The following is a 57,671-nucleotide window of genomic DNA, read 5'->3' on the forward strand; positions in this document are numbered from 1 at the left end:
TGGTATACTAGCACCGCTAATAGTGCATCTGCTCCATCGTTTAGCGTACCAGCATAATTAGATGCTTTCTTAGCTAACGCCGATACTGCTGTGAATTCTTCCTCCCATGCAGCATCTGTAGCAAATATATCCTCTAAACGCCATGTTAACTCTTCTGGTACTTCATTTCTTACTAAAACTTCATTACTAGCCATGTATGCTAGCCCCCTTGTGTGAAAATTTCCTATACGCTCATATTTTCTCAATAAATTATGACAATTGCAAATAATTATACACTTCTTGATAAAAATTCGGAATATTCCCTCTTTTTAGATACTCCTTTTCCAATATAGCTCGATAATTTTGTATGATGTTTAGCGCTTGATTCGTCATCTCCATATGATAGGTTGTTAAAAACAATTGAATGTTATCGTCATTTAATTCATGAGGCAGTACTTGCAATTGATGACAAAAGTAATGATAAAAAATTTGCCACTCACTCGAAAACATCGACATCACTTCTGCATCTTTTAGCGGAATACCTATATAATCAGGCATCGCTGTCAACGAAAACTGCAATTCATAACAACTACGCAAAAAAGGATCTTGTACACCTGCTTTACTATAGGCTAATCGTCGATAAACAAATTGGGAACAATATTGTTTATATAACTGCCAGTATTGATAAAATTCAGCTTGGGTAATAGATCTGGGTTCATAGAAAGGAAAATGCTGTTGTTGGAGAGGTAATTCCTGTACTTTACCGATAAATGTATGACCATGGACAGGTAGAAGATTTGTCACATAAATAAATTGAGCTTGTACCGCATCATATAGCATGATATAGGACAATCCATATTTAGTTGGAATCATTGTTTTTTGCCATATTGGTGGAATCGTTATTCTATGGATACCTTGTAAAAAATGCTTTGATTTTGGTAGTTGAAAAAGCCATAGTGGTTGAATATGATGCTGTTGATAGCCTGCTGTACGTGCTGACCATTTTTCATGTGAAATGGCACTACATTGAAATTCAATGGCAATTTGCTGCTGTCCCTTTGTTACTAATATGTCAGGACGCTGTGCTAAATTTGATAAATAGGGCTCTAATGTCACAAAATGCTCCCATTGCTTAAGCCATTCAAATAACTGCTTTTTCCCTGCTAAATGTAATTTCGATTCACCCTCTGAAAATAATTGGTCACAACGATTATTGGCTGGATGTGCAAAATGAGGTATATTATATTGACCGATTTTTAGCTGCACATGTTGCTGACATTGTGGACAATAAAACTGCATCTCCTTCCGTATTTTCTTTAAATCCTCCCTTGTGTATTGGTAAGGTAAAAAAAGTATTTGTTGCTCATTATACGCTGTCAACATACCATGTAATCCCCTTTTGGACTCATTGTATAAAAACATTGTCATCTATACAAATAACTAACGGTGTTTTGTTGAAATTAAAAAAATGCTATAGAATAACTCAATTTTCATCAAGTTACTCCACAGCATCATTCAATTATGCAAAATATTGACGCATTGTTGCAAAGCAGTTTTTTTCCATAATTTTTTCGCCATATTCTTCTAAACGGTGAATCGTAAAATTCGATGGCGTTAAAAACTCTTTAATCACTGCATTTTTATCATGATAGTTTACTTCATCATCCGCATTCACAAAGTCTACAACCAAGTAATACCATCCCTCATATTTAAATAAAGATGACTCCATCCATTCATCCGTCATACGTTTTGCTACTGGAATCAATTCATCGATATCTTTAAATTTATAAACATAAATATCTGTATCCATTAATAGTTCCGCTTCACTCACATCACCGAATTGTGTAAGCTGGCTTAACAAATCCTCTCCAGCCTCATCAAATGGAGCAAATATATCTTTATTTTCCTCAAAATGTGAATGACCATCTAATGTTTCACCGTCTTTTAAAATGTGGGCACGTGTGACAATGATTTCTAAGCCTACTTCAGATGCGTTGATATGAATCCAAATGGGACCTTCTACATCAAAATAATCTTCTGTGTTCACTTCATCAATCATATCCCAAAAAAGTTGTTCGCCCTTTGCACGATTGTACCAAATCTCTTCACGACTATAGCCGCGATCCTCAATATCATTGTACGTTATAAAGAGCTTAAGCGTATTTTCATTTACACGTTCGATGTCCATTAGACCTCATCTCCCTTCACGGTCATTTGTTGAAAAACGTTTTAGTGCCATTAGTATGCTTTTATTCATTACTTTTACTCTTCATGCCTCATTTGTTTTTCAACCTTTGACTACACTACACGTAAATCATAGAATAACCGTTCACAGTTATCCTTAATACTATTGTATGCTGTTTTGCTATAAAATGAAAAGGATATACACCTTTTCGTAGAAGTTATTTGAATTATTGAAATTGTAGTAAACTATTTCATGAAAATCAAGTTTAATATACTGTATCCTTCAAATATATTTTCTCTATTGATTTATCCCTTATTAATCGTCTGTTGGTCGTTTTTATTTATAACACCACACCGTCAACTAAATATAGAGTACTTTATAATATATTAGATCAGACGTGTTGATGAGCCTTTACTTGACAAAGGATACTAAAGACTTGTTCATTTCCGTTGCGGGAGACGCTTTCCGCGGACACAGGCTCCAACTAATTTTTTCAGCTAGGGCTGAAAAAATGGATTTTCCGCCTACGCTGTTGCCGCTGGAGTCACTCCCTCCACTCCAATGAACAAGTGAAGGCTATAGAAGAAAGCATGTTCTTGCAAAACACGCCTTTTCACAACTAATATTTGCATAATCAACACATCTGATATTCGATAAAATAAAAATAGATGTCACAATATGCGAAAAGGCATATGTAACATCTCATGATCATCCTTAGTTTACCATGCGCTGCGCCTCTTGTAATTGATAAGCTCGCACTCTACGTGGCAAGAAACGACGAATTTCGTCTTCATTGTAGCCAACTTGCAGACGTTTCTCATCCAAAATAATCGGACGACGCAATAACCCTGGATATTCTTGAATTAATTCGTATAAACGTTGTAAAGGTAAACTCTCTACATCAACGTTTAATTTTTGGAATATTTTAGAACGGGTTGAGATAATTTCATCTGTTCCGTCCTCTGTCATACGCAAAATTTCTTTAATTTCACTAATGCTCAATGGCTCTGAGAAAATGTTACGCTCTGTATATGAAATATCATGTTCTTCTAACCATGCTTTTGCTTTTCTACAAGATGTACAGCTTGGTGACGTAAATAAAGTTACAATCATTCTTACACATCCTTCCATCCAATTTTATCTATAAAACGATACGCTAAATTAGAATTAATGTAATGTAAATCTACAATCATTATTATACATGACTCCATTGTGTTTGAATATAGTTACTACAAAAAAAGATTGTCACATTTACAAAATATATTCGCTGTTATTCTAATCGTTGCAAATCTCTCTTGATCTATTCTCACTATTCCCCTTTTTATGGATTTTTAAACCTCTCTTTATTATTTTCTCATTTAAAATGAATCAATCGAGAATAGTGTCAATTCCTCGTGTACAAATTAGACGAATAACCGTTCTTATTTGTTTCGTTTTTCATCAATTACGCTTCAGCGTAATTGCGTCTGGATTTTTTTCGAGCTCGCTCGTATAAAGGAAGTTAGCCTAAAAGCATCACATCCTGTGACAACGGCTAACTGACCTACATCATGTAGGCCCTCAAAATCCATGACATCCGCTGGGGCTTTTATCTTGATTCAGCGAATGGCTTTTTATTTGCCGCTGACGTTTCACTTTCGATACAAAACCATTTGCTGAACCAAGATAAAAAAGGAATTACTCCATGCACCATAATGATGAAAAACCTACTTGCCATCTACCGCTTTTTTATATATAATCTTTTCCAATAACTAAATGTAAAAACGTTGACGAAGAATAGTACATTTGTTTAGACATGTTTAGAGAGTCTGTGATTGCTGCAAAACAGACCATGTCAGCATTTGGAATGGGCCTTCTGAGTTAGCTTTGTGAACCGACTGTATTTAAGTAGCAAAGCTCGTTTCTTCACGTTACGAAGCTGAGTGGCCTTTTGGCAAGCTGGGTGGTACCGCGGATTTAAACATCATTCGTCCCTTCATTAGAAAAAATCTAATGAGGACGCATGATGTTTTTTTCGTAAACAAAGGAGGAAAAAACATGACAACTATTTTTTCAGGTGTACAACCAACAGGCATTGTGACATTAGGCAATTATTTAGGGGCATTCAAACAATTCCCTGCGCTACAAGATGCAGGCAATGCTATTTATTGTATCGTTGATCAACATGCAATTACAGTACCACAAGATCCAAAAGAGCTGCGTCAAAGCATTCGTAATTTGGCTGCAACGTATATTGCAACAGGCATTGACCCAAAGAAATCTACGCTGTTTATTCAATCTGAAGTACCAGCACATGCACAAGCTGCATGGATGCTACAATGTGTTGCATCCATTGGTGAATTAGAGCGTATGACACAATTTAAAGATAAATCACATGGTAAAGAAAGTGTGTCCGCAGCGCTTTTAACTTATCCACCATTAATGGCAGCTGATATTCTTTTATACAATACGAATATTGTGCCTGTAGGGGATGACCAGAAGCAGCATATCGAGCTGACTCGTGACCTTGCAGAGCGCTTTAATAAACGTTATGGCGATGTGTTTACCATTCCTGAAATTCAATTACCAAAAGCAGGTGCACGCATTAAATCGTTGCAAGAGCCTACGAAAAAAATGAGTAAATCTGATCCAAATACAAAAGCAACGATTAAACTTTTAGATTCAGCAAAAGAGATTGAAAAGAAAATTAAATCAGCTGTTACAGATTCTGATGGGGTTGTAGCATTTGATGTAGAAAATAAGCCTGGCGTGTCCAATTTATTAATCATCGAATCTGCTCTTTCAGGTGTAGCGATAGAAGAGCTTGTACAAAAATATCAAGGGCTTGGCTATGGTGGTTTCAAACAAGGTGTGGCGACGGCGGTTATTGAGCATTTAACACCGATTCAAGAAAAGTTCTATCACTTAGTTGAATCCGCTGAATTAGATATTATTTTAGATGAGGGTGCTGCCAAAGCGAATGCTATTGCTAGTGCAACATTGAAGCGTATGGAAGAAGCAATAGGACTCGGACGTGCACGTCGTTAATGTTTTTCTAACCGCATATTTAATACGATGGCACAAAGTACAATACAAGCACCTACAGCTATATAAAATTCAGTCGTTTGCGTCATAAATCGTAGTACAGCTATCCAAGAATAGCCAAGTGTGCGATAGTTCAAATACAGGACAAGGTTACCAAGCGATAAAATCATAAAACCATAACTAATTAAAAATAAAAAGAAACGAAACAAATTTATAGCATCCTTTCTATTTCTTCTTACTTATCATCTATTCATTTTAACAACAAAAAAGACGTCAGCCTTGTAAATTAGGCTGACGTTTTTATCTTGATTCATATGAGCTTTTTCGAGCGATTTCGGAAAAGTCTAGACACAATTACACCGAAGCATAATTAATCTTCATATTTTTTAAATAGTAAGCTCGCATTATGGCCACCGAAGCCTAGAGAATTGCTCATCGCATACTGAATCGTCGCTTCTCTTGCTTCATTTGGTACATAGTCCAAATCACATTCTGGATCTGGCTCTGTTAAATTGATTGTTGGTGGTAGGATGCCCTCTTTCAATGCTAATGCTGTGAAAATAGCTTCTACACCACCTGCTGCACCTAATAAATGCCCTGTCATCGATTTTGTAGAGCTCATTGCTAATTTATATGCATGCTCACCAAATGTTGTTTTGACAGCCTGTGTCTCAAATAAATCATTGTATGGTGTACTTGTACCATGCGCATTGATATAGTCAACTTGTGAAGGCTCCACACCGCCATCAGCTAATGCCTGTGCCATTGCACGTGCAGCGCCTTCTCCTTCTGGAGCTGGTGCTGTAATATGATGAGCATCACCAGTCGAACCATAGCCAATGACTTCTGCATAAATTTTTGCACCACGTGCTTTTGCATGTTCGTATTCTTCTAAAATAACAATACCTGCTCCTTCACCAATGATGAAACCATCACGGTTTTTATCAAACGGACGAGAAGCGGTTTGTGGATCTGTATTTAATGATAGTGCTGTATTTGCACAGAAACCTGCGACAGCCATTGTGACGATTGGTGATTCTGCGCCACCTGAAATCATGACATCTGCATCACCACGTTCAATGACTTTAAATGCGTCACCGATAGAGTTTGTTCCCGAAGCACAGGCCGTTACTGTACAAGAGTTAATGCCCTTTGCACCTAAACGAATCGATACTTGTCCTGAAGCCATATCAGGAATCATCATTGGTACAAAGAATGGGCTGACACGTCTTGCTCCACGCTCTTGGAATGTTAAAAATTGTTGCTCATATGTTTCCATTCCACCGATACCTGAACCAATCCAAACACCTGCACGAGGTGCTAGCTCCTCATCAATTGTAAGCCCTGCATCCTCCATCGCCATGATGGATGCCGCTAAAGCATAGTGTGTGAAGCGGTCCATTTTACGTGCTTCTTTACGATCCACGTATTTTTCAATATCAAAATCTTTCACCTCAGCAGCAATTTTAGCTGAAAATAGCTCTTTATTTAAACGTGTCAATTCGCCAACGCCCGATTTACCAGCTTTAATATTAGCCCATGTTTCTTCGATGCTATTCCCCAAAGGTGTTACTGCGCCAATCCCTGTAATAACTACTCGACGTTTACCCATTGTTATACTCCCCTCATCTTATCCTTTGTTATTATTTGCCCCATTTCATAGCGATGGCTCCCCAAGTCAAACCACCACCAAAACCAACAAGCACTATTATATCATCATCTTTAATTTTTCCAGCTTCCAATTCATCAACAAGTGAAATACCGATAGAAGCTGCCGACGTATTCCCATATTTGTGAATAGTCTTTGACACCTTTTCCTCTGGTAATGCTAAACGCTCACGTGCTGATTCAATAATACGAATATTCGCTTGATGTGGTACTAAGAAATCCACATCTTCTTTTGTGAGTCCTGCTTTTTCTAAAACACTTACAGCCGATTCACCCATTTGACGTACTGCAAATTTGAATACTTCACGACCGTTCATCGCAATAACATCTTGTTGCGTCAAGTAAAGATGTTTACCACCTGTTCCATCTGCGCCAAGCTCAAACGAGACAATGCCTCGCCCTTCCGATACAGCGCCAATAACAGCAGCACTTGCCCCATCGCCAAATAATACCGCCGTATTTCGATCTTCCATATCCATAATTTTTGTCAGCTTTTCAACACCAATGACCAACACATATTTATAGGCATTGGCTTCTACAAATTGCTTAGCTGTCACTAGGCTATACATAAATCCTGCGCATGCTGCTGCTTGATCCATTGCTGCCGCATTGACTGCACCAATTTGCTCTTGCACCATACATGCTACACTTGGAAATGTTTGATCAGGTGTAACAGTTGCTACTAAAATTAAACCAATTTCTTCTGGTGTAATACCTGCATTTGCAATAGCCTCTTTTGCAGCAGCTACTGCTAAATCTGAAGTATTTTCATCATCTGCGGCAAAATGTCGTTCTTCAATTCCTGTTCGTGTACGAATCCATTCATCTGAAGTATCCATGATTTTTTCTAAGTCAAAATTCGTCACAACTTTCTCAGGAACATATTTGCCAATTCCTATAATACCAGCATTCATACAGTAATCCCCTGCTTTCTTACTATCAATTATTAGTAACTGGTCATAATTATAACTCATAATGTTAGAATGGTGCAAGATGAGAAATATATTTCATCATTATTCAGGTTAAAATTGGACGTTATTATGCGGAGATAGCACCATTTTGATGTTTGTGACAAATTCGCCATGTTTCATAAAAAAGCATTATTTTTTTTTGACATGTGTTATGATATGATAATGGATATGTAGTAAAACTTATATGCAACAAACAAAGTACGGTTGAGGTGAAATTAATGCAATATATCGTAACATTCATATGGTCATTTCTACTAGTATCAATGTTGAACTATGTAGTAAGCTCTGTGCTTGGTGTAGATTTTGATTTCCAAACAGGCGCCATTACTTCTGTTGTATTCGCTATTTTGATTTTCGTTATTGGAGCGATTATTCCAAACGATCCAACACCAGAAGCATCAGAACATCATTAATTGAACGTAAAAAACCTGTTCCGCTCACATGCGAAACAGGTTTTTTTCTACTGGCTTATCATTATTTCTCCACAACACATTGACCATCACGTAAGCGCACATGCAATGTTTCTCCTGGTAACACATCACCTCGTAATAATTCCTTTGCAACAGCTGTTTCAAGATGTCGCTGTACAAAGCGTTTTAATGGCCGTGCGCCAAATTGAGCATCTGCTCCTTGCTCTACTACCCAGTCAATTACTGCTGGCTCTACTACTAATGTAATTTCTTGTTCTGCTACACGTTTCACAAGCTGCTCGACATATTTCCATGCAATGGATGTGAAATGTGCGTCAGATAAAGCATGGAATAAAATAATATCATCCATACGATTCAATAGCTCTGGTTTAAAATGCTGACGTAATGCAGCCATCACTAATTCTTCCACAGCGTCATCGTCCTCCTGTGCCTCCATTAAATAGCTGGAGCCAATATTGGATGTTAAGATAACCACTGTATTTGTGAAATTCACCATACGCCCTTGACTATCTGTAATACGCCCATCATCTAAAATTTGCAATAAAATATTTGCTACATCTGGATGTGCTTTTTCAATTTCATCTAATAGCACAACTGCATATGGATTACGACGAACAGCCTCTGTTAATTGACCACCTTCCTCATAGCCAACATAGCCTGGAGGTGCACCAACAAGACGAGAGACACTATGTTTTTCCATATACTCACTCATATCAATGCGAATAAAATGCTCTTCTGAGTCGAATAACTGTGCTGCTAATGCCTTTGCTAGCTCTGTTTTCCCTACACCAGTTGGTCCTAAAAATAAAAAGCTACCAATTGGACGATGCGGGTCTTTAATGCCTGCTCGTGCACGCCATACCGCCTCTGTTACAAGCTGAACAGCTGTATCTTGTCCAACTACACGTTCATGTAGCGTATCCTTTAAACGTAATAATTTTTCACGCTCCCCCTCCACTAATTTTGTAACAGGAATGCCTGTCCAACGAGAGACAATCGATGCAATTTCATCCTCCGTTACTTCTTCACGTAAAATACGATGCTCTGTCGTTGCCTTCATTTGTTCCTCTAGCTGAGCAATTTCACGCTCTAATGCTGGAATTTTACTATATTGTAGCTCGGCTGTTTTATTCAAGTTGCCTCGCTCCTGTGCTTCCTCTGCTTCACGGCGATATTTATCCAATGCTTCACGCTTATTTTGAATACTTTGCAATGTTTCTTTTTCTGTTTGCCATTGTTTGCGCATACCTTCTGACGATGTTTCCAGCTTTGCTAGCTCGTCACGTAATTGTTCAAGACGTTTTTTACTTGCTTCGTCTTTTTCCTTACGCAATGCCTGTTCTTCAATTTTTAACTGTGTCATACGTCGTTGTACCATATCTAATTCCTGTGGCATCGAATCAATTTCTGTTCGAATCATTGCACATGCTTCATCGATTAAATCAATCGCTTTATCAGGTAAAAAACGCTCTGTAATATAGCGGTTGGAAAGCTCTGCTGCCGCTACGATGGCACGGTCATGAATACGCACTGCATGATGTAATTCAAAGCGTTCCTTTAAGCCACGTAAAATGGACACCGTATCCTCAGTAGATGGCTCACGTACAAGTACCTGCTGGAAGCGACGTTCTAAAGCAGGATCTTTTTCAATATACATCCGATATTCATCTAATGTTGTTGCACCAATACAATGGAGCTCACCACGTGCAAGCATTGGCTTTAACATATTGCCCGCATCCATCGCACCGTCTGTTTTACCAGCCCCAACAATTGTATGGATTTCATCAATAAATAAAATAATACGTCCTTGTGATTCTTTTACTTCTTTTAATACACCTTTTAAACGCTCTTCAAATTGTCCTCGATAGCTCGCACCTGCAATTAAGGCACTCATATCTAGCTCATACAGCACACAATCCTTTAAGCCCTCTGGTACATCGCCTTTCACAATACGCTGTGCCAATCCTTCAACGATGGCTGTTTTCCCTACACCAGGCTCTCCGATTAGTACAGGATTATTTTTTGTTTTACGCGTTAAAATACGCACTACATTGCGAATTTCTTCATCCCGCCCAATAACAGGGTCCATTTTTCCATTTTTCACTTCTTCAATTAAATTACGTCCAAATTGCTCTAATGGTTTTTGATTATCTGTTTGTTGAAACTGCATATACAACACTCCTTTGTTTGACCATTTTTGACTAACTTTATTTTACAACAAATGAATAATATAAGCAAAACAAAAGACTCTAATAATTTTTCCAATTAAACAGTGTTTTACGCTATAATAAAAGCATACTTTTTAACATATACACTATATTTTTAGTACTAATAGAGAAAGCGAGGTGTTTATGATGGGTTTTACTGATAATGTACAAGAAAACCTACACCAACTTTTTCAGCAACATGGTGTTTTTATTAAAGTAAATAAAGACAATAAAATCTTCCTAGAGGGAGAACGCTCAAAGGAAATCTATTATATACAATCTGGTAAAATTTCGATTAGCAAAGAAACAGAGGATGGCAAAGAACTAACGATTCGTATTTGTGGTCCACAAAGCATTATTGGTGAAGGCTCCTTATTCTGTAGTTTAACTTATAATTCCGTCACAGCGAGCGTATTAGAACCATCTACTTTATATGTGCTCAGTCGTCAAACATTAGAGTCATTATTAACCGAGCAACCACATTTAATGGTGACTTATATGCAATGGCTACAAACTGAAAATTTAAAGCATCAAAGCCGCCTGCGTGATTTAATTTTGCATGGCAAAAAAGGAGCATTATTTTCCACATTAATTCGATTATCTAATACATATGGGCAGCCATTAGAAAATGGCTCTATTTATATCAACTCCCCACTCACAAATACAGAAATCGCCAATTTATGTGCAACAAGTCGAGAAATGATTAATCGGATGTTGAATGATCTCAAAAAGCATGGGATTTTATCATTCGACAAAGGCTATATTACCATTCATAATCTACAGTTTTTGAAAGATGAAATTGCTTGTGAAAATTGTCCACTGCAAATATGTCGCATAGATTAAGGGCTGATGAGAAATATAACATTTCTCATCAGCCCTACTTTTCTATCTTTTATTGTGCTGCCGCTTGAATTTCATCAAATGCCCAGTGGTTGCTTGGCACATCTGTGAAGAGTGGCGTTTGTTCTATTGCTGTCACTTGGCGTTCAAATAGGCGATTTAATACTTTTACTGCCTGCGCTCTTGTTAAATAGCCCTCTGGATTGAACGTTGTCGTGCTTGTACCTGTCATAATCCCTTGTGCACTTACTGTAGCAATGGCTTCAGCTGCCCAGTAGTTACCTTTGACATCCTTAAATACTTTCGCTTGCGAGTTAGCTACTTCACCATTTTCCGCTAACCAACGGGCTACTACTGTTGCCATTTGTGCTCGTGTGATCGAGCCATTTGGATTGAAGGTCGTCGCTGTTGTGCCTTTGAATAACCCTACTTCCTTCACAAATTCAATCGCATCTTTGACATCATGTGTTGCTGTATCTATGAATGTCGCTGTTATCTCTGGAATCTCATTATCCGTTAAGTAACGTGCTAGCATACTTGCCATTTGTGCTCGTGTGACCGATGCCTCTGGACGGAATGTGCCATCTGCATAACCTTTAATGTATGGCGTAGAGATTTGTTCCTCTACCACCACTTCCTCTTTCGGCTGTTCTTGTTTCACTGGCGCGTACAGAATCGAGAATGTCGAGAATTTTGTTACCTCAAACTCAATACCTCGTATACCTGCTTTGAAATCAACCACTTTGCCACGCACAACCTCTTTCGTGCCGTCACTATGCTCAATATACACCGCTAAATTATTCAACTGTTCCTGTGTTACATTTTGTGGTAATGGCAATGTTAGGGTCACAGGGCGATTTTGCATATTCGTTTCGATTGTCATTGGTTGACCTAACAATGTGATTGTGGCATTGTTTGTGAATTGTTGTACACTTGTCTCTGCTTTCGCACGTTCTTCTAGCTGTTGCTGTGTTGTCTGTGCTTTTACTGGTACAACACGGAAATAAAGCTCCTGTTCAAATGATTGTAATGAATTTTGCGGAATCGCTATTTTGGCTCCATCTGCTACAATTTCTAAATGTACTTGTCCTGCTTTTAATAAGGTTAATGCTGGTTGTACTACCACAATATCTGTCTGTTGCACACGATTGACTGTATCTGTTGGTAACATGATACGCATTGTATTTATGTTATTTTCTTGTAACTTCCGTAAAGCTTCTGTGGTACTTTGCGCTGTTAATGTCACACGATCTTGTACTGTGCCATCTGTATTCGTTGTACGGTTAATGATGGTTTTGGATATATCCTTCCCATCACCAGATTGTACATTCACCACAAATTGTTCACTTGTTGGATTCATTGTACTACCAGTAGATGAACCTTCACTCGTAAATGGTGGTGTTATCTCTGGAACAGGTGGTACATTCACTCCTTTTACTGTGACCGTAAATGATTTTGTTTTGGTTGCACTGCCTTTAGTAATCGTTGCTGTTAACGTCACCATGCTATCACCCACAAGTGGTCTTGTCACCTCACCATTGGGCTTCACAATTAGCTGTTGACTAGATGACCAACTAATGTTTGTTTGCTCAATACCTGTTGTTGGCAATGTTAGTGGTTGTGTTACTATTGCTGCACTATCCCCTGTAGCATAGCCAATCTCTAGTGCAAGAGCTGCTTGTGCCACAGCTTGCTCATCTGTCAATGGGGCTGGATTTGGTGTCACCGCATCTGATGCCATTGATTCCATGCTATCCCCTTTGTCATTTATCGCAACAACTGTAAAGGTATATGCCGTACCATTGGTTAAACCTGACACTATAATGGAATTTGTCGTACCTGTTGTTTCTAATGTAGGCTGCTCATTGTCATTTACATATACCTTTACTTTATATCCTGTAATGATACTTCCACCATCATTCGTTGGTACTGTGAAGCCTACAGTTGCTTGCCCATCTCCTGCTACCGCTGTCACATTAGTTGGCGCATCTGGTACTGTAGTTACTGTAGTCATTGTTACCTTTCGAATTTTTGAATTACCTAAATCTGTTATATATATATTTCCGATACTATCTACTGCTACTCCCATAGGCAGGCTCAACTGAGCACTTGTCGCAGCTCCTCCATCTCCAGTACTTCCTGGTATTCCCGTTCCAGCTATTGTGGTAATAATTCCTCCTGTGTCTACTTTGCGAATTCGTTGATCTATTGCATCCGAGATATACACATTTCCTGCACTATCTATCGCTACTCCAGAAGGCATACTCAACTGAGCACTTGTCGCAGCTCCTTCATCCCCAGTACTTCCTGGTATTCCCGTTCCTGCTATTGTAGTGATAGTTCCTCCTGTGTCTACTTTACGGATTCGGTGATTCCCTGTATCCGCAATATACACATTTCCTGCACTGTCTACCGTTATTCCTTGGGGATTCATTAATTGAGCATCGGTTGCAGCTCCTTCATCTCCAGCACTCCCTGGTATTCCCATTCCAGCTATTGTGGTGATTGTTCCTCCTGTATCTACTTTGCGGATTCGGTGATTTCCCATATCTGCTATATATACATTTCCTATATTATCTACTACTACATTTTGAGGCATATTCAACTGGGCACTTGTTGCTGGTCCTTCATCTCCAGCATTTCCTTGTATTCCCGTTCCTGCTATTGTAGTGATAGTTCCTCCTATGCCCACTTTGCGGATTCGGTGATTCCCCGTATCTGCTATATATATATTTCCTGCGTTATCTACTGCCACCCCAGAAGGAATATTTAGCTGAGTACCTGTTGCTGTTATACCATCACCACCATTCCCCATTGCTCCAGTTCCTGCTATTGTACTTATATTTCCTCCTGTGTCTACTTTGCGGATTCGGTGATTCCCTGCTTCAGCTATATATATATTTCCTACACTATCTACTGCTACCTGAAAAGGACTCGTTAACGGGGCACTTGTTGCAGGCCCTCCATCCCCACCAATTCCTAATGTTCCATCACCAGCTATCGTTGTAATAATGCCAACTTCCTCTGCATTTGCTGAATGATATTGAGGTCCAACTATGCTTACTAGTAATATCATAACAATGAATATATACTGATATTTTTTGCTCATCTTATGCTCCCCTTTCTACATATCAATAACGCTTTATGTAACCTAATTATAATAAAAGTTAGCCTAAACAAATGTTAAAATTTCTTAACACCCTTTTATTTACTTTTATAAAAAAAGAGAAGTTGTTCACATCAAATGAACAACTTCCCCTTATTGTTTATCGTACGCCTAAAGCCATTTTTGCATAGCGTGACATTCTATCTTTAGACCATGGTGGATTCCACACAATATTGACATTTGTGCTTTTCACCTCTGGTAACTCACTTAACGCTGTGTTTACTTGGTCCACAATAACAGGCCCCATTGGACAACCCATTGATGTTAAGGTCATCGTCACTGTCGCAGCCCCTTCTTCATCTAACTCTACATCATATACTAAACCTAAGTTGATAATATCAATACCAAGTTCAGGGTCAATTACATTTTCTAACGCACTAAACATGCTGTCTTTCATATCTTGATCCATTTTGTATTTCTCCTTTCACCACCATATTAGTTTCATCATAGCAGATGTATGCTCCTATGCCAAATGTTGCGCAAGCCAATCCGTCGCCGCAAGCATTCCTTCTCTAGATACCGCATGCCCAGTATTTTCATCCACCATAAATTGTAGCTCACCTTCATTGCGTTGCTGTAATTGTTCATAAAAATGATAGGTGTCCGCAAATGGAACCGTCTTATCTAATTTACCATGCCAGAAGAACACGGCACGATTAGCAAATTTTTCAGGTGTGAACGCCACATCATATTGTGCTAGTAGCTCATTTGTTTGTGCAATTTCTTGTGCAGACATATGAAAATCAATACCTTTTTCTGCAAATTGCTGGAGCTGGTAAGCCGCTAGTTGAACAAAGCTTGGTGCCCCCATACAAATTGCCGCTGTTTGAAGCCAATCATAGCGTTTAATGCACCCTGCTGTCACAATACCGCCCATTGATGTCCCTGCAACCCCAATACCCTGTGGTGTATAGTGATCCTGAAGTGCTTTAGCTAACAGCCCTACTTCATGAATCGATTGAAGCACGATTTCCCAAAAACGTACATTCATTTGTGCTTCTTTAAAGTTCTCACTACGCTCCCCATGCCATTTCGCATCTGGCAATATAACACGTACTCCTTTTTGAACAAGCTGATACGCATAATGAAGGTTATGCTCCTTTGCACTCATAAAACCATGTAAAAAAATAACAGTTGGAGCATGGTCATCCATATCATTAGAATATACATGTAATAGTGGGATGTTTCCCCATCGTTTTTGTTCAACAAGCATTTTTGTCACTCCTAATAACTTCTTCCTATCATTTTTATCCTAACAAACTTTTTTATCCATGACAAAATTTTGACGAATCAGTGACAACACGATACTATTTTTACTATAGGAAGGGGTAATACATGATGAAACCACATTTAATTGTTTTAGATTTAGATGGCACATTATTAACAGACCAACAACAAATTTCAGCGAAAACGAAAAAAATATTATTGCAGGCGAAAGAATATGGGCATCAGGTAATGATTGCTACTGGTCGTCCTTATCGTGCAAGTGATATTTACTACCATGAACTAAACTTAACAACACCTATTATTAATTTTAATGGTGCTTACGTGCATCATCCGAAAAATGCTGCATGGCAAACCATGCACACACCGATTGATTTGAATGTTGTGCATGATGTGATTGGCTCGGTTAATGCCTATGAATATGACAACATTATTGCAGAAGTAAAAGACGATATTTATGTACATGTAGAAAATGACGCTATTTTTGATATGTTCCATATGGGCAACCCGAAAATTACACTTGGTGATTTATCCTTAAATTTATTTGAAAATCCAACGAGCTTATTAATTCAAGCAAACGAGGCCAATTCTACTATTATTCGTGACCATTTACAGGCTGTTCATGCAGAGGTATTGGAACACCGTCGTTGGGGAGCACCATTCCATATTATCGAAATTGTACGTAAGGGGCTAAATAAAGCAGTCGGTCTCGCACATGTTGCTAAAGATTTAGGCATTCCACGTGAGCGTATTATTGCTTTCGGTGATGAGGATAACGATTTAGAAATGATTGAGTATGCTGGTATCGGTGTCGCTATGGGCAATGGGATCCCTGCATTAAAAAACATTGCCAATGAAGTGACTGCAACGAATAATGAAGATGGTATCGCTAATCTATTAATAGAACGTTTATCATTAAAGGAATAGGAGGGGCATTCATGAAAATTTTCACAGATAGTGGCTGTGATTTACCAAAATCTTATTACCACGACAATGATGTTATACTTTTACCATTGCGTGTACATTTAAACGATCAGGAATATGATGATGTACTGTCAATTGATTCGAAAGAAATTTACAATGCCATTCGCCAAAACATTCGTCCTAAGACGTCCCAAGTCTCACCTGAACTATTTTTACAGCAATTCGAAGAGCTGGCAAAGCAGGATGAAGAAGGTATTTATATTGCTTTTTCATCTGAGCTATCAGGCACATATAATACCGCTCTTATGATTCGCAACCAAGTGCTGGAGCAATATCCAGCATTAAAGCTCACAATCATCGACTCTAAATGTGCTTCATTAGGACAAGGTCTTGTTGTAGAGGAAGCGGTGCGTTTACGCCATTTAGGAGGCATTTCCTTAGAAGAGATGGCTACAAAAATTCAAGCATTTGCTGACAGTATGGAGCATTTATTTACGGTAGAGGACTTAGATTATCTTGCTAAAGGTGGACGTGTATCGAAAGCCAGTGCCTTTCTTGGAGGCTTACTGAGCATTAAACCGATTTTACATGTAGAGGATGGTAAGCTCGTACCGATTGAAAAGTCACGTGGACGAAAAAAGGCACTTGCTCGCATTTTAGAATTAATGCAAGAACGTGGTGGCTCATTTGCCGATAAAATTGTCGGTATTAGCCACAGTGATGATATAGCCTTTGCGACAGAAGCAAAGGAAGCGATTGCCCAACGATTTTCACCACAAGCTATACAAATGACAATGATTGGCTCTGCCATTGGTTCACATGTTGGACCAGGGACCATCGCCATCTTTTTCATCAATCCACAAAAAATCCGCTAAAATTAAAGCGGATTTTTTGCATCTTCTTCTCTACGTCGTTCTTTACCACGCTTCATAATAATGACTACAAAGCCGATAAAAATTACCCATACTAATGCTAGTGCAATCATATAAGGTATATTAAACCCTTCATCATCTCTTACTTGATATATTTCTACTAATTCTCGATTTAAAATAACAGGGTAGACATTTTTCTCATTTAAACGCACTTTTTCTTGCTGTAAAATACCGTTCAGCATTTTCTTTTCACCAAGTTGCTCAGGTGTGAAATCCACACGTTGGGTTTTACTTGTATTATTCACCATAATAACCCATTTTTCTTTATCTGATGTACGTGTAAATACAAGTAAACCATTGTCATTGGTAATCACTTCAAACTTACCGTTACGCAATGTGTCTGACTGATTACGTAATGTTTGTACATTTTTGATATAGTCAATCAGCTCAGTATCTGTTTTAAAATTGTATAGCTGGTGTGTATCTGGCTTTTGTTCACCATTCATAGCAATCTCTGTTCCATACTGCACAATTGGGATACCTGGCATCATAAACAATGCACCCAATGCGACTTTTAAGCGTGTTGGAGGAAACATATTTTCAGAAGCAGAATCAAATGTAAAACGATGCGTATCCAACGAATCAATCATAATTTGCGTCGGTTGCGCTGTTGCAAAAGGTGCCATCAATTGAGATGAATCTTCATCAACATTTTTAAATATTTGCTGATAAATGGCTGCTGTTGCAGTGGAAACCGTTGCATCAAAATTCGCATCACTATCCACATTTGAAATAATATATAATGATGGATTCACCGTTTTCAATGCCTCAATCATCGTATTTATAAATGCCGTATCAATACCTTCAATTTGTGTTAAACGCACGCCACCAACAGGATATGTTTTCACAAAATCAGTTACAGCCGCTAATAATGCCGCTTGTACCTCTGGATTGGTAAAATCCCACTGCACTTGTCCATTTTTCGTGCTAGCAATCCAGCTTTGCTTCGCTTGGTCCTGTGCCCATTCATGATTCGAGCTCACATTATTTAATGGGAAGTCAACCATAATAGCCATCTTTTGTTCTTTATAGGCTGTAATCACCTGTTGTAGCTCTTTATCTGTACCGAAATGTCTTTCCAGTGCTGTATAGCTTGTTGGCATAGAGCCATCATATTTTTCCGTCGCAAAAATCGACCCAATGGACACAATGGAATAACCCATGTCCCCAATAAATTTTACTTTATTTTGTAAGCCTACAAAATCTCCACCTGCAAATTCCTTTGGATCCTTTGTATTTGTATCAAAATCGTTTGCACCCGACCCATTAAAATAACGGTCAACGAGTAAATCATAAATGCTGGAATCTACTATCTTTGTAGTAGACTGTTCATCAGCATGTGCCACTGGTACTGCACTTGCAAGTAAACAAGTTACCGCTACGGTGCTTATCCATTTTTTCAACTTCACATGTATTCCCTCTCTTTCATCGTCATTTTACCAAATAACATAGGAGCGTCGCTATCCTTTCCATCGATTTTCCGAAAATGCGAGATGAATTACGACAAAAAAGTGTCAAGCCATTATGCTAATTCAATAAAAAAGACCAGTAAGAAAACATTCACTCGTTTTCTTACTGGCTTTCCTATTGTTTTTAGTTTACGCTAAAAAATTCATACCCATTGGTAGTTTGAAACCTAAGAACAATGTAATGAATAAGAAAATAGCGAATAAAATCCAAAACATGCCTGTTGGTTTATTTTTCTTCTGGCGTACTAAGACCATTTCCATCATACCAATCACGAAAATGCCGCCTAAAAATTTAAAGCCATAGAGCATACCTTGACCAAAATCCATGCCTTTGATAAATAAAGCAACGCCTGTGATAATGATTAAAATGTAAAATAAACGTAATGCCATATGTAAGCCTTTTGATTGCTTACCAGATAAAGCGGCAATTAAAAAAATAACAATTGCTACTACCCATGTCGTAATATGCAAATGTGTACTACTCGTTAAAAAATCCATATGTGCCCCACCTCATTTTTTTCTATCAAGCTCTATCCTATCATGAGAAAGAAAGTGATTCAAATTTATTAACCTCTATCACTAGTAAAAAATCCGTGGAGCTGTTAAAACTCACACGGATTAAATAGACTATTCAAATGTGTTCACTAATGTACCAATACCTTGAATCGATACTTTCACTGTATCGCCAGCCTTTAAAAACTGTGGTGGGTTCATGCCTTTACCAACCCCTGCTGGTGTACCTGTTAAAATAACATCACCTGGCTCTAATGTAACATGCTGCGATAAAGTAGACACTAATGATTCTACTGAAAATAGCATATCTTTTGTTGAGCCATTTTGACGAATCACATCATTAACCTTTGTAACGACCGTCAATTCTTGTGGATTTGGAATTTCATCCTTCGTCACAAGATATGGTCCAAGTGGGCAAGTTCCATCTAAGCTTTTGCCCAAGAAAAATTGTTTATGCTTCTCTTGTAAATCACGTGCTGTAATATCGTTGGCAATTGTGTAACCAAACACATAATCATACGCTAAATTTTTCGGTATGTTTTTTCCACGTTTTCCAATGACTACTGCTAATTCGCCTTCATAATCCATTTTTTCTGACAGTTCCGCATGAATCGAGATAACTTGACCATCTGCTGCAATAGCTGTTGGTGATTTCGTAAAGATTATTAAATCTGTTGGTGCTGCTTCTGCACCCATTTCTTTTGCATGTTCATCATAATTTTTCCCTACACACATAATATTTTTTGGTGTACGTGGAATTGGTGATAACCATTCGATTGCTGTAAATTCACGTTTAAAATTCTCTGGATTTTCAGATGCTTTTGCTGCTTCCACTAATTTACGAATTTGTTCCACAAAATCAAAACCTAATGCAATACCATCTACAATTGAATTTGAAAAAGAAGGGAGAACTTGAAGTTCATTTTGAATAGCGAGTACATCCCATACTGCTTCTTCTTTTTTTACTTTTGGACCAAAGCTTACATGGCCACCTAATTTGAATGATAAAATTTTCATGATATTCAGAGCTCCTTCTTTTTTCTACATCATACAACAAGATAGACGAAATTGTCTCACTTTTACGATAATATTCTTATTTTAATTTACTTTATACGTGAATTTCCGCCAAATGGCTTCTAATGGCCCTTGTTTCCATTTAGATAACCAAATTTCAGCCAAGACCATCTGCGTGATAATAATCGCTATAGCAATCAATACACCTGTTGATACGCCCACTTTGCCATACCAGCCAAAGCCAAAATGATAAAACAAACATGTACCAATCAGTGATTGTAAAATATACATCGTCATTGACATACGTCCAATTTTAGCAAAAGGCCGCAATAATGTTGGGATAATTGGCAGTAAACACAGTAGCACAATTAGTCCAACATAGCCAATGGATAAAATGGGTCCCCCTACATACGTCTTTACATAATCTAAGAAATATGTGCGTGTCGAAACAATCGGTAAACTTTTCAAGAAAATGCCTAGTGCAAGACCACTAATAGCCAAGACGAGCCATAACCATTTAAGCTCCTTCGCCCGTTCCACTAAGCGCCATTTTGAAGCGGCTGCACCGATTAACATATAAGGCAAGATTGTAAATAAAGAAGCTATCCACATTGCAGGATTTAGCTGAACAGATAAATCGGTTAAACGTTGTGTAAAGGCATCTAGCCAAGTACCCGTACCATAGGCAGTAATAGCTTGTTCGATTGCAACAATATCTAAATAGTCATTGATGGAAATATCGCTAACAGCTATGACCAATAGCATAAATCCTTGTATCAAACCACTAATCAATACACCAATGACCAATAGCCAGATTGGACGTAGACGCAAAAGCAATAATAAAAAGACGCCACAGAAGGCATAGGTCATTAAAATATCGCCCCACCAAATGAGCAATGCATGGCATAAGCCAAATGCAAATAACACCGCTAGCCGTCGGAAGCCTATTGCATAAAAACGCTGTCCTTGCTGTTGTGCTTTTTGCCATTGCATCGCCAATCCATAGCCAAACAGCATCGAAAATAGCGGATAGAAGCTACCCTGTACATAAATATCTAAATTTTGTTGCCACACAATATCAGATGGTACTGTAAACCATGTAGCCAAATCAATGTAAGGCAATGGTGTATAAAAGGCAAACATATTGACTAATAAAATACCAAAAAGGCTGATGCCACGTAAAATATCCAATGTTGTAATACGTTCCTGTAGCATCGTTGGTCTAACATTCACATAAATTCCTCCTTACGCTTCCACAACTTGCCCATCATCGAATAAATATAACACTTTTGCACTGACTTTTATTTGAAGAATAGTCTCCACTGCTTCACTATAAATACGTAGTTGTACGCCATAGCGCTCTAATAATTCTTTGGACAATGCAGGCTCTTGTGCAAAATGTGGTTGAATACGGTCTGTTTTATAATCCAACAGCACCCATTCACCTTGTGCATCCTCAAAAAGACAGTCAATAATCCCCTGTACAATTTGCGCATCGCCGTGCTCATCTACCCGACTAATTGTAAAGGGCATTTCTCTGCGTATTTGTCGTGCTCTTGCAAAGCGCTGTCCAATCGGTGAAGCAAAAAATGTCAAGATTTTAGTGGCTGATACAGCCTTGCCCTCTGCTTCTGTTAAAAGCTGTTTACTCACTAATTGCTCAATAAATAGTTGAGCAGCTTCTAGCGCATCGAAGCCCTGCTGTGGTACATGCTGCATCACTGTATGCATAGCTGTACCTATTTCTGCACCTGTTAGCTGTATATCTTGTAAAAAAGATGGACGTGTTGCAATAGCAGACACTTTTTGTGGCTGCGCTGAAAAATAATATTCAGGTTCTTCCTGACGCTGTAAGTTCTCTAAACGTTTAATTTCACTGACAGATGTTTTGGAATGCTTTTGTACAGCCTGTTGGTATGGATATTGTGTATGGAAACGAGCTGTAAGTTCAGTGAATAACGCTTGATCTTCTACCGTTTCAAATGCTTGCTGTACGGTTTCCTCTACCATCTGTGCCGTATCATAACGAGCTGTCGCAATAGCTTGAATAGCCCAGTGTGATGCGTCCTCTATACCTTGATAGGCTGTTGTAGCCATTGGTTTAAAGTCGATATGTCTAGCAACAGCAGGACCAAGCCAATCCAAATAATGATTAGCTCTTGCACGCAAATATTCCTGTAACGGCGCATCTATTGCTAAGCTTTGAGCTTCTTGCCAACGCTCACGTGTTTTTTCCCAATTTTTCACCGAACCTACTAACACCAGCTTTTCTTTCGCTCTTGTCATTGCTACATATAAAACACGCATTTCCTCTGCCCGCATTTCAAGCTCTTTCTTTTCCTTTAATGCTAAAAATGGCAATGACGTATACATCACACGATTTTCAGGATCAATCGCTTTGACAGCCAAGCCAAAATCTTGATCAAATAAATAAGCTTGATGGAAATCCATTTTATTAAATGGTCGCCCCATTCCCGCTACAAAGACAACAGGATATTCTAATCCTTTTGAGGAGTGAATCGTCACCAATCTGACAACATCGTCCTTTTCACCAATTGACTTAGCCGTTCCTAAATCATCACCACGAGTCCGCATACGGTCAATAAAACGTAAAAAGCGAAATAAACCACGATAAGCCGTTTTTTCATACATTAATGCACGGTCATGTAAAATACGTAAATTCGCCTGTCGCTGTTTGCCATTTGGCATTGCTCCCACCATTTCATAATAGTGCGTATCCAAGTAAATTTTCCATATTAAATCTGCTAATGAACCACGTCTTGCTAAATTTCGCCATTGTTCAAATGCCAACATAAACCGTTGTAGCTTTTCAAATGTAGCCGATTGCACATTTTGTCCTTCACTACGAATAAACTGCTTTAACGCATCATAAAATGGTGCTTTTGTATCGGCTAATCGAATGGTTGCAAGCTCATTTTCTGTTAAACCGACAAATGGTGCACGTAATACAGAAGCTAATGGAATATCTTGATAAGGGTTGTCCACCACTTTCAGAACGTTCAGCATCACCATGACTTCAAGTGCATCAAAATAGCCTTTGGAAGATTCGGTGTAAAGTGGAATGCCTGCTAGCTTAAATTCCTCTGCTACATCTGCTGCCCATGTCATAGAACGCATTAAAATAACAATATCTCGATACTGTAAAGGACGCTCTGTCTGTGTTTTACTATCATAAACCGTTGTCCCTTCCTGCATCAGCTGCTGGATACGTTCAATCATAAAACGTGCCTCATATTGCGACTTTTTTAGCTCCTCTGCCTCTGAAATTTCACTTACTTCCTCATCATCTTCCTGCTCTGTATACAAAATCGCTAGCTCTACAGGAACTTCTTTGTCATTGTAAGGAGCTGCGGGCTTTAATGCTGCATTATCATCATAATCAATTTCCCCAACACGTTCTCCCATAATTTGTGCAAAAATATAGTTAGTTGCCTGCAAGACCTCTGGACGGCTACGGAAATTGGCATTCAAATCAATGCGCATCCCTGTCGCTTCAGGATGCTCTTGAAATTCCCCATATTTCCGCATAAATAGCTGTGGCTCCGCTAAACGGAAGCGATAGTAGAGTAGGAACCTAGCGCCTTGCTACATTTCTGTAGTAGGTTTCCAACGAACCCCTCCCCGAACCGCACGTACTCCTCTCAGAGTATACGGCTCTCCACTTATAACAAATCTATCTTTGTTTATGAATTTTTTTATGACATTTATCACATACGACAAGTGTTTTCCGTTGCTTAGCAAGCATCGTCCATTCCCAATACTCTTTACCTTTTAAATTCTTCACTTTATTGATGTGATGAATTTCAAATTTTGTATCGGGATGATTGTCTCCGCATAATTCGCATTGTTTTGCACTTAGTCGTTTTTCTAAATCATTTCTACCTTGATATACATAAAGGTTTGGTTGCTGGTCAATCTCCATTTTGTAGATTTCCTTTTTCTTTTCAAAACCATCTTTATAGAAATAGGCTATTTTCTCACCTTGCTTTGTTTCGTACTTTACTCCCCAATACTTACCTTGTTTAAACTTAACCTTCATTTTTGCTACTGAGGATTTATATTTATTAGCAAGGGTTTTTAAACAGCTATATTCCATTACATAACGCAGTTGCCACATTTTTTGGCTAACATTTTCAGCTAGCGCATAATAATTATACAGGCCTCGCAGTTCGGCATTATATGTTTCGATGATTTCTAAAGCAGAAAGTCCAACTAATCTCGGTCGATGCAACATATCCCATTGCTTCGCATCAATATTTTTGACCATCTTATTTTTCACAATTATTTTTTCAATCGTTTCTTTAGGAATTCGTAACTGTACATACCCTCTATATTTACGTTTTTTCACACCGTTTTTGTCTTTTGCTACGCTTAAATCATGGCTAATCGAAATATCGTAGTTTAAAAACTTTGCAAATTTTGTACTATGTGTAATGAATGTTTTTTCTTCCGATAGTTCGAGTTGTAAATGGTCTTTCAAGAAGTATTTCATTGTTTGTTTTACTTGTTCACAATCATCTTTGCTACCATTTATACCGATAATAAAATCATCCGCATAACGCACATATTTCATTGCTTTATATGTTTCAGCACCTGGTTCATAGTACGGCAAATTCAAAAGTATTTTCTTATTCGCTTTATATTCTTCAATCATCTGTTGTCGTAAATTTTCATCTTCTATCGCATTAATCTTTTTATGCAAACGCTGGTTACGCATATCATATTTTCGATATTCAGTATTTCGTTTGCGCGTTTTTGGTTCACCTAAATCAAATGAAGGTTTTAATTCTTTTTCGACATACTCATCAAATTCATTTAAATAAATATTCGCAAGTAGCGGGCTAATAATGCCCCCCTGTGGAGTTCCGCTATACGTTTTTTGGAATCGCCAATCTTCAACGAATCCCGCTTTTAAGAATTTCCACATAAGGCGAATAAATTTTTCGTCTTTAATTCTTTTTCGCAAAATAGTAATAAGTACTTGATGATTTATATTATCGAAAAATCCTTTTATATCGCCCTCAATGAACCAGTTTACACCCGTAAAAGTCTTTTTGATTTCAACTAATGCTGTGTGACAACTTCTCTTAGGTCTAAAGCCATGAGAGTGATTTGAAAATTTCGGCTCATAAATTGCTTCTAACATCATACGACAAACTTCTTGTACTAAACGGTCTGTAAATGTAGGGATACCAAGTGGTCTTGTATCACCATTTTTCTTTGGGATATGAATACGACGTACTGGTTTTGGTTGATAGCTTTCATCTTTTAGCGATTCAATTATTAACTGAATCTTTTCTTCACCAAATCCATCTGCCGTTTCCTCGTTGATACCTTTTGTTGCACTACCTTTATTTTTGTATATCTTCGTATAGGCTTTTATATAAAAATCTTCGTTGTATAAATGTCTGTACAGACGGTCAAATTCAAATCCGTCCTTCATTGCTTGTTTCGATAGATTGTATAAAACAATTTCTGAATTTTGCATAGAGCATTTCGCTCCTTTCTTTATTGTATTATACGTTATAAGCTGCTCCCCTTCGCCATGTAATAGGCTTTCCCTGTCTCGGACTACTACGGGAGCTCCGTTACCATATTGGATATTCAGTACCTTTGTACATAGCCTAATGGCGTTCCAACTTAGGTAATCCCCATTTAATATATTGTATACAGGCTCGATTCATTGTCGGAAGGAACATTCATCCTTTTCTTCAATCTTGAAGTGTGTCTATTCTTTAAAATCAGAAACTAGGATTATGCATCGTTCTAGCACACTTTCCCATGTTCAGTCGCATCCATTTAATACGCCGTACAGAATAGATTCTAGGTTTCAAACGGTTTCCTAGATGGTTAAGCATGACCCCACTCGGACTGTTCTTCAAGCAGTTTAGCCTTCTTCCTCATATGAATCTTTTCTATCTCGCCATTCAGTCGTAGCCTTTCCGTTTAGACTAACTTATGACTTTAACCGACATGCTACACTCCCTCTTTGATTTCCCGCCAAGATAAGTCGGCTGATAGATAAACCGTTTCTGTAGTTTATTCACCGCCAAATGGTGAAATATACAATAACCTTATGGGCGCACAATGGACTGCTTGACATCACCAACCATAAATAAATTGCCATCCGCCTCTGTACCATTTTTCACAAGCTGTAAAATCGTTTCCTGTAAAATATTTATATCTTGGTATTCGTCTACGAGCACTTCCTTAAAGCGTTTTTGCAAATCTATCGCTACTGCTGATGGCTGTAGCAACCCTTCATGCTCCACCGTTAAAATTTGTAGGGCAAAATGCTCTAAATCTGAAAAATCAATAATGCCACGTGCTAATTTAGCTAAGCGAAACTGCTCGCTAAATAATGCTGTTAATTCGACCAATGTCTTCATCATAGGAGCCATTAAACGAATTTCTTCTAATAAACGTTCGGGCGTGCGCACAAAATAGGTTTCTTTTAATTGATTGATTATTTTTTTTGCCGCTTCTCGCTTCTTTTTAGCTAGCTCCTGTAACGCTTCATCTACTAAAGCATCCTTCGATACCCGTTTTAAAGTTGACCATTTCACTGTAGAAAAATAATCAAAAAGGTCCTGCCATGTGCCATTTTGACTAATCCGTATGCCTTCCTGAATCATCGCAAAATCAATTTCGGCTGTTTCTGCATATGGTGCAGGACCTGCTGGCTGTAAGGTAATTGCCCGCATTTCTGCAATTAACGCAAATGCTTCTTCTAAGCTATGCTGCACGGTCAATTTCACATAATGCGAGAGTGCCAAGTCATCAATTGTCACATCTGTTGCCAATGTATAGGCTTCAGGTAAATGCTGCAACCATTTAGCAGGCTCTGCATGTACACGAGATGTATCATATAATCGATGTATCAACAGCTCAATTGCTTGATCATCACGGTCTGATGTAAAGCTATCCACAAGGCGATAAATAGCTTCATTATCTGTATCGTAAGCCGCCTCTAAAACCTCTGCCAACACATCATCTCGCAATAACGCCATTTCTGCCTCATTGGCAATACGAAAGCCAGGGTCAATATCTAGTAAATACGCATACTGCTTGACAATGGCTAGACAGAAGGAGTGCAATGTAGAAATTTGTGCTTTATTGACTAAGCTAAGCTGACGTCTTAAATGTTTGGATGTAGGATTATCAAGGATTGCCTTTTCCAATGCTTCAGCCATACGATGTCGCATTTCTGCTGCCGACGCATTGGTAAATGTCACAACGAGTAATTCATCTACATTGATTGGATTTTTTTCCGCAATGACTTTTTCAATCATTCGATTAATGAGTACAGCTGTCTTTCCAGAGCCTGCTGCTGCGGAAACAAGTGTATCCTGACCATTGGCATAAATGGCTTTCCATTGAGCATCTGTCCATGTTACCGTATCTGGCTTAGGCGGTATATTAGCAATCATATTACTCTAGCTCCTTTCTAATTTTTTCTACAATCATATCTGGCTTTGCTTGTGCCAATGGTCGATAGCTTTGTTTTCCATCAGATGGGTCAAATTGACAAACTGCTGCAAATTGACAGTAATCACAAGCTGTTTTTGTTTTTAATTTATACGGGCTAATCGATGTATCTCCAGCTAAAATACCATTTCCTGCCTCCTGATGCTTACGCCGTACAAAGCGCTGTAAATTTTGCAAGTCAGGAACTGAGACAATACGTGATTGAGACGATGATGGGCTACCATCCTTTTTCATATAAACAGGAATAATATTGGAATAGCCACTCGCTTCCTCTAATTGCTCATCCATTGACAAAAGTGCCTCAGGATTTTCAGATAATAAGCCCTTCATTTTATATTGCTTCAACCGATCTACTTCCATCTCACTCGCACTGATTGCTTGATCGAGTTTCAGCATTGGATTATGCACATGTACATAGAGTACACCTGCTGGCTCTGCTCCATTTGGTAACCAATACGAAGCATTTTCCATCGCAACATCTAAATACGTTAAAACTTGTAAAGAAAGACCATGATAAACTTCCGTTAAATCTAAATCGCGCGCAGAGGATTTATAATCAACGACCCGTAAATAGGAGCGTTGGTCAATCGTTGTGCTATCAATACGGTCGATACGTCCACGCATAAACATCCTTTTCCCACCTGTTAAATCAATTTCAAGTGCAGGAAGCTGTTCATGCTTTGCTGGGCCAAAAGAGGCTTCAATAGCAATTGGTTTAAAATGAGATACATGGGCATGTTGAACAAGTGCCATCATCGTTCTTTCCACAATGTGAATAAGTTTTCGTTGAATATAGCGATAACGTGCACTCGACGCCAAAATTTGATGTGAAAAAACAGGAACAATTTGTTCTACAGCCTGTCGTGCAAGTTGCTTGATTTGCACCTGTGTTAAACGATTCCACGCTAACTGCTGACGATGTGTTTCCTCTGTAATCCACTTCAATGCCTCATGAAACAAATCGCCCATCGCAAATGTTTCTAAACGATACTCTGCTCGTTCCTCTAAACGTAACCCATAGGTAGAAAAATGAGAAAATGGGCAACGGAAATATTTTTCAACCCTTGATACACTTGATGTTAACTGCTGTCCATATAACTGTTGCACAATGTAGCTCTCTAATGGCTCTGTTTCATTTTGATGTGTCATAGGATGCATGACACGCTGAAAAATAAAGGACCAATAGGCATCCTGTTGATAAAATTTTTGCAGTGCCAGCCATTCTGGTGCTAGTGTCCGACTATGTACAGCCTGTCTTAATTGCACCATTAAATGTGCTAATGCTGTTCGTGGATGACGTATATAAGAGAAGCTATCACCCTTCATTAACTCAATCGGATCAATGACAACTCGTTCAACAGGCATACCATTTAACATTGTCGTCATTTTTTTAATATAAAGAGAAGCTAATAATGCTTTGCCCTCCTCATCTGCTGTTGGATATGTCATATACAAATGCGTTGTAGGCGTTGTTATTGCACTATATAATAAAAAGTCTTCTCGCAATAAACGATTCGTTGACGTGGGGGCAAGCTCATAGCCAATTTGCGTAAACCATTCCCGTTCGTTATCTGATAACAGTCCTTCATAATCGATACGAGTTGGGTATACGCCATCATTCATCCCAATAATAAATGTAGCTTTTACATCTGATAGACGAGCTAAATCAACTGTTGCAACCATTACTTCATCCAATGTAGGTGGAATACGTGAAAATTCTAGCGTATCTAACCCTTCATCTAATATTTTAGCTGCTTCCTCCACAGTCATTTCTTGCGCACCAAACATAGTCACAAATTGATCCAGTACCGCTACCCATTCTCGCCATGCTTGTTCATGTTCACTGGCAGCCAGCGCATCCTCATGTGTCTTTAACGCCTGTAGCTTGTCGTATACATGTAAATCTTCTATGAAGGTAAATAAAGCTGTCGCTATTTCACGACCTGTCTGAGCCTGCTCTAATGCTATTTGTAATTGCTGTAATGGCTGTCGCACAATATCACGAATGGCTTCGATTTCTGTCTGCATAGCACGTTCCTCATCCGTTTGTACACGTGAATGAAACTCCAAGCCACGATATTTTTTATAAAACCAGCGAGTCTCTTCAAACCAACGTTCACCATAAATGCCCTGTGCTAAGCAGTAATTTTCTAAACGATCTGCACGCTCACGCCAAACAGTAGGCTCCGCTTGTAATGGGAAAAACAAATCTGTTTTTATAGCGCGAAACATTGGCTCATAACGCCATTTAGATGTGATGATTTCTAAAACAGAGCGACTTAGTTCAATTAAAGGATGATGTAGCATTGTTTTTTTTGAATTTGTAAATAAAGGAATTTCATATTGTTGAAAAATCGTTGTAATGAGTGGGTCATATAGCTCTGCCTGTCGATAAAGTAATACAATATCACGATAACGAAATCCTTCTTCCTTCGTTAGTCGTATTATTTCCCGCGCAATACTATGAATCTCTGCACGACGATTAGATGCCTCCAATACTTGTACATCACCTAATGCTTGCTTTATTGGTGGTTCAATCTCAGCAAAATGGGCTTCAATATGTTGTAAATCTTGCGAAAGAAAACGATGTGTTTTTATAAAATGAATAGGATTATCACGATTAATTCCTTCTTCTTGTGCAATGTCTTGTAGCTTTTGATTCGTTAAAGCGGCTTCATGAAAAAGGGCCTGCTCATCATAAGCATCCTCTGCTTGATCAAAAGGTAATACAACTGTCACTTGCTTTGTCACTTTTAATAATTGTTTGACAAGCTCTAATTCTCGCACTGTAAATGCTGTAAAACCGTCTATATAAATCGTTGCTTGCTTCATCATTTCAGAATTCGGTAATTGCTCCGTTAATAGTGGATAATAGCCTTCACTATCTACATAAGCTGTACCAAGTCTTTCCTCTAAAGCTTTTGTCACCACTTGTAAATCATTCACTTTAGCTTGCAGTGTATGTGGCGCATCTACGGATTGTAATGATGTTGTCACATCTGCTAACACCGAACTATTGACACTATAACGACTAAATTCCTTCAATAATGTTTCAATTTCCTCTGTAAAGCCGCGTTTGCCCACAGCTTGTCGGAATAAAGAAAATTCCTGTTTTTGCTCCTCCAGCAATTTACGAATAAGCATCCGATAGCCGTAACCATTCACTTCTTGACGTGCAATGCCACCTGTTTCTTGCAACACCAGCCATGCTAATCGTTTAAATGTCATCACTTGTGCACGTATTAAGCCCTGTAAGCCATGTTTATTTGTCAACTCATACTCCACTGAATACGACATTTGATCGGGTACGATGATAAAAATAGGCACTCCTAAAGGCTCTGTCTTTAGCTGTTCTACAATTTCCTGATGAATAAATGTAGATTTCCCTGTCCCTGAACGCCCTGAAATGATACGTAATGACATATGTCCCCTCCTAAAAGTATTATCTAATAGTTTATCATATTCTAACAAACATACGTTTTTCTTTATACTAAAATCAATTACGCATCAACGTAATTACGTCTGGATTTTTTCGAGCTCGCTCGAAAAAGCAGATGTAGAAAGTTCTATCACCTTCTACATCTGCTTTGATTTATGGCTATTTCGTAAATCTCGCTCTACACGTGCATTTAAACGTTTCTCTAATAATTTCCCTAACCACCATAAGACAACAATTGCAATAGCAGCCATGATTAATTTCACAGGGCTCGTTAACAGCGAACGCAAATCATAGCCAAGTACACTCATGCCTAAAATCATAATAAATTTCCCCGCCAGTAACACCACTAAGTAAAATTTTTTATGAATATGGGAAAGCCCTGCTACAATGTTAACAAGAACTGATGGTGTAAAGGGAAAGCACAATAATACAAATAATGGACTTAGACCATTCATATCTACCCATTGAATTAAGGTCTTTACCTTTTTACTACCAGTGAGCCAATGTAGCTTACGATGACGACCAAAGCGGCGCACCAGTAAAAATACTGCATACGAGCCTGCCGCAGAGCCTAACCAAGATAATAAAAAGCCAATCCATAAACCGAAAGCACTAGCATTAGCCACAACAAAAACGACTAGCGGTAAAAATGGGAGAAATGCTTCTAAAAAGGGAAATAGAATACCCATAAATGGTCCAAATGTGCGATAATGTGCTACAATCTGCTCCATATTTTCTACTGTAAACCAGTTACTCACTGTCAACACCTCTACTTATATTGCAAAATTAAATGCAGAATCGTTACATCATTTGATGCATTACGATATTCATGTGGTTGATGACCTGAAAATACTAATGTATCGCCCTCTTCTAATGTTTCAAGCATACTCTCCGTAGCAATGATGGCCTGTCCTTGGATAACTGTAATTGTCTCCTCGACTCCTTCTGTATGTGCCTCGCTTTTGCGAAGAGCACCTGGCTTCATCTCCACTTTATACAGCTCCCAGCCTCGTTCTGGGCTATAGGGAATCAACGAATATACACGATAACGTCCATCATCTTCATCTACATAAGGCGCATTCTCACTACTATATTTCATAAAATGAGCTGTTGGCGGTTGTAGCAAGGATGAAAAGGAAATGCGTAAACCAGCAGCTATTTTCCAAATTGTCGAGACAGTGGGGTTCGCCTCCCCTTTCTCAATTTGTGCTAGTTGTGCTTTACTAACACCTGTTGTTTTTGCTACTTCATCTAAGCTCCATTGACGTTGTTGCCGAATTTTTTTTAATTGAAACGCTAAATTTCGACTCATTTGCTCCATATTTTTCACCTATTCTAATTGTTTATTTTATCAGACATATGTATACTTTAATCAATTACGCCCCAGCGTAATTGCGTCTGGATTTTTTCGAGCCCGCTCGAAAAGCTCCTCTTCAAAATCCATGACATCTGCCGGGGCATTTATCTTGATTCAGTGGCGTTTGAACGCCCACTGAATCAAGATAAACATTTGTACTATTCTTATTTCTAGTATACATGGAATTTTCTCAGAAAGGATGTCCTCTTCATGACAACATCCATACACTCTCAGGATAGCTTTTGGCAAGGGGTAAAGGATTGTATTCCTACCTTACTTGGTTATATTAGTATAGGACTTGCATTTGGTGTAGTAGGTTCCGCTTCTGGACTCTCCATATTTGAAATTGCCTTATTAACGATTTTGGTCTATGCAGGCTCCGCACAATTTATTTTTTGTGCTCTGCTTTTAACTAATGGCCCTGCCACTGCTATTATTGTAACCATTTTTGTCGTCAATTTACGCCATTTACTAATGAGTTTAACGATTGCGCCACATTTTACACAGTATTCATTATTGCGCAATATTGGTTTTGGCACATTATTAACAGATGAAACATTTGGCGTTGCTGTCACAAAGCATATGCAAACAGGTAAACTTTCAGGCAAATGGATGGATGGACTGAATATCACTGCCTATTCCTTTTGGATTTTATCCTGTGTGATTGGTGCATTTTTAGGGAAATGGGTAGCTACTCCTGAAAAGTGGGGGTTAGATTTTGCTTTAACGGCAATGTTTATCGCTCTTTTAATTTTACAATTAAGCAGTGTAAACAAATCAAAAATTATGCATTATCTCTCCTTAATTGGCTATATGGCGCTTATTATGTACGGCCTATCTTACATTGTGCCTTCACATGTGGCTGTTTTATTGGCAACTGTGATTGTTGCAACAATCGGGGTGGTGACGGATAAATGACAACTTCTTATATGATTTGGTTAATCATTGGCTGTGCCCTTGTCACATGGCTACCGCGTGTCATTCCCTTTATCTTTGTAAGATCAATCCAATTACCTGCTGTTATGTTAAAATGGCTAAGCTATATTCCTATTTGTATTTTAAGTGCATTGGTCATTGAAAATTTACTTGATACAGAAAGCCAATCATTTGTCACATTAGATTGGCCGATTTTTCTCACATTTATACCAACTGTCATCATCGCACTGCTAACAAAAAGTTTATCCATCACCGTGATTACAGGCGTTATGATAATGGCTCTTGTACGATTTTTCGTGTAAAAAAGCCAGTTCTAAGCCATTTTGGCACTCACGCTTTCGCACAATAAACATTTGTCGAATGTCTACGAAACTTTGTCGATTGTCTACATAATTTTGTCGAATATCTCCAAAGTCATGTCGAATATCTACGAACTCCTGCTCTATATCATAAAAAGGACGTATCTCAACATATTTGTTCAGACACGTCCTTTTATCAACATTATTCTCGTGGCTCTGCTAAAAGTAATCCGATGCGATAATGGTCATTACTATAAATGACATGTTGCGTTAGTCGCACTTCATTATTATGATCGAGCACTTCTAATCGACAGTGTGCCGCATTTAATTGTAATGCTTCATATAACTCACGTTCAGTAAAAATGGTATGTCCATTTACTTTACGAATGCACTCACCCGCTAATAGCCCCATTTTTTCAGCAGGCGAATCAGGAAGTACAGCCGCAATGATTGCCCCTTTTGTACTTGGTGCAACAGCATACAAATCCGTTTGTTCCCGACGTCGGTATACAATCGCTATCACAAAACGAATAATGCCACCTATTGCCAATGTTAAAAAACCAACTAAAGGTTCAAAAAAGGCAATAAGTCCACCTAATACAATTAATAAACCTAATGTCAGCACCGATTTGCCTAGTTTTGCAAATACGATGGTTGGTAACTCTCTTCTCGCTAACTTCGTAAAGCCAATCACAATTGGAAAGAATACAAATGCAAAGCGATGTTCACCTAATGTAAACTGTGGCCAATATGGCTGTACCGCAGCAATCGCTTCACCTGGTAGTACAAAAAATATAGGTAATAGCCAAATATTACGTGAGCGATATACAATAGCCTGCATACCACGCTTTGTCTTTTCAATACGAGGCGTTGTAACCTTTAAAGCAGCTCGTTGAATAAGTAACCCTTCCGCCACAACACTTAAACCTGCCAAAAGGGTAATTGTAATAATAGCACCATTCGCTAAATTCATGCCCTCTAGTGAAATTTTCCACCATGAAAATGTCCATTGGTAATGGTACATCAACCATATAGCCAATGTCGCAAGCCCCATTGTATAAATCGGTGATAATGCGTTAATGAAAAATACAATCAATGCAAGTGCTGAAACAGCCATGACGATTATTAAAAAATCTTGAGGTACAGTTAACCCTGCAGCTCCACTCACAATAGATATAAATAAGGCATATAACCATCCATATTTCCATTGGCCAACAACTTCTGTCCATCCCCAAACAATACGTCTATTAAAAAATTGGCGTTCTTGTTTTACACGAAGATAGCCAAGTAAAATTGCCAATAAAATAGCAATATACACTACTGGATTTAATAAGAAGCGGCCAATAGCTGTGAAAATTTCTATTATTATATTACCAATCATCCAAACACCCGCCGTTTCTAAGCTACATACTATCTATTAATTGTATCAAACGACCGACCGCTTGCGTAGTATCCATTTGACCTGTTTTCATTGCAATTACATCTGCTTTTGTAGAAATAGGTAACAATATTTCTACAAAAAACGACCATTCAGATACGGTTCGAACGCCTCATCTGAATGGTAAATTTCATACTATTGTTCAATATTATGCAATAAAAAACTGATAGCCATTTGGAATTGCAAATCATTTTGACGGTCAGCTTTATAATTTTTCAATGTTTCATTTAAACTATTAAAAAAGGCCGAATCCATATAAAAATCGTTCTCTAAATTTGGTAAGTTTTTTTGCTCTCTATACAGCTGCACAGCCTCCTGTGTTGTATCATCCATATAACCGTCTACACGCCCTACTTGATAACCTAATTTTTGCAAAGCATTTTGAGTATAAGCAATTTCCTCGCTCATATCACCTTTTTTAAATTGACCAGATAGCGGGTGCATTTGGAAGGCAAATAATTCATTTTGTTCAATGACTAAATTTGCTTCAATTCCTTGTCCATGAATCCATTCTCTTTTCGGTGTTAACCATTTTTTTGTAGATAACTTTAACTCCCCACCATTGGCAAGTGACCATGATTCTTGTACAGTTCCTTTACCAAAGCTTTTCACACCTACAAGAGAGGCACGTCTCCAGCCTTTCAGTGCTCCACCTAATACTTCACTAGCTGATGCACTTCCTTCATTTTGTAAAACGACAATCGGTATTTTATTCATGGCATGCACATATTTTTCATCAAAACTCTGTGCTTCTGTTTTTAAAGGCTCCATAGCACCTTCAGCATTTTGCATATATGCAAATACTTTACCATTCTCTAGTAATGTACTAAGTAATGCTGCGACACTATGTAAATAGCCACCTGGATTATCTCGCACATCAATTACTATGCCTTGAACATCTTGTCTAAGCAATTTAGTCGTTTCAGCTACCCACTCATTTGCCGTTTTTTCACCAAATAATGAAATACCTACATAGCCAACTGTTGTATTTTCAATCTCCAGCACTTCACTGGACACTGTTTTATTAGAAATAGCCGCACGTTCCATTGTCATTTTAATATGCTTATCTTCACTTGGTCGATAAACAACAATTGTCACCTGTGTACCCTTTTCTCCCTGCATCAATCGCATTAATTCGCTCATCTTTTTCCCGTCCACACGCACATCATTTACTTGTACAATTTCATCCAATGGACGCATGCCTGCTTTGTCTGCTGGTGATGAACGAACAGGTGATACAACAATAAATTTACCATTGTTTTCAGTTAGCTCAATCCCAATCCCAACTCTTTCTTCTGCTAACATTTGTCGATGCTGTGCCGCTTCTTCTTTTGAATAATATGTGCTGTACGGATCTTTAATAGCGTCGGCCATCCCACGCAACGCACCCTCTACCAATGCTTCTTTTTTCGTATCATACACCGATTTTTTCTCAATCAACGTTAATGCTTCATTAATGGATTCAACTTCTGTTACTGTTTTTTGTTCGCTTTCCCCTATATGAAACCAATCAAAATAAAAGCCACTTCCCACTAACAAACTACTAGCTAGCACACCTATACCAGCCATGATTTTACGCAATGCTTCCCTCCTTCGTCTTGTCTATTGTATGAGTGTTAGATTAACAATTATGCCTTTTGATTCCTGTATTCCACATCATGTTATTACTCCAATTCATCCACATATTGTTGCAGCATATCTACATTCATCGGGCCTTTAATAGCTCTTTGAATAATTCCTTTTGAATCAATAAAGTACGTCGTTGGAATTGCTATAATTTGATAAGTTGAACCTGCTACATGATTAGGATCCAGCAAAATAGGAAATGTCAGTTCGAAACTATCTTTAAATGTCATGACCGTATCAATTTTTGCATCCTCTGTCACATCACGTTCCTCTTTTGTTAAGTTCACAGCTAAAATTTCAACATTGTCCTTTTTAGCATGTTGCTCGTAATATTCCTGCATATGTGGCATCTCTGCTTTACACGGTGGACACCATGTTGCCCAAAAATTCAAGACCACTTTTTTGCCACGTAAATCCTGTAAGTTAATGTTCTCACCATCTAAACTTGTTAATGTGATAGCTGGGGCTGTATCACCATTTTTCAAACCAATTTCACGTTCATCTAACTCTTTCCCTAATGAAACATCTTCAATTTGACGCTCTTTTTCAATTTGTTGCTTCACTATCGAGCCCACCATAACAGCAATTAACACAACGATTACAAGCAATCCAATATTTTTTTTCATGCGAAACCTCCATTACTTACTATACCACTACAAAATCTAAACGTTGCAAGGCTATCATCTACAGTCTATTTCACACTACTCTTTGACATGCCTCACTGCTATCTTAAATGTAACATTCCCTATTTATTATAGCATGTAGATTTCTCCATAAAAATAAGCCTCAGCCATGAAGCAAGCTGAGACTTATTTTTATATTATTGAATTTCTACAATAGACTTATCACCATGTTTAACAGTCCCTTGCTTCATTACTGTCACACTCTGTCCTTCTACGAGATTTGTGAAAATAATAGGTGTAATCGATGATGTTGCATGATTTGTAATATAATCAAGATCCACTTCTAGTAATGGTTGCCCCGCTTTCACTATATCCCCCTCATTAACAAGTGTTTTGAAGCCTTCACCATTCAATTTCACCGTATCAATACCAACATGAATTAAAATTTCATAGCCATTATCCGCTACAATACCAACTGCATGCTTTGTTGGGAAAATATTATGAATTTTACCGTCTACTGGTGAAACGACGATTCCTTCTGATGGCTTAATCGCAAAACCATCCCCCATCATTTTCCCTGCAAAAACAGGATCAGGGATTTCTGTAATCGATAAAAGCTCCCCTGACATTGGTGCTACTAATTTCTCTGCCATGTTGGCTTGAGAAGCTCTTGCTACAACAGGTGCTTCCTCAACAGCTTTTTCTACTGTACGTGGGTTACGTCCCTTCATAATATCAGCAATTTGATGACGTAAATTATCTGATTTCGGACCAAAAATGGCTTGGATATTATCTCCTACCTCAAGTACACCTGCTGCCCCAAGCTGTTTTAAACGTTTCTTATTTACGTTTTTGCTATCATTTACGGAAACGCGAAGACGTGTAATACAAGCATCTATGCTTCTAATGTTTTCCTTACCACCCATTGCCTCTAAAATTTCATAAGGTAGCTCACTTGCAACAACAGTTGATTGTTCAATATCTTCCTCATCTTCTGCCTCACGTCCAGGTGTTGCCAAATTAAATTTACGAATCGCAAAACGGAACCCGAAATAGTAAATAACTGCAAATACAAGACCTACTGGAATAACAATCCATGCGTTTGTTTGTGGGTTAATCAAACCAAATAATGTGTAGTCAATTAATCCACCTGAAAATGTCATACCAATTTTTACATTCAATAAACTCATAATCATAAAGGATAGTCCTGCAAAAACAGCATGTACAGCAAACAATGCAGGTGCTACAAATAAAAATGAAAATTCAAGTGGCTCTGTAATCCCTGTTAAAAATGACGTTAATGCTGCTGAAGCCATAATACCTGCAACTACTTTTTTACGCTCTGGACGTGCCTCATGATAAATAGCAAGTGCTGCTGCTGGCAGACCGAACATCATAAACGGATATTTCCCTGTCATAAATGTACCTGCTGTCAAATCTTGCACACCATCTTTAATTTGCTCCATAAAGATTGCTTGGTCACCACGCACTAAATCTCCAGCGATGTTTGTATATTGACCAAACTCGAACCAAAATGGCGAATAGAAAATATGATGCAAGCCAAATGGAATAAGACTACGTTCAATAACACCAAATACAAAAGCTGAAAGAGCCAAATTCCCATCTAATAAAAAGTGAGAGAATGTATCAAGACCATGTTGAATTGGCGGCCATACAAAAATTAAAATCAAGCCAAGCACAACCGCTGAGGCTGCTGTAGCAATTGGCACAAAACGTTTACCTGCAAAAAATCCTAGATACGAAGGCAACTCAATATTGTAAAACTTTTTATACATAAAAGCAGCGACTGCCCCTAAAATAATACCACCAAATACACCTGTTTGAAGGGATGGAATACCAAGAATCAATGCATAGGCAGGATCGCCACTTTCTAATACTTGTGTAGTGCTTAGTTGTAGTGCAGTTCCCATTGTCGCATTCATAATCAAGTAACCAACGATAGCCGCCAAACCAGCAACCCCGTCACCCCCAGCTAAACCAATTGCCACACCAACAGCAAATAAAATGGGAAGGTTACCAAAAATAATGGCACCTGCTTCTTCCATGACGGACGCTATATAAACTACCCAATCCGCTGTCAAAAATGGCGCAAAATCTGTTAACACAGGATTTTGCAATGCGTTCCCAAATGCTAGCAATAAACCTGCAGCTGGTAAAATCGCAACAGGAAGCATTAGCGCTTTACCGATTTTTTGTAATTGACCAAAAAGCTTTTTAAACATACTCTTTTCCTCCTTTGATAGATGTTTTTTCAATGCTTCAGACAGTTAGAGACGAAAAAAAGGCATGAGGAAAGAAGATACGAAAGAATAGTCGGCATTTATTAACCACTATTTCCTTACATCTTCTTTACTCATGCCTGATCGTATCAGTAACACGTAAAGTTTTATTTTACTTTTGTTTGAATTCGCTGTAAATGCATTGTTAAATAAACTGCTTCTGCATCATATACAGGCTTCTTCAATGTCTGTTGCATTATTTTAATTAATTTATAAGATAGATTATAGCACATTGGATATTCCAATTTCAATAAGTCTGCAATTTTTTCTGGTTCATCCACTTTTTCCCCACTAACAACACGCTCAATCGTATAACGAATATGACGAACCAGTCGCATATAATCAAGGCTTTCTTTATCAAGCTCTATTGCAAAGCTTGCTTCAATCATTCGGACAAGTGTAGCTAGAAGCTCAGAATGTCGGCTAACATCATGGACATCTTTATCTACCATCGCGCTATGTATATGCAATGCAATAAAACCAATCTCACCCTCTGGAAGACTGATTGTTAATTTGCGGCTAATTAATTGCGTCACTTCAGTAGCAACCTCATATTCAAAAGGATACAGTGCCTTCGTTTCTAATAAAAAAGGATTACGAATCCCCATACCACGTATAATTCGATTCACTGCAAACAATAAATGATCGGTTAGCCCAACATGAATATGCTCATTCAATGGCTCGGCAACACGCGCACGAATCAGCTCCACAGCTTCAATAATCACCTTTAATGTTTCATCATCTAAATGGGGTAATAATTTTTTATACTGTTCTTGCTCACTTTGATCTTTCATAACAAACAACTTTTCCACGGTACTATTCACAATGGCATCTCCCTGTTGGCGACCAAAGCCAATGCCTCTGCCAATAAGAATCACTTCTTCTCCATCTCTCGTTAATGCAATTAGCACGTTATTGTTTAACGCTTTTTTAACTTTAAAATTCACCATAACACACCCCATTGCGGTTATTTTCAATCAGTATAGCATGGACCTTTTACAAAATAACACCTATTTTTATATGCACACTAAACAATATACCACATCATTTTTACAGAAATTACAGTATACAAGAGGTTCTGTCCAGCAAAAAAAGCTATACATTCACATGCTGAAAAATGTGAATGTATAGCTTTCAGTTACATTATAACGGAATATATTTTAACGGATTGACACTACCTACAGCTTGTCCACGCCAAGAGCCAATATGCACTTCAAAATGTAGATGCGGTCCTGTTGAACGACCTGTGCTACCCATTGCTGCAATTTGTTGACCTTGTGATACTTCTGTACCAACACTTACATTAAACGAATTCAAATGAGCATAAACGGTTGTGTAAATTTCACCTTCAATAGAATGTGTAATAATGACAACATTACCATATGAGCTAAGTGGTGCTGCATAGGAAACAACACCGTCAGCAGCGGCCCAAATTGGTGTCCCTGTTTGATTAGCAAGATCGACACCATAATGGAATTCAGGTCCTGCCCCAATATTACGCCACCCATATGGAGATGTTAAACGACCATTCGTCGGCTTAATCCATGTTCCATCAGATGCTGGCGCATGAACTGCTGAATTACTACCATTCGCTCTTGCAGCAGCGGCAGCCGCAGCTGCTGCCTTTCGTTTTGCCTCTTGTTGACGAGCGACTTCAGCTAAACGATTTTGCTCAGCAACAATTTTTTGTTGTAATTCATCACTAATATCAAGTGCCTCTGAATATTGTTTCTCCAATAACACTTTTTCTGATTTTAGTTTTTCTTGCTCTTTCTCTAATTGGTCAACTAAGCTATTTTTCTCTGCTTTTTGCCCACTTAAAGAAGCTTTTAGGCGATCCAACTCTGCCTTTTTACCTTCAAGATTTTGTCTTTTATTCTCTAATACTTGTTTTTGCTCTTCTAACGTTTGTTTATCTTGTTTTTGGTCACGAATAATTTGACGATCTGCTTCAAAAATTGTGCTCACCGCAGATACACGGTCAATAAAATCGACAAAACTATTTGAACCAAGTAAAACATCTAAATAACTAACAGAACCACTTGCTTGAATAGCACGTACACGCTCTTGTATTAAAATATCACGCTCTTCAATTTTGCGTAATAACTCTGCAATCGAGGCTTCTAACGCTTCAATTTCTTTATTTGTCAGACGAATCTCTTCCGTCACATTTGCTATATTCGCATTCGTTTTCTCAATTTCAGCATTCAATGTTTGAATTTGATTGAGTAATTGCTGTTGCTTTTCTTCATTTACCGTAATGGCACTTGTTTTATTTTTAATCGATGTATTTAATTCATTTTTCTTTGTTTCTACCTGTTTTTTTTCATCTTTTAAATCTGATAATGTTGTCGCATAGGCAGTGGGTGTTTGAATCAAAAGAAATAATGCAGATACTGTTGCAAGTATTTTGACTGAGCTTTTCACCGTTGGAACTCCCTTCTCGATATACTAAATTTTTAAAAACTTTCTTACAGACATAAAGCTTCCCCATACACCAATCAACACGCCAATGAGTATAAGGAGCCCACTCACTTGATAGACGAGAGGTGAAAAACTTAGCATTTGAATCAGTTCTCCCTCTAAACGTGGTTTCACAATTTTATAAATGTTATGGTAAAGTGTTGCGACAACAGCGATAGGAATAATAGAGCCTAAAATACCAAGCCACATACCTTCCAAAACAAATGGAATTCGTACGAAGGAATTCGTTGCCCCTACCAATTTCATAATTTCAATCTCATCTCGACGAGCAATAATGGTAATACGAATCGTATTTGAGATAAGGAAAATGGCTGTAAATAACAGTCCAACGATTAACACTAGTCCCACATTTCGACTAGTATTTAGGAATTTGAACAGCTTTTCTACTTTGCCTTCCCCATATTTCACATCGAATATGTAATCAAATTTAGCTATTTTTTTTGCCACTGCTGCTGTCTTCTGTGGCTCTTTCGCCTTTACATAAATAACATTTCGTAATGGGTTGCTTTGCTCTACAAGTTTAAAATCTTCCCCAAAATCCTTCACTAACTTCTTTAATTCATTTTCTTTCGTCGAATAGGTCATTTCCTCAATGTCTGGCAATTTCTCGATTTTATCCATCAGCTGTTTTTCAGCAGCTTCATCGGCTGTTTCATCAATTAATACTTTTATTTCAACATCATTTTCTAAATCATCAGCTACTTTATTTAAGTTCATCATAATGACTGCAAAGACGCCGACAAGCAGTAATGTAACTGTTACGGCACTCACGGAGGCAATTGTCATCCAACTATTTCGTCCCAGCGATTTCACACTTTCTCTGACATGGCGGTTCAACGTTCTAAATTTCATAACCGTATTCACCTCCATGCTCATCACGCACGATCATACCACCCTCAATCGCAATGACACGACGACGAATCGTATTTACAATTTCACGGTTATGTGTAGCCATTACAATCGTTGTTCCACGAGAATTAATTTCTTCAAATAAATTCATAATCTCCCAAGATGTTTCAGGATCTAGATTCCCTGTCGGCTCATCGGCAATGACTACTTTTGGTATATTTACAATCGAGCGTGCAATCGACACACGTTGCTGTTCACCACCAGAAAGCTCGTTCGGAAACATTCTTGCTTTGTGTTTTAGCCCTACTAAATCTAGTACTTCCATCACACGACGACGAATTTCTATAGGTTCTTTCTCAATTACTTCTAAAGCGAATGCTACATTTTCATAGACATTTAAACGAGGAAGTAATTTAAAATCTTGGAATACAACACCTAATTGACGACGCAAAAATGGTACTTTTTTATTTTTTAATGACGTTAAATTAATTCCATTGACAATAATTTCTCCAGAAGTCGCTCGTTCTTCACGATACATTAGTTTAATGAATGTCGATTTACCTGCACCACTTGGTCCTACGACATAGACAAACTCACCTTGTTTTATGTTTACAGAAATCCCATTTGTCGCAACGACACCATTTGGGTACTTCTTCATCACATTTTTCATTTCAATCATGTTTTAAACCACCTAAAATTCTTAGCTATGTAAGAAGTATTTCATTACCTATTATAGCACTCTATTTCTATTTGTTTATTACATTTTCATTTCATTACATGGTAGTTCTTGCTATTTCCCTATTTTTTTTACACAGAAAAATCAAATTTCCGTCAAAATCTAGCAACAAAATAAATATTTTATGACAAATAAATTCTCAGCTCAGTTTGCAAAGTATTATCACTAAGAATGTAAACTAAGCACTTTACATTCAATCAAACCATTCATTTTACTTTAACGCGAAAAAACACGCAAGCTCATGTGAGAGCTTGCGTGCTAAAAGCAAGATTAAATTTGTTGCTCATCTGTTGTTGTATAACGTACTAACACTGAGCCCGTTTTAGATTCACCTTCAATAAATAGGCGATTCGCATTTTCAACTTCTTTATCAAAACGGACAACCTTTGATAAAAATTGATCTTGTGATTCTAATTTCTTCACATCTGCAATGCCAATATCTACTTTGCCAAAGTTTGTGACCGCTTTTCCACTTAACGACATCGTGCGTGGAACATACAATTCAACAGAGCCAGCGACAGTTTGTGCCTTGATTTTGGATGAGTTAGTGGAGCAAGTTGTGACTACGACATGTCCATTAACAGATTTCGCTTCTACCTCATCAAGTGCCCCATCAATATACACACGGCCATTTAATGTTTCTGCTTCTAAATCTTTACCACGGATTTGGAACAATTCGATAGAGCCATTGGAAGAATCAATTTCAGCATTATCAAAGTTAAATTTAGCACCTTTGATTGCTCCATTTAATGTTTTCACTTTCAATTGCTCATACGATACATCTTGTAATGAAACATGACCATTCATTAAACGGACAGATAATTTTTCGAGCTTATCTTGCGGTACTAGCACCCTCACATTGACTTGCACCAATTTCAATTGGCTTAAAATGCGCAATGTTTGTTGTTCTTCCTTCACAATAAATTGCTCTAAAAAATGTGCACGAGTAGCTTCTTCACTATCATTTGTCAATGGTGCCTTCACCTTACAAATAACTTGGATGCTCTCACCTTCGCCTTGTTCAATGGAGAAATGACCGTTTGGTAACTCGACTACGATATTCTCTACAGGTGTAGCTATTTCTTCTGTATGTGTAAATTCGATTTTATCACCAAATGGAGATGTGATATCGAATTCCTTTACTTTTTTGACAGCCGTATTCATCATATCCATAAATAATGAGCCGATTTGTGTTAAATCTTTACGGAAATCTTGAATCTCATCTTGGAAATACTTAGCGAAATCTGTATCTTTCTGTTGTTCTTCAAATAGAGACTCCTCTTTTGATGGCTCCTCTTTTGTGATTGGTTGAGTAGACTTGCCAGGTTGCTCTAATGCTTCTAATAATGTAATCGCCTCTTGCGCTGAAATCGTTCCTTTTTCCACAAGCTCTAAAATACGTTGACGTTCATTTTGCATAATATAATAGCCTCCTCAGGTCGTTATACTATTAATACGCATCTACTTATGAAAGGTTTCATTTTATCCACAAATTCATTTACTGCGACTACTAGCCTCTGCAAGAACAGTATCCATTCTCAAACGATCCCGAGCTAGTATTGGTCTCAAATACTTCCCTGTATAAGAGCCTTCTACTTTCACGACTTCCTCTGGTGTACCTGTAGCAACAATCGTACCACCTTTATCGCCACCTTCAGGACCTAGGTCAATAATATAATCTGCTGTTTTAATAACATCTAAATTATGCTCAATAACTAATACTGAATCACCGTTTTCTACTAGACGTTGCAAGACAACTAATAAACGTGCAATATCATCTGCATGTAAACCTGTCGTTGGCTCATCTAAAATATAAAATGACTTACCATTTGAACGACGATGTAATTCAGAGGCTAATTTAACGCGCTGTGCCTCACCACCAGATAATGTCGTAGCAGGCTGCCCTAATTTCATATAGCCCAATCCAACATCGACAATTGTCTGTAGTTTACGCTGAATTTTAGGTATATTTTCAAAAAAGATAACGGCATTCTCAATCGTCATATCTAAAATTTCTGCAATATTTTTATCTTTATATTTCACTTCTAATGTTTCGCGATTATAACGATTACCATGACATACTTCACATGGTACATAAACATCTGGTAAGAAGTGCATTTCAATTTTAATAATGCCATCTCCACGACATGCTTCACAGCGTCCACCTTTCACATTAAAGCTAAAACGACCTTTTTTATAGCCACGTACTTTTGCTTCATTCGTTGTCGCAAACACATCACGAATATCATCAAAAACACCTGTATATGTCGCTGGATTCGAGCGTGGCGTACGACCAATTGGTGATTGATCAATATCAATGACCTTTTCAAGTACTTCCATACCCGTTACTTCTTTATGTTCACCAGGCTTTACTTTAGAACGATTCAATTGCTGTGCTAATGTCTTATATAAAATTTCATTAATCAGCGTAGATTTTCCTGAGCCCGAAACACCTGTAACCGCCACAAATAAGCCTAATGGAATATCTACTTTGACATTGCGTAGATTATTTTCCTTTGCTCCTTTAATAGATAGCTTACGTCCATCTGGTTTACGTCGCTCTATAGGTAGCGGAATAAATTTTTTGCCGCTTAAATATTGTCCTGTTAACGATTGGTTATTTTCCATTACTTCCTGTGGTGTACCTGCTGCCACAATTTGCCCACCATGCACACCAGCCCCTGGACCAACATCGATTAAATAATCTGCTGCTAGCATTGTATCTTCATCATGTTCTACTACAATCAATGTATTCCCAATATCACGCATATTTTTTAATGTACTAATAAGACGGTCATTATCACGCTGATGTAAACCAATCGATGGTTCATCCAAAATATATAAAACACCTGTTAAACGTGATCCAATTTGTGTAGCCAATCGAATGCGCTGTGCCTCACCACCCGACAATGTCCCAGCAGCTCTACTCAACGTTAAATAATCTAGTCCTACATTTACAAGAAAGCCTAATCTTTCTTCAATTTCACGCAGTACTAAACGTGCAATTTGCATATCCTTTTCCGATAGTTGTAGATTTTTGAAAAATGTATCTGCTTCTTGAATTGAATACTTTGTCACTTCTCCAATATGCTGATCTGCTAATTTCACAGCTAATGTCTCAGGCTTTAAACGATAGCCTTTACAAGATGGACACGCCTGCTGTGTCATATATTTTTCCATCTGCTCACGTACATAATCAGATGTGGTTTCTTTAAAACGACGTTCTACGTTGCGCACAACGCCCTCAAATTCAATCATTTGATCACGAACATTGCCAAATTCGTTTTCATAATGGAAATGAATTTTTTCTTGACCTGAGCCATATAAAATTTTATCCATCTGTTCTTTTGGCAAGTCTTTCACAGGAACATCCATTGGAATGTGATAATGCTGACATACCGCCTGTAATAATTGTGGATAGTATTGTGAACTTGTTGGCTCCCATGGTGCAATCGCATGATTTAATAACGTACGTTCCCAATCTGGTATGATTAATTCTAAATCGACCTCCTGTGCTGAACCTAAGCCATCACAAGTTGGACAAGCACCAAAAGGACTGTTAAAGGAAAACATACGTGGCTCCAGCTCACCGATTGAAAACCCACATAATGGACATGCATGGTGTTCGCTAAATAATAATTCCTCATGCTCCATCACATCGACTAACACACGCCCATCCGCTAATCGTAGTGCTGTTTCTAAAGAGTCACTCAAACGAGCTGCAATGCCTTCTTTCATCACAACACGATCCACCACGACCTCAATGGAATGCTTTTTATTTTTATCAAGCTCAATCGCATCATCTAGATCACGCAATTCCCCATCAATCCGCACACGCACAAAGCCTTGTTTCTTTAAATCCTCTAATAACTTGACATGTGTACCTTTACGTCCAGTTACCATTGGCGCTAATAGCTGCATTTTCGTTCTTTCAGGATAGGATAATAGACGATCCACCATTTGCTCAATCGTTTGTGATGTAATCTCAATGCCATGATTTGGACAAATAGGCTTACCAATACGTGCATATAATAGCCGTAAATAATCATAAATTTCTGTTACCGTACCAACTGTTGAGCGAGGATTACGGCTTGTTGTTTTTTGATCAATGGAAATAGCAGGAGATAAGCCTTCAATCGCATCGACATCAGGCTTATCCATTTGACCAAGAAATTGTCTAGCATAGGCAGACAATGATTCTACATAGCGGCGTTGTCCTTCTGCATAAATCGTATCGAATGCTAATGATGATTTCCCTGAGCCTGATAAACCTGTTAAAACAACTAATTGATCACGTGGTATTGTTACATCAATATTTTTTAAATTATGTGCACGAGCTCCCTGCACAATGATTTCAGTATTTTTCACAAGTCATTCACCCTTCTACTTTCAGTTCAAATATCGTATCACGCAATTCAGCAGCACGCTCGTAATCGAGTGCCTTTGCTGCCTCTTTCATTTCGATTTCTAATGATGCGATGAGCTGTTCTCTTTCTGCCTTCGTTAATTTTTTTCCTTTTGTCGCCTTTGTAGCATAAGTCGCCTCTTCTTCAGCCACTTGTGTTGCACGAATAACTTCAGGAATTTTCTTCACAATTGTTTGCGGAGTAATACCGTGTTTCTCGTTGTAAGCCATTTGAATGGTACGACGACGCTTCGTTTCATCAATCGCCTTTTTCATGGAATCTGTCATATGATCCGCATACATAATGACATGACCATTCGCATTACGTGCAGCACGTCCGATTGTTTGTATAAGTGAACGTTCTGAGCGTAAAAATCCTTCTTTATCTGCATCTAAAATAGCTACAAGTGATACTTCAGGAATATCTAACCCTTCTCGTAATAAATTAATCCCTACTAACACATCATATGTGCCTTTGCGTAGCTCACGAATAATTTCAATACGTTCAAGCGTTTTAATTTCTGAGTGTAAGTATTCCACCTTTAAGCCCATTTCTTTCAAATAGGTTGTTAAATCCTCTGACATCTTTTTCGTCAATGTCGTCACAAGCACCCGCTCATTACGTGCAATTCGGTCTTGAATTTCATCGATTAAATCATCAATTTGCCCCTCAATTGGACGTACCTCAATTTGTGGGTCAAGTAATCCTGTTGGACGAATAATTTGTTGTGCCATTTTGGGTGTATGCTCTAGCTCGTATGGACCTGGTGTTGCAGATACATAGATAGCTTGATGAACACGCTCATCAAATTCTTCAAAGCGCAAAGGACGATTATCTAAAGCAGATGGTAGACGGAAACCATGCTCTACTAGCACACCTTTACGCGCTTGGTCACCATTATACATTCCTCGAACCTGTGGCAATGTCACATGACTTTCATCTACCACAAGTAAAAAATCATCTGGAAAATAATCGAGCAATGTATATGGTGTTGCACCCGATTCACGTAGTGTTAAATGGCGTGAATAATTTTCAACACCTGAGCAAAAACCCATTTCTCGCATCATCTCTAAATCATAGCGTGTTCGCTGCTCTAAACGCTGTGCCTCCAATAGCTTATCTTCCGCACGCAATAAAGCGAGGCGTTCTTCTAGTTCCTGTTCAATATTATCAATCGCTTTACGCATCTTTTCTTCTCGTGTAACGAAGTGAGAGGCTGGAAAAATAGCCACATGGTCTCGTTCTGCAATAATTTCACCTGTTAAGGCATTTACCTCTCGGATACGGTCGATTTCGTCACCGAAAAATTCCACACGAATACAATGCTCATCACGGGAAGCTGGGAAAATCTCTACCACATCTCCACGTACACGAAATGTTCCTCGTGTAAAGCTAACATCATTACGCTCATATTGTACATCTACTAACTTGCGTAACAATTGATTGCGCTCAATTTCCATCCCTGTACGAATAGATACGACCATTGCACGATATTCTTCTGGAGAACCTAAACCATAAATACACGATACAGAAGCAATAATAATGACATCATCACGCTCAAATAACGCCGATGTAGCAGAATGGCGCAATTTATCGATTTCATCATTGATACTCGAGTCTTTTTCGATATAGGTATCTGTTTGTGGAACATATGCCTCTGGTTGATAATAATCATAATAACTAACAAAATATTCAACCGCATTATTTGGAAAGAACTCTTTAAATTCGCTATATAATTGCCCTGCCAATGTTTTATTATGCGCCATAATCAATGTCGGCTTTTTTACTTGCTGAATAACATTAGAAATCGTAAATGTTTTACCTGTCCCTGTTGCACCAAGCAAAGTTTGATGACGCTTCCCTTCACGTACACCTTCTACTAATTCCGCTATTGCTTGTGGTTGATCGCCATTTGGTTGATATGGTGCTTGTAAATCAAATGTTTGCACAGTTATTTCAGCCCTTTCCGTTATCTTTGTATCTCTAGTTTAGCATAGCCCAACAAAAATATCGAATTTTAACGAACGAATGTTTGTGAACATTTTCAAGTTATTTAGTATTTATTTTTACATACAAAAACCCACTCTCTTATGAGCAAGAAAGTGGGTACAGGTTGATTATTCAGTTGTTTCTTCACGTAGCATTTGTAATTCAGCTGCATATTGCTGGAACGACTGCTTATCTCTATTATCGAGTGCTACATCAATTAATGCTATCAGCTGTTCTTGACGATGTATACGCTGGATGTGATTTAAAAATAAATCCAAATAAATCTCGTCCAATAATTTTTCTGCCTCATCAACCTCATTGGAATGACCGACTGCTCTTAAAAAATCTGTGTACGAATATTGTTTATCCAACGTCCTCACCTCAATCCTTTTCTAAATTATATGTAAAGTCATATAAAAAGGCAATATAAAAAGACTGAAAATTTATAAAATTCATAATTATGATGAAGGAATTTTGCCCAAATCTTACTAGTAAAAGCACTTTTTTTTATACGATTTTTGCCTTTATTAAGATTTTGGTAAATAGCAATACACCTCTACACTATGAGCAATAAAGAAGAAAGGGAGGCTATATATGCCATCAAATTATGCAAATGGATACTTAATGTCTTTTAACACTTATTTATTGGAGCCTGTCCCACATGGCTCTAAAACTTTCACACGGGTCATTGATAAACACAATGAACTGATCATTACACGGAAACCAATGCACATATTGCGGAAATCTTGTATTTCATTAGGAACAACCTATGAAGCAGCAAAATACTCAGCCAAACGCTTTTTTGGCAATCAACATAAATTACCTATTGTTGTTGCGTATGATTATGGTTTTCCTTGCATCTTTTTACCAACCTATTCACCAAACTCCATTCATAATATTTGGATTGGTCTACATGCCATCATTAATATTAAGCCAAGTAAATTAGGCTGTATTGTTACATTAAAAAATAATCAAGATATCGAATTACCGATTCAATACGCTTCGATTAGTAAACAATTTGTCAATGCCTCTATGCTGTATAAACACTATATGAATGAGCGCAAGGAGATTCGCGAAAATACAACACATTACCATCCTTTTTTTGAATGAATGATGCCCATTTTTGAGAAAAATCGATTAAAATAGAGGTGATTATATATGACTAAACAAATACTGTGTCACATTCCATTGTCAAAGCTATTAGATTTAAAAGTAGATTTTGCCTTTAAACAATTGTTTGGCAGTGAGCGTAATCAAGAAATTACTATTGCCTTTTTAAATGCTATTTTACAGCGCACAGACCGTGATGTAATGAAAGAAGTCGTATTTTTAAGCCAAGAAGTTGGTGGAGAATATAATGAAGATAAACAATCTAGATTAGATATAGTCGTCAAAACACAGGCTGGAGAATATATTAATATTGAGATGCAACTAGGAAACAAACAAAGTATGTTCAAACGTACGATGTTTTATTGGGCTAGACTGTATGTTGGGCAATTGCAACGTGGACAAGGTTATCATGCACTTGCTCCCACAATTACGATCAATATTTGCAATTACACATTACTTACAGACACCCCACACTACCATAGTACCTATCACTTGTATGAGGATCTAACTGGTCAACGTGTTAGCGCAAAAAATGATGTGCTTGAAGTACATTTTATCGAAATCAATAAATTTTTAGCAGCATGGTTTGCAGACGAAGTAACACATGTAGATAATGGATTAGTTAGATGGCTGATGCTTTTAAGCATGGTCGATGCTCGTCATCACCGCGTATATGATGAAATTTATCAAAAACTGGAGGAATTAGCGATGAAGGACAACCATTTACAGCAAGCCTTTAATGCATGGGAAGATATGAGCCAAACGCCCGAATCCATTATTGCCTACCAATCTCGCTTGAAATATATTATTGATGAAGAAGCAAGTATAGTGGACGCAAAGCAAGCTGGGATTGAAGAAGGTTTAGAACAAGGTATCGCTCAAAAAAATAAAGAAATCATTCTGACAGGCTTGCAAAACAATGTGCCAATCGACACATTAGCCCTATTAACAGGATATTCAGTCGAACAAATACAGCAGCTGTACCAAAAATAGTCATTATAAAGTATACTATCCCCTCAAAATGTCTCTTGAGGGGATAGTTAATTAACCTATTTTAGAACGTAAATAAGCATGGATAAATGGATCTAAGTCACCGTCCATCACTGCCCCTACATTACCTGTTTCCTCACTTGTTCGATGGTCTTTTACCATCGAATAAGGATGGAAAACATAAGAACGAATTTGTGAGCCCCAACCAATGTCCTTTTGCTCACCACGAATTTCATCTAGCTGTGCTTGTTGCTTGTCTAACTCTAGCTGATACAATTTTCCTTTTAACATCGTCATTGCTTTTTCACGGTTTTTAATTTGTGAACGTTCTGCCTGACATTGAACAATTGTACCTGTTGGAATATGCGTAATACGAACGGCTGAGTCCGTTGTATTAATATGCTGTCCGCCAGCACCTGTCGCACGATATGTGTCAATTTTTAAATCCTCTGTACGGATGTCAATTTCAATATTGTCATCAAATTCTGGCATGACATCACAGGATACAAACGAAGTATGACGACGACCTGAAGAATCGAACGGTGAAATGCGCACTAAACGATGGACACCTTTTTCAGCCTGCAAATAACCATAAGCATTATGTCCCTTTATCGATAATGTCACAGATTTAATACCAGCCTCATCACCTGGTAAATAGTCTACAGTCTCTACTTTGAAGCCACGTTTATCCGCCCAACGTGTATACATGCGCAACAGCATAGAACCCCAATCCTGTGATTCTGTACCACCTGCACCAGGATGAAGCTCTAAAATCGCATTATTTTGATCATATGGCCCACTAAGCAACAATTGAAGCTCGAAGTCACTCATTTTTTGCTGAAATTCTACTAGTTCTTTGCCTAATTCTTCTTGAAGCTCTTCATCTGGCTCTTCTCGTAAAAGCTCTAATGTCATATCTAAATTTTCGTGTGTTTCTGCTAAATCCTTATACTCATTGACAATGGACTTCAATCCATTACTTTCATTAATAACTAACTGTGCCCCTTGTTGATCATCCCAAAAACCAGGCTCTAGCATCATTTCGTCTAACTCTTGAATACGTGCCTCTTTATTTTCTAAGTCAAAGAGACCCCCTAAAGTCCACCAATTTTTTGGCTGTAGTATCTAATACATTCCGTACCTCTGATAATTCTATCATTGTAAAATCCTCCGAACATTTTTAATCAGGTTAGTTATACACCTATATCTTTTTATTATAACGCTAGATACGGAATTTCAACACCATGTTATTCAAGTAAATTTTTTTTACGTATTTCTAATTTATATTTTAATAAAAAGGCTCTTTGCATCCGATATTCAAGGGCCTTCACACTCATATCCACCGTTCTTTCTCTACCATTGGTAAAAATAATTTTTGTTCTTTTTTTATCAACAATGCCATAGTCATAAATATGATGGACAGCATACCAAGCACATTCACGATGCCATGGAGATTTACTTGGAAACCATAACTTTTCATATACAAGTATTGGATTTTTATTTAATTTACCTAATATTGTTTTGGAACCTTCACAAGCTCCTTTTAAACTGGAGCCAAAGTAACGTAAATTAAAATCCATTAATTTTGTTGGTGCCATTGTTGATATATATTCGCCATCCTTCTCAATCACATTTGTGTTCAAATTTCCAAATTCATCATAGACAGGTTCATATAACATCGTTTCGCTATTCATAACATCCTCAGTATCCATTGCTATTCCACCTCATTAACTTTATGTTTATTTTTGTTAATAAAAGAAATATACTAAGTGTATATTGGTATACGCCAATACACATCCTCGAGTGAGTCTGCCCAGACAATTCTGCTCGAGGATTTTTTTGTAACTCCACATGAACCACCACCTTTCTTATCAATTAAAGTATTTATCCCTATTTTTCACATAAAAAAGAAAATAGAACGAAAAGTCTGAATATTAAAATTATTGTATACTCATATTTTCCAAATGTCTATTAAAAATTACTTTTATACCTATAAATGAAAATAAAATAGACAAAAAAGACCATTAACATATAGTTAAATGGTCTTCTTTCTCTTATTAGGCTTGTGCTGCGCCATGGCAATTTTTAAATTTCTTGCCACTTCCACATGGACACATATCATTACGTCCAATATTTTCAGCTTTGCGAAGTGGTTGTTTTTTTGGTGCTGGAGCTCCGTCTTCCTTCGGGTTCACTGCTTGACCCTTAGCCACTTCCTCACGCTCTAAATTATGTTGGATTTCTGCTTTCATTGCATATTTTGCAACATCTTCTCGGATGGATGCAACCATATCCTCAAACATCGCGAAGCCTTCCTGTTGATATTCGCGAAGTGGGTCATTTTGTCCATATGCTCGAAGATGGATTCCTTGACGCAATTGATCCATCGCATCAATATGATCAATCCATTTTGTATCAATTGAACGTAATAAAATAACTTTTTCAAATTCACGCATACGCTCAGATGTCAATTTTTCCTCTTTTTCGTCGTAACGTGTAAAGACAGCTTCTGTAATTAGTCCATTGATGTCCTCAGCCGTTTTTCCTTCAAAATCTGCGACTGTTAAAATTCCTTCATCTAACAAATTCGCCGCTACTACATCCTCGATTGCTTTTAAATGCCAATCTTTTGGTTCCCCTTGCGTATGCAAGCTTACAATGTTATCGATTGTTTCACGAATCATCGACTCAACAAGGATACGCATATTGTCTGTTTCCAGTACGTCATAGCGCTCTTTATAAATAATTTCACGTTGTTGACGTAATACATCATCATATTGCAATAAACGTTTACGTGCATCAAAGTTATTACCTTCTACACGTTTCTGTGCAGATTCTACGGCTCTTGATACAACTTTAGATTGTAATGGCTGTGCATCATCCATTCCTAAACGCATCATCATCGATTTCATATTATCTGAACCGAAGCGACGCATTAATTCATCCTCAAGTGATAAATAGAATTGCGTTACCCCAGGATTCCCTTGACGTCCTGAACGACCACGTAGCTGATTATCGATACGACGAGATTCATGACGCTCTGTACCAATAACAGCCAAACCACCAAGCTCTAATACACCTTCACCAGGTTTAATATCCGTACCACGACCTGCCATATTTGTTGCGATTGTAACAGCACCCCTAGTACCCGCATTCGCAATAATTTCAGCTTCACGTTCATGATTTTTCGCATTTAATACATTATGTGGAATTTTATGTTTATCCAGTAGCTTAGAAATAATTTCAGATGTTTCAATCGCTACTGTCCCTACAAGTACAGGTTGTCCCGCTTGATGACGCTCTGCAATATCAGCCGCAACAGCCTTATATTTGCCATCCATCGTTGCAAAAATTAAATCAGGACGGTCATCACGTGCAATTGGCTTATTTGTTGGAATCGCAATAACATTCATATTATAAATATTGCGGAATTCCTCTTCCTCTGTTTTTGCTGTACCTGTCATACCTGATAGCTTTTGGTACATACGGAAATAGTTTTGGAAGGTAATTGTCGCCATTGTCATCGACTCATTTTGAATTTCTACACCTTCCTTGGCTTCAATCGCCTGATGTAAACCATCCGAGTAGCGACGCCCTTTCATTAAACGCCCCGTAAAACCATCAACAATGACAATTTCGTCATCCTGTACAACATAGTCCACATCATTATGCATACTCACATGTGCTTTTAATGATTGATTAATGGCATGGTTTAAACGAACATGTGTTAAGTCGAATAAGTTATCAATTCCAAATGCTTTCTCTGCTTTTTCAACACCAGCATCTGTTAATGTAACACCCTTTGTTGATTCTTCATATGTGTAATCTGTTTCTGCATTTAACATACGGACAAAAGCATTGGACTGCTTATAAAGCTGTGCAGATTTCCCAGCTTGTCCTGAAATAATTAACGGTGTACGTGCTTCATCGATTAAAATGGAGTCCACTTCATCGATAACAGCATAATGTAAAGGACGTTGCACACGCTCTTCTTTATATAACACCATGTTATCACGTAAGTAATCAAAGCCTAGTTCATTGTTTGTACTATAGGTAATATCAGCTTCATAAGCCTCACGTTTTTCTTCTTTTGAGAGGCTGTTCAAATTCAAGCCCACAGATAGGCCTAAGAAATTATACAGCTGTCCCATTTCAGCAGCATCACGACCTGCTAAATATTCATTGACTGTAACAACATGCACACCTTTCCCAGTAATGGCGTTCAAATATACGGACATTGTAGCTGTCAAGGTTTTCCCTTCACCTGTTTTCATCTCTGCAATATTACCTTCATCAAGTGCTGCTGCCCCCATAATTTGTACACGGAATGGATACATACCAAGCACACGCTTCGATGCTTCTCGACAAACAGCAAAAGCTTCTGCACGAATCGAATCTAGTTGTTCTCCATCAGCATAACGTTTTTGAAAATCAGCCGTTTTTGCTTGTAATTGTTCATCAGACAGTTGCTCCATTTGTGAAGCAAAGCTTTCTACTTGGTCTGCGATTTTTTCTAATTTTTTCAACTCACGTTTATTGAAATCAAAAATTTTATTTAATAAGTTTGCCATGAACTTTTTCACTTCCTATATAGTCTCAACTTTCATTTTACCATTGTATAACAGTTTCATGCAAATACTGTGCGACAGCGCCATGAAACATAGCGACAGCAGACGTTTTATGTACCGAAAACGAAGTGGCAGGTACAACAGATGTTTTATGCACAGAAAACGAGGTGGTAGGTACAACCAATAGTCCACCTAGATACAGAAAAAAAGACCCTCGCTAAAGCGAGAGTCTCTATAAAATACTAATTAATTTGTTTCGATTAAACCATACTTACCATCTTTACGTTTATAAACAATATTTGTGTTATTTGACTCTGCATCCGTAAAGATGTAAAAATCATGACCAAGCATGTTCATTTGTAAAATAGCTTCTTCTTGATCCATTGGTTTTAAATCGAATTGCTTTGTACGCACAACTGCATATTCTTCTTCTGTCTCTGGTTCAGTAGCTACTTGTGAGGCAGC

Annotated in this window: 45 protein-coding genes, 2 pseudogenes and 1 other annotated feature (2 of these 48 cut by a window edge); of the genes and pseudogenes, 9 read left to right on the forward strand and 38 right to left on the reverse strand. The window is 38.0% G+C overall.

Going from position 1 to position 57,671, the window contains the following annotated elements; translation table 11 throughout:
- The 4 genes from pepF to spxA all read right to left on the reverse strand — a co-directional run.
- A protein-coding gene (pepF, locus tag OPF91_RS04330) for an oligoendopeptidase F (protein ID WP_264987457.1) crosses the window boundary here: on the reverse strand, window positions 1-194 show its 5' end (the start). 1,624 nt of this gene lie to the left of the window's left edge; only the first 194 of its 1,818 coding nucleotides appear in the window; its start codon is at window positions 192-194; the stop codon falls past the left edge of the window.
- Between the two features lie 55 nt (window positions 195-249).
- Entirely contained in the window at window positions 250-1,362 is a 1,113-nt protein-coding gene (locus OPF91_RS04335; protein ID WP_264987458.1) for a competence protein CoiA, read from the reverse strand.
- Window positions 1,363-1,498: 136 nt separating this feature from the next.
- Window positions 1,499-2,167, reverse strand: coding sequence for an adaptor protein MecA (gene mecA, locus OPF91_RS04340; RefSeq protein WP_264987459.1), 669 nt, complete (start codon window positions 2,165-2,167; stop codon window positions 1,499-1,501).
- 711 nt (window positions 2,168-2,878) lie between these two features.
- A complete protein-coding gene (spxA, locus tag OPF91_RS04345; RefSeq protein ID WP_264987876.1) occupies window positions 2,879-3,274 on the reverse strand; it encodes a transcriptional regulator SpxA in 396 nt (131 codons plus the stop codon).
- A 647-nt stretch (window positions 3,275-3,921) separates the two neighbouring features.
- Window positions 3,922-4,142: a binding site (T-box leader), on the forward strand.
- A 59-nt stretch (window positions 4,143-4,201) separates the two neighbouring features.
- Between spxA and trpS the strand changes: the two genes are divergently transcribed.
- Entirely contained in the window at window positions 4,202-5,191 is a 990-nt protein-coding gene (trpS, locus tag OPF91_RS04350) for a tryptophan--tRNA ligase (RefSeq protein ID WP_264987460.1), read from the forward strand.
- Here trpS and OPF91_RS04355 read toward each other — a convergent pair.
- The 3 genes from OPF91_RS04355 to OPF91_RS04365 all read right to left on the reverse strand — a co-directional run bounded on the left by OPF91_RS04355 (window position 5,188) and on the right by OPF91_RS04365 (window position 7,770).
- Window positions 5,188-5,397 carry a YuzI family membrane protein gene (locus OPF91_RS04355; protein ID WP_264987461.1) on the reverse strand — a complete coding sequence of 70 codons (210 nt, stop codon included), beginning with the start codon at window positions 5,395-5,397 and terminating at the stop codon, window positions 5,188-5,190. The two genes, trpS and OPF91_RS04355, sit on opposite strands and share 4 nt — an antisense overlap.
- A 161-nt stretch (window positions 5,398-5,558) precedes the next feature.
- Entirely contained in the window at window positions 5,559-6,800 is a 1,242-nt protein-coding gene (gene fabF / locus OPF91_RS04360; RefSeq protein ID WP_264987462.1) for a beta-ketoacyl-ACP synthase II, read from the reverse strand.
- Window positions 6,801-6,831: 31 nt separating this feature from the next.
- Window positions 6,832-7,770, reverse strand: coding sequence for a beta-ketoacyl-ACP synthase III (locus OPF91_RS04365; protein WP_264987463.1), 939 nt, complete (start codon window positions 7,768-7,770; stop codon window positions 6,832-6,834).
- Between the two features lie 275 nt (window positions 7,771-8,045).
- Here OPF91_RS04365 and OPF91_RS04370 point away from each other — a divergent pair, with 275 nt between their 5' ends.
- Window positions 8,046-8,240, forward strand: a complete 195-nt coding sequence (locus OPF91_RS04370) for a YjzD family protein (protein WP_264987464.1) — start codon at window positions 8,046-8,048, stop codon at window positions 8,238-8,240.
- A 61-nt stretch (window positions 8,241-8,301) separates the two neighbouring features.
- On the opposite strand, the gene OPF91_RS04375 is transcribed toward OPF91_RS04370, so the two are convergent.
- On the reverse strand, window positions 8,302-10,428 hold the full coding sequence (locus OPF91_RS04375) for an ATP-dependent Clp protease ATP-binding subunit (protein ID WP_264987465.1): 2,127 nt from the start codon (window positions 10,426-10,428) through the stop codon (window positions 8,302-8,304).
- A 184-nt stretch (window positions 10,429-10,612) separates the two neighbouring features.
- Between OPF91_RS04375 and OPF91_RS04380 the strand changes: the two genes are divergently transcribed.
- On the forward strand, window positions 10,613-11,308 hold the full coding sequence (locus OPF91_RS04380) for a Crp/Fnr family transcriptional regulator (protein WP_264987466.1): 696 nt from the start codon (window positions 10,613-10,615) through the stop codon (window positions 11,306-11,308).
- A 49-nt stretch (window positions 11,309-11,357) separates the two neighbouring features.
- On the opposite strand, the gene OPF91_RS04385 is transcribed toward OPF91_RS04380, so the two are convergent.
- From OPF91_RS04385 to OPF91_RS04395, 3 genes are all read right to left on the reverse strand, one after another.
- A complete protein-coding gene (locus tag OPF91_RS04385; protein WP_264987467.1) occupies window positions 11,358-14,414 on the reverse strand; it encodes an NHL domain-containing protein in 3,057 nt (1,018 codons plus the stop codon).
- Window positions 14,415-14,571: 157 nt separating this feature from the next.
- Entirely contained in the window at window positions 14,572-14,880 is a 309-nt protein-coding gene (locus tag OPF91_RS04390) for a metal-sulfur cluster assembly factor (protein WP_264987468.1), read from the reverse strand.
- Window positions 14,881-14,934: 54 nt separating this feature from the next.
- On the reverse strand, window positions 14,935-15,684 hold the full coding sequence (locus OPF91_RS04395; RefSeq protein WP_264987469.1) for a prolyl oligopeptidase family serine peptidase: 750 nt from the start codon (window positions 15,682-15,684) through the stop codon (window positions 14,935-14,937).
- A 125-nt stretch (window positions 15,685-15,809) separates the two neighbouring features.
- Here OPF91_RS04395 and OPF91_RS04400 point away from each other — a divergent pair, with 125 nt between their 5' ends.
- Entirely contained in the window at window positions 15,810-16,622 is an 813-nt protein-coding gene (locus tag OPF91_RS04400) for a Cof-type HAD-IIB family hydrolase (RefSeq protein WP_264987877.1), read from the forward strand.
- Between the two features lie 11 nt (window positions 16,623-16,633).
- Window positions 16,634-17,494 (forward strand): DegV family protein, encoded by an 861-nt coding sequence (locus tag OPF91_RS04405; RefSeq protein ID WP_264987470.1) that lies wholly within the window; start codon window positions 16,634-16,636, stop codon window positions 17,492-17,494.
- Between the two features lie 2 nt (window positions 17,495-17,496).
- Here the strand turns inward: OPF91_RS04405 and OPF91_RS04410 are convergent, their stop codons facing one another.
- From OPF91_RS04410 to OPF91_RS04455, 10 genes and pseudogenes are all read right to left on the reverse strand, one after another.
- On the reverse strand, window positions 17,497-18,960 hold the full coding sequence (locus OPF91_RS04410) for an alpha-amylase family glycosyl hydrolase (RefSeq protein ID WP_264987471.1): 1,464 nt from the start codon (window positions 18,958-18,960) through the stop codon (window positions 17,497-17,499).
- A 189-nt stretch (window positions 18,961-19,149) separates the two neighbouring features.
- A complete protein-coding gene (locus tag OPF91_RS04415) occupies window positions 19,150-19,518 on the reverse strand; it encodes a YisL family protein (RefSeq protein WP_264987472.1) in 369 nt (122 codons plus the stop codon).
- Window positions 19,519-19,647: 129 nt separating this feature from the next.
- Entirely contained in the window at window positions 19,648-20,550 is a 903-nt protein-coding gene (locus tag OPF91_RS04420) for a fumarylacetoacetate hydrolase family protein (protein WP_264987473.1), read from the reverse strand.
- A gap of 81 nt (window positions 20,551-20,631) precedes the next feature.
- Window positions 20,632-21,780, reverse strand: a complete 1,149-nt coding sequence (locus OPF91_RS04425; protein ID WP_264987474.1) for a DUF418 domain-containing protein — start codon at window positions 21,778-21,780, stop codon at window positions 20,632-20,634.
- A gap of 12 nt (window positions 21,781-21,792) precedes the next feature.
- Window positions 21,793-24,129, reverse strand: a pseudogene (gene addA, locus OPF91_RS04430) (helicase-exonuclease AddAB subunit AddA); the annotation flags it as partial.
- A 112-nt stretch (window positions 24,130-24,241) separates the two neighbouring features.
- Window positions 24,242-26,056: a group II intron reverse transcriptase/maturase gene (gene ltrA / locus OPF91_RS04435; RefSeq protein WP_264987476.1), complete on the reverse strand. Its 1,815-nt coding sequence runs from the start codon at window positions 26,054-26,056 to the stop codon at window positions 24,242-24,244.
- A 592-nt stretch (window positions 26,057-26,648) separates the two neighbouring features.
- Window positions 26,649-27,998 (reverse strand): annotated as a pseudogene (locus OPF91_RS04440) (UvrD-helicase domain-containing protein); the annotation flags it as partial.
- Between the two features lies 1 nt (window position 27,999).
- Complete coding sequence (addB, locus tag OPF91_RS04445; RefSeq protein ID WP_264987477.1) at window positions 28,000-31,479, reverse strand: helicase-exonuclease AddAB subunit AddB; 3,480 nt, start codon at window positions 31,477-31,479, stop codon at window positions 28,000-28,002.
- Between the two features lie 153 nt (window positions 31,480-31,632).
- The gene (locus OPF91_RS04450; RefSeq protein WP_264987478.1) at window positions 31,633-32,253 is read right to left on the reverse strand and encodes a TVP38/TMEM64 family protein; all 621 of its coding nucleotides are present in this window, start codon (window positions 32,251-32,253) and stop codon (window positions 31,633-31,635) included.
- Between the two features lie 11 nt (window positions 32,254-32,264).
- Window positions 32,265-32,816 (reverse strand): helix-turn-helix domain-containing protein, encoded by a 552-nt coding sequence (locus OPF91_RS04455; protein ID WP_264987479.1) that lies wholly within the window; start codon window positions 32,814-32,816, stop codon window positions 32,265-32,267.
- Window positions 32,817-33,062: 246 nt separating this feature from the next.
- On the opposite strand from OPF91_RS04455, the gene OPF91_RS04460 reads away from it, so the two are divergent.
- A complete protein-coding gene (locus OPF91_RS04460; protein ID WP_264987480.1) occupies window positions 33,063-33,770 on the forward strand; it encodes an AzlC family ABC transporter permease in 708 nt (235 codons plus the stop codon).
- A complete protein-coding gene (locus tag OPF91_RS04465; protein ID WP_264987482.1) occupies window positions 33,767-34,090 on the forward strand; it encodes an AzlD domain-containing protein in 324 nt (107 codons plus the stop codon). The genes OPF91_RS04460 and OPF91_RS04465 overlap by 4 nt, the downstream gene beginning before the upstream one ends.
- 199 nt (window positions 34,091-34,289) lie before the next feature.
- Here OPF91_RS04465 and OPF91_RS04470 read toward each other — a convergent pair whose 3' ends face one another.
- From OPF91_RS04470 to OPF91_RS04525, 12 genes are all read right to left on the reverse strand, one after another.
- On the reverse strand, window positions 34,290-35,468 hold the full coding sequence (locus OPF91_RS04470) for a PDZ domain-containing protein (protein WP_264987483.1): 1,179 nt from the start codon (window positions 35,466-35,468) through the stop codon (window positions 34,290-34,292).
- Window positions 35,469-35,660: 192 nt separating this feature from the next.
- The gene (locus OPF91_RS04475; RefSeq protein ID WP_264987484.1) at window positions 35,661-37,106 is read right to left on the reverse strand and encodes a S41 family peptidase; all 1,446 of its coding nucleotides are present in this window, start codon (window positions 37,104-37,106) and stop codon (window positions 35,661-35,663) included.
- 83 nt (window positions 37,107-37,189) lie between these two features.
- On the reverse strand, window positions 37,190-37,777 hold the full coding sequence (locus OPF91_RS04480; RefSeq protein ID WP_264987485.1) for a peroxiredoxin family protein: 588 nt from the start codon (window positions 37,775-37,777) through the stop codon (window positions 37,190-37,192).
- A 194-nt stretch (window positions 37,778-37,971) separates the two neighbouring features.
- Window positions 37,972-40,017: a glucose-specific PTS transporter subunit IIBC gene (gene ptsG, locus OPF91_RS04485; RefSeq protein ID WP_264987487.1), complete on the reverse strand. Its 2,046-nt coding sequence runs from the start codon at window positions 40,015-40,017 to the stop codon at window positions 37,972-37,974.
- 164 nt (window positions 40,018-40,181) lie between these two features.
- Window positions 40,182-41,024, reverse strand: coding sequence for a glucose PTS transporter transcription antiterminator GlcT (glcT, locus tag OPF91_RS04490; protein ID WP_264987488.1), 843 nt, complete (start codon window positions 41,022-41,024; stop codon window positions 40,182-40,184).
- Window positions 41,025-41,217: 193 nt separating this feature from the next.
- Window positions 41,218-42,501, reverse strand: a complete 1,284-nt coding sequence (locus OPF91_RS04495) for a murein hydrolase activator EnvC family protein (protein ID WP_264987489.1) — start codon at window positions 42,499-42,501, stop codon at window positions 41,218-41,220.
- Window positions 42,502-42,525: 24 nt separating this feature from the next.
- On the reverse strand, window positions 42,526-43,410 hold the full coding sequence (gene ftsX / locus OPF91_RS04500; protein ID WP_264987490.1) for a permease-like cell division protein FtsX: 885 nt from the start codon (window positions 43,408-43,410) through the stop codon (window positions 42,526-42,528).
- Window positions 43,400-44,086 carry a cell division ATP-binding protein FtsE gene (gene ftsE, locus OPF91_RS04505; protein WP_264987491.1) on the reverse strand — a complete coding sequence of 229 codons (687 nt, stop codon included), beginning with the start codon at window positions 44,084-44,086 and terminating at the stop codon, window positions 43,400-43,402. The genes ftsX and ftsE overlap by 11 nt, the downstream gene beginning before the upstream one ends.
- Before the next feature lie 327 nt (window positions 44,087-44,413).
- Window positions 44,414-45,562, reverse strand: a complete 1,149-nt coding sequence (locus tag OPF91_RS04510) for a DUF4097 family beta strand repeat-containing protein (protein ID WP_264987492.1) — start codon at window positions 45,560-45,562, stop codon at window positions 44,414-44,416.
- Between the two features lie 75 nt (window positions 45,563-45,637).
- Window positions 45,638-48,511 carry an excinuclease ABC subunit UvrA gene (gene uvrA, locus OPF91_RS04515; RefSeq protein ID WP_264987493.1) on the reverse strand — a complete coding sequence of 958 codons (2,874 nt, stop codon included), beginning with the start codon at window positions 48,509-48,511 and terminating at the stop codon, window positions 45,638-45,640.
- A gap of 7 nt (window positions 48,512-48,518) precedes the next feature.
- Entirely contained in the window at window positions 48,519-50,498 is a 1,980-nt protein-coding gene (gene uvrB / locus OPF91_RS04520) for an excinuclease ABC subunit UvrB (RefSeq protein WP_264987494.1), read from the reverse strand.
- A 168-nt stretch (window positions 50,499-50,666) separates the two neighbouring features.
- Window positions 50,667-50,909, reverse strand: coding sequence for an IDEAL domain-containing protein (locus OPF91_RS04525; protein ID WP_264987495.1), 243 nt, complete (start codon window positions 50,907-50,909; stop codon window positions 50,667-50,669).
- A gap of 223 nt (window positions 50,910-51,132) precedes the next feature.
- On the opposite strand from OPF91_RS04525, the gene OPF91_RS04530 reads away from it, so the two are divergent.
- Together OPF91_RS04530 and OPF91_RS04535 are read left to right on the forward strand one after the other, a co-directional pair.
- Window positions 51,133-51,648 (forward strand): competence protein ComK, encoded by a 516-nt coding sequence (locus OPF91_RS04530; protein ID WP_264987496.1) that lies wholly within the window; start codon window positions 51,133-51,135, stop codon window positions 51,646-51,648.
- A 48-nt stretch (window positions 51,649-51,696) separates the two neighbouring features.
- Complete coding sequence (locus tag OPF91_RS04535; RefSeq protein WP_264987497.1) at window positions 51,697-52,641, forward strand: Rpn family recombination-promoting nuclease/putative transposase; 945 nt, start codon at window positions 51,697-51,699, stop codon at window positions 52,639-52,641.
- 51 nt (window positions 52,642-52,692) lie between these two features.
- Here OPF91_RS04535 and prfB read toward each other — a convergent pair.
- From prfB to hpf, 5 genes are all read right to left on the reverse strand, one after another.
- Window positions 52,693-53,794, reverse strand: a protein-coding gene (gene prfB, locus OPF91_RS04540; protein WP_264987878.1) for a peptide chain release factor 2 whose coding sequence is annotated in 2 segments (ribosomal slippage) — window positions 52,693-53,721 and window positions 53,723-53,794 — 1,101 coding nt in all. Because the reading frame shifts where the segments join, the coding sequence is not laid out codon by codon here.
- Window positions 53,795-53,885: 91 nt separating this feature from the next.
- Window positions 53,886-54,350 carry a competence protein ComK gene (locus OPF91_RS04545; RefSeq protein WP_264987498.1) on the reverse strand — a complete coding sequence of 155 codons (465 nt, stop codon included), beginning with the start codon at window positions 54,348-54,350 and terminating at the stop codon, window positions 53,886-53,888.
- Window positions 54,351-54,695: 345 nt separating this feature from the next.
- A complete protein-coding gene (secA, locus tag OPF91_RS04550) occupies window positions 54,696-57,209 on the reverse strand; it encodes a preprotein translocase subunit SecA (RefSeq protein ID WP_264987499.1) in 2,514 nt (837 codons plus the stop codon).
- A gap of 37 nt (window positions 57,210-57,246) precedes the next feature.
- Complete coding sequence (locus OPF91_RS04555; protein ID WP_264987500.1) at window positions 57,247-57,390, reverse strand: hypothetical protein; 144 nt, start codon at window positions 57,388-57,390, stop codon at window positions 57,247-57,249.
- 62 nt (window positions 57,391-57,452) lie between these two features.
- Window positions 57,453-57,671 carry the final stretch of a ribosome hibernation-promoting factor, HPF/YfiA family gene (gene hpf, locus OPF91_RS04560; RefSeq protein ID WP_264987501.1) on the reverse strand. 330 nt of this gene lie beyond the right edge of the window, so the window shows 219 of its 549 coding nt (coding positions 331-549); its start codon lies off the right edge, out of view — the gene reads right to left on this strand; the stop codon is at window positions 57,453-57,455.

The sequence above is a fragment of the Lysinibacillus piscis genome, assembly GCF_026012395.1.
Lineage (GTDB): Bacteria > Bacillota > Bacilli > Bacillales_A > Planococcaceae > Lysinibacillus > Lysinibacillus piscis.

Coding starts and splice junctions, on each gene's coding strand:
- OPF91_RS04335 (WP_264987458.1), bottom strand. CDS start 1,362: ATGTTGACAGCGTATAATGAGCAACAAATACTTTTTTTACCTTACCAA.
- mecA (WP_264987459.1), bottom strand. CDS start 2,167: ATGGACATCGAACGTGTAAATGAAAATACGCTTAAGCTCTTTATAACG.
- trpS (WP_264987460.1), top strand. CDS start 4,202: ATGACAACTATTTTTTCAGGTGTACAACCAACAGGCATTGTGACATTA.
- fabF (WP_264987462.1), bottom strand. CDS start 6,800: ATGGGTAAACGTCGAGTAGTTATTACAGGGATTGGCGCAGTAACACCT.
- OPF91_RS04365 (WP_264987463.1), bottom strand. CDS start 7,770: ATGAATGCTGGTATTATAGGAATTGGCAAATATGTTCCTGAGAAAGTT.
- OPF91_RS04370 (WP_264987464.1), top strand. CDS start 8,046: ATGCAATATATCGTAACATTCATATGGTCATTTCTACTAGTATCAATG.
- OPF91_RS04375 (WP_264987465.1), bottom strand. CDS start 10,428: ATGCAGTTTCAACAAACAGATAATCAAAAACCATTAGAGCAATTTGGA.
- OPF91_RS04380 (WP_264987466.1), top strand. CDS start 10,613: ATGGGTTTTACTGATAATGTACAAGAAAACCTACACCAACTTTTTCAG.
- OPF91_RS04385 (WP_264987467.1), bottom strand. CDS start 14,414: ATGAGCAAAAAATATCAGTATATATTCATTGTTATGATATTACTAGTA.
- OPF91_RS04390 (WP_264987468.1), bottom strand. CDS start 14,880: ATGGATCAAGATATGAAAGACAGCATGTTTAGTGCGTTAGAAAATGTA.
- OPF91_RS04395 (WP_264987469.1), bottom strand. CDS start 15,684: ATGCTTGTTGAACAAAAACGATGGGGAAACATCCCACTATTACATGTA.
- OPF91_RS04400 (WP_264987877.1), top strand. CDS start 15,810: ATGAAACCACATTTAATTGTTTTAGATTTAGATGGCACATTATTAACA.
- OPF91_RS04405 (WP_264987470.1), top strand. CDS start 16,634: ATGAAAATTTTCACAGATAGTGGCTGTGATTTACCAAAATCTTATTAC.
- OPF91_RS04415 (WP_264987472.1), bottom strand. CDS start 19,518: ATGGATTTTTTAACGAGTAGTACACATTTGCATATTACGACATGGGTA.
- OPF91_RS04420 (WP_264987473.1), bottom strand. CDS start 20,550: ATGAAAATTTTATCATTCAAATTAGGTGGCCATGTAAGCTTTGGTCCA.
- ltrA (WP_264987476.1), bottom strand. CDS start 26,056: ATGCAAAATTCAGAAATTGTTTTATACAATCTATCGAAACAAGCAATG.
- addB (WP_264987477.1), bottom strand. CDS start 31,479: ATGTCATTACGTATCATTTCAGGGCGTTCAGGGACAGGGAAATCTACA.
- OPF91_RS04455 (WP_264987479.1), bottom strand. CDS start 32,816: ATGGAGCAAATGAGTCGAAATTTAGCGTTTCAATTAAAAAAAATTCGG.
- OPF91_RS04460 (WP_264987480.1), top strand. CDS start 33,063: ATGACAACATCCATACACTCTCAGGATAGCTTTTGGCAAGGGGTAAAG.
- OPF91_RS04465 (WP_264987482.1), top strand. CDS start 33,767: ATGACAACTTCTTATATGATTTGGTTAATCATTGGCTGTGCCCTTGTC.
- OPF91_RS04470 (WP_264987483.1), bottom strand. CDS start 35,468: ATGATTGGTAATATAATAATAGAAATTTTCACAGCTATTGGCCGCTTC.
- OPF91_RS04480 (WP_264987485.1), bottom strand. CDS start 37,777: ATGAAAAAAAATATTGGATTGCTTGTAATCGTTGTGTTAATTGCTGTT.
- ptsG (WP_264987487.1), bottom strand. CDS start 40,017: ATGTTTAAAAAGCTTTTTGGTCAATTACAAAAAATCGGTAAAGCGCTA.
- glcT (WP_264987488.1), bottom strand. CDS start 41,024: ATGGTGAATTTTAAAGTTAAAAAAGCGTTAAACAATAACGTGCTAATT.
- ftsX (WP_264987490.1), bottom strand. CDS start 43,410: ATGAAATTTAGAACGTTGAACCGCCATGTCAGAGAAAGTGTGAAATCG.
- ftsE (WP_264987491.1), bottom strand. CDS start 44,086: ATGATTGAAATGAAAAATGTGATGAAGAAGTACCCAAATGGTGTCGTT.
- OPF91_RS04510 (WP_264987492.1), bottom strand. CDS start 45,562: ATGCAAAATGAACGTCAACGTATTTTAGAGCTTGTGGAAAAAGGAACG.
- OPF91_RS04530 (WP_264987496.1), top strand. CDS start 51,133: ATGCCATCAAATTATGCAAATGGATACTTAATGTCTTTTAACACTTAT.
- OPF91_RS04535 (WP_264987497.1), top strand. CDS start 51,697: ATGACTAAACAAATACTGTGTCACATTCCATTGTCAAAGCTATTAGAT.
- OPF91_RS04545 (WP_264987498.1), bottom strand. CDS start 54,350: ATGGATACTGAGGATGTTATGAATAGCGAAACGATGTTATATGAACCT.
- secA (WP_264987499.1), bottom strand. CDS start 57,209: ATGGCAAACTTATTAAATAAAATTTTTGATTTCAATAAACGTGAGTTG.